Annotated in this window: 54 protein-coding genes and 1 riboswitch (2 of these 55 running past the window's edge); of the genes, 41 read left to right on the top strand and 13 right to left on the bottom strand. The window is 45.0% G+C overall.

Going from position 1 to position 57,671, the window contains the following annotated elements; genetic code table 11:
• Positions 1-1,128 carry the 5' portion of a cytochrome P450 gene (locus BAA9072_RS01490; RefSeq protein ID WP_201712912.1) on the bottom strand. Its footprint begins 105 nt before the window's first position, so the window shows 1,128 of its 1,233 coding nt (coding positions 1-1,128); its start codon is at positions 1,126-1,128; its stop codon lies beyond the left edge, outside the window.
• Between the two features lie 195 nt (positions 1,129-1,323).
• On the opposite strand from BAA9072_RS01490, the gene BAA9072_RS01485 reads away from it, so the two are divergent.
• The gene (locus BAA9072_RS01485) at positions 1,324-1,863 is read left to right on the top strand and encodes a PadR family transcriptional regulator (RefSeq protein ID WP_201712911.1); all 540 of its coding nucleotides are present in this window, start codon (positions 1,324-1,326) and stop codon (positions 1,861-1,863) included.
• Positions 1,864-1,932: 69 nt separating this feature from the next.
• Here the strand turns inward: BAA9072_RS01485 and BAA9072_RS01480 are convergent, their stop codons facing one another.
• Complete coding sequence (locus BAA9072_RS01480) at positions 1,933-2,223, bottom strand: DUF4190 domain-containing protein (protein WP_201712910.1); 291 nt, start codon at positions 2,221-2,223, stop codon at positions 1,933-1,935.
• 249 nt (positions 2,224-2,472) lie between these two features.
• Here BAA9072_RS01480 and BAA9072_RS01475 point away from each other — a divergent pair, with 249 nt between their 5' ends.
• The 7 genes from BAA9072_RS01475 (at position 2,473) to BAA9072_RS01445 (ending at position 13,047) form a co-directional block, all read left to right on the top strand.
• Entirely contained in the window at positions 2,473-2,949 is a 477-nt protein-coding gene (locus BAA9072_RS01475) for a MarR family winged helix-turn-helix transcriptional regulator (RefSeq protein ID WP_330999254.1), read from the top strand.
• Positions 2,946-4,670 carry an ABC transporter ATP-binding protein gene (locus tag BAA9072_RS01470; protein WP_201712909.1) on the top strand — a complete coding sequence of 575 codons (1,725 nt, stop codon included), beginning with the start codon at positions 2,946-2,948 and terminating at the stop codon, positions 4,668-4,670. The genes BAA9072_RS01475 and BAA9072_RS01470 overlap by 4 nt, the downstream gene beginning before the upstream one ends.
• Complete coding sequence (locus BAA9072_RS01465) at positions 4,667-6,529, top strand: ABC transporter ATP-binding protein (protein ID WP_201712908.1); 1,863 nt, start codon at positions 4,667-4,669, stop codon at positions 6,527-6,529. Before BAA9072_RS01470 ends, BAA9072_RS01465 begins: the two co-directional genes overlap by 4 nt.
• 629 nt (positions 6,530-7,158) lie before the next feature.
• On the top strand, positions 7,159-8,388 hold the full coding sequence (locus BAA9072_RS01460; RefSeq protein ID WP_201712907.1) for an ATP-binding protein: 1,230 nt from the start codon (positions 7,159-7,161) through the stop codon (positions 8,386-8,388).
• A 455-nt stretch (positions 8,389-8,843) separates the two neighbouring features.
• On the top strand, positions 8,844-10,217 hold the full coding sequence (locus tag BAA9072_RS01455; protein WP_201712906.1) for an MDR family MFS transporter: 1,374 nt from the start codon (positions 8,844-8,846) through the stop codon (positions 10,215-10,217).
• A gap of 135 nt (positions 10,218-10,352) precedes the next feature.
• A complete protein-coding gene (locus BAA9072_RS01450; protein WP_201712905.1) occupies positions 10,353-11,573 on the top strand; it encodes an MFS transporter in 1,221 nt (406 codons plus the stop codon).
• Between the two features lie 159 nt (positions 11,574-11,732).
• Positions 11,733-11,835: riboswitch (SAM riboswitch) on the top strand.
• A gap of 108 nt (positions 11,836-11,943) precedes the next feature.
• Positions 11,944-13,047: a 5-methyltetrahydropteroyltriglutamate--homocysteine S-methyltransferase gene (locus BAA9072_RS01445; protein ID WP_201712904.1), complete on the top strand. Its 1,104-nt coding sequence runs from the start codon at positions 11,944-11,946 to the stop codon at positions 13,045-13,047.
• 408 nt (positions 13,048-13,455) lie between these two features.
• On the opposite strand, the gene BAA9072_RS01440 is transcribed toward BAA9072_RS01445, so the two are convergent.
• Positions 13,456-15,168, bottom strand: a complete 1,713-nt coding sequence (locus tag BAA9072_RS01440) for an NAD-dependent malic enzyme (RefSeq protein WP_201712903.1) — start codon at positions 15,166-15,168, stop codon at positions 13,456-13,458.
• Positions 15,169-15,402: 234 nt separating this feature from the next.
• Between BAA9072_RS01440 and BAA9072_RS01435 the strand changes: the two genes are divergently transcribed.
• Positions 15,403-15,618, top strand: a complete 216-nt coding sequence (locus BAA9072_RS01435) for a hypothetical protein (protein ID WP_201712902.1) — start codon at positions 15,403-15,405, stop codon at positions 15,616-15,618.
• A 4-nt stretch (positions 15,619-15,622) separates the two neighbouring features.
• Here the strand turns inward: BAA9072_RS01435 and menC are convergent, their stop codons facing one another.
• Genes menC through BAA9072_RS01420 form a run of 3 tightly spaced genes read right to left on the bottom strand, consistent with a single transcriptional unit; the run spans position 15,623 to position 18,713 of the window.
• The gene (menC, locus tag BAA9072_RS01430; RefSeq protein WP_201712901.1) at positions 15,623-16,768 is read right to left on the bottom strand and encodes an o-succinylbenzoate synthase; all 1,146 of its coding nucleotides are present in this window, start codon (positions 16,766-16,768) and stop codon (positions 15,623-15,625) included.
• A gap of 2 nt (positions 16,769-16,770) precedes the next feature.
• Positions 16,771-17,901: a M20 peptidase aminoacylase family protein gene (locus BAA9072_RS01425; RefSeq protein WP_408015197.1), complete on the bottom strand. Its 1,131-nt coding sequence runs from the start codon at positions 17,899-17,901 to the stop codon at positions 16,771-16,773.
• Between the two features lie 14 nt (positions 17,902-17,915).
• The gene (locus BAA9072_RS01420) at positions 17,916-18,713 is read right to left on the bottom strand and encodes a MurR/RpiR family transcriptional regulator (RefSeq protein ID WP_201712899.1); all 798 of its coding nucleotides are present in this window, start codon (positions 18,711-18,713) and stop codon (positions 17,916-17,918) included.
• 118 nt (positions 18,714-18,831) lie between these two features.
• On the opposite strand from BAA9072_RS01420, the gene BAA9072_RS01415 reads away from it, so the two are divergent.
• The 17 genes from BAA9072_RS01415 to BAA9072_RS01335 all read left to right on the top strand — a co-directional run bounded on the left by BAA9072_RS01415 (position 18,832) and on the right by BAA9072_RS01335 (position 36,033).
• Positions 18,832-20,250, top strand: a complete 1,419-nt coding sequence (locus BAA9072_RS01415; protein ID WP_201712898.1) for a YfcC family protein — start codon at positions 18,832-18,834, stop codon at positions 20,248-20,250.
• A gap of 275 nt (positions 20,251-20,525) precedes the next feature.
• Positions 20,526-21,530, top strand: coding sequence for a LacI family DNA-binding transcriptional regulator (locus BAA9072_RS01410; RefSeq protein WP_201712897.1), 1,005 nt, complete (start codon positions 20,526-20,528; stop codon positions 21,528-21,530).
• A gap of 29 nt (positions 21,531-21,559) precedes the next feature.
• Positions 21,560-22,510, top strand: coding sequence for a sugar kinase (locus BAA9072_RS01405; protein ID WP_060673705.1), 951 nt, complete (start codon positions 21,560-21,562; stop codon positions 22,508-22,510).
• A 19-nt stretch (positions 22,511-22,529) separates the two neighbouring features.
• On the top strand, positions 22,530-23,075 hold the full coding sequence (gene hxlB / locus BAA9072_RS01400) for a 6-phospho-3-hexuloisomerase (protein ID WP_230980715.1): 546 nt from the start codon (positions 22,530-22,532) through the stop codon (positions 23,073-23,075).
• A 38-nt stretch (positions 23,076-23,113) separates the two neighbouring features.
• Complete coding sequence (gene allD / locus BAA9072_RS01395; RefSeq protein WP_201712896.1) at positions 23,114-24,130, top strand: ureidoglycolate dehydrogenase; 1,017 nt, start codon at positions 23,114-23,116, stop codon at positions 24,128-24,130.
• Positions 24,131-24,241: 111 nt separating this feature from the next.
• Entirely contained in the window at positions 24,242-25,237 is a 996-nt protein-coding gene (locus tag BAA9072_RS01390; protein ID WP_201712895.1) for a TRAP transporter substrate-binding protein, read from the top strand.
• A 70-nt stretch (positions 25,238-25,307) separates the two neighbouring features.
• Complete coding sequence (locus BAA9072_RS01385) at positions 25,308-25,784, top strand: TRAP transporter small permease (RefSeq protein WP_201712894.1); 477 nt, start codon at positions 25,308-25,310, stop codon at positions 25,782-25,784.
• Positions 25,784-27,058, top strand: coding sequence for a TRAP transporter large permease (locus BAA9072_RS01380; protein WP_201712893.1), 1,275 nt, complete (start codon positions 25,784-25,786; stop codon positions 27,056-27,058). Before BAA9072_RS01385 ends, BAA9072_RS01380 begins: the two co-directional genes overlap by 1 nt.
• A gap of 37 nt (positions 27,059-27,095) precedes the next feature.
• Positions 27,096-28,115, top strand: coding sequence for a zinc-binding alcohol dehydrogenase family protein (locus BAA9072_RS01375; protein ID WP_201712892.1), 1,020 nt, complete (start codon positions 27,096-27,098; stop codon positions 28,113-28,115).
• A 58-nt stretch (positions 28,116-28,173) separates the two neighbouring features.
• Positions 28,174-28,833 carry a bifunctional 4-hydroxy-2-oxoglutarate aldolase/2-dehydro-3-deoxy-phosphogluconate aldolase gene (locus BAA9072_RS01370; RefSeq protein ID WP_330999253.1) on the top strand — a complete coding sequence of 220 codons (660 nt, stop codon included), beginning with the start codon at positions 28,174-28,176 and terminating at the stop codon, positions 28,831-28,833.
• Positions 28,834-28,851: 18 nt separating this feature from the next.
• On the top strand, positions 28,852-29,922 hold the full coding sequence (uxuA, locus tag BAA9072_RS01365; RefSeq protein ID WP_201712891.1) for a mannonate dehydratase: 1,071 nt from the start codon (positions 28,852-28,854) through the stop codon (positions 29,920-29,922).
• A complete protein-coding gene (locus BAA9072_RS01360) occupies positions 29,922-30,770 on the top strand; it encodes an SDR family oxidoreductase (protein ID WP_201712890.1) in 849 nt (282 codons plus the stop codon). Before uxuA ends, BAA9072_RS01360 begins: the two co-directional genes overlap by 1 nt.
• 387 nt (positions 30,771-31,157) lie before the next feature.
• Entirely contained in the window at positions 31,158-32,354 is a 1,197-nt protein-coding gene (locus BAA9072_RS01355; protein WP_201713181.1) for an MFS transporter, read from the top strand.
• Positions 32,351-33,193, top strand: a complete 843-nt coding sequence (locus BAA9072_RS01350) for an MBL fold metallo-hydrolase (RefSeq protein ID WP_230980714.1) — start codon at positions 32,351-32,353, stop codon at positions 33,191-33,193. Before BAA9072_RS01355 ends, BAA9072_RS01350 begins: the two co-directional genes overlap by 4 nt.
• A 107-nt stretch (positions 33,194-33,300) precedes the next feature.
• The gene (locus BAA9072_RS01345) at positions 33,301-33,924 is read left to right on the top strand and encodes a DUF421 domain-containing protein (protein ID WP_201712889.1); all 624 of its coding nucleotides are present in this window, start codon (positions 33,301-33,303) and stop codon (positions 33,922-33,924) included.
• A gap of 21 nt (positions 33,925-33,945) precedes the next feature.
• On the top strand, positions 33,946-35,079 hold the full coding sequence (locus BAA9072_RS01340) for a zinc-dependent alcohol dehydrogenase (RefSeq protein WP_201712888.1): 1,134 nt from the start codon (positions 33,946-33,948) through the stop codon (positions 35,077-35,079).
• A 114-nt stretch (positions 35,080-35,193) separates the two neighbouring features.
• Positions 35,194-36,033 (top strand): manganese catalase family protein, encoded by an 840-nt coding sequence (locus tag BAA9072_RS01335; RefSeq protein WP_201712887.1) that lies wholly within the window; start codon positions 35,194-35,196, stop codon positions 36,031-36,033.
• 65 nt (positions 36,034-36,098) lie between these two features.
• Here the strand turns inward: BAA9072_RS01335 and BAA9072_RS01330 are convergent, their stop codons facing one another.
• Both BAA9072_RS01330 and BAA9072_RS01325 read right to left on the bottom strand, forming a co-directional pair.
• On the bottom strand, positions 36,099-36,614 hold the full coding sequence (locus BAA9072_RS01330) for a DUF3231 family protein (protein ID WP_201712886.1): 516 nt from the start codon (positions 36,612-36,614) through the stop codon (positions 36,099-36,101).
• 278 nt (positions 36,615-36,892) lie between these two features.
• Positions 36,893-37,603, bottom strand: coding sequence for a DUF421 domain-containing protein (locus BAA9072_RS01325; RefSeq protein ID WP_330999257.1), 711 nt, complete (start codon positions 37,601-37,603; stop codon positions 36,893-36,895).
• A gap of 170 nt (positions 37,604-37,773) precedes the next feature.
• On the opposite strand from BAA9072_RS01325, the gene BAA9072_RS01320 reads away from it, so the two are divergent.
• Genes BAA9072_RS01320 through BAA9072_RS01310 form a run of 3 tightly spaced genes read left to right on the top strand, consistent with a single transcriptional unit; the run spans position 37,774 to position 38,858 of the window.
• Positions 37,774-38,001, top strand: coding sequence for a spore coat associated protein CotJA (locus BAA9072_RS01320; protein ID WP_201712884.1), 228 nt, complete (start codon positions 37,774-37,776; stop codon positions 37,999-38,001).
• The gene (locus BAA9072_RS01315; protein ID WP_201712883.1) at positions 38,001-38,261 is read left to right on the top strand and encodes a spore coat protein CotJB; all 261 of its coding nucleotides are present in this window, start codon (positions 38,001-38,003) and stop codon (positions 38,259-38,261) included. The genes BAA9072_RS01320 and BAA9072_RS01315 overlap by 1 nt, the downstream gene beginning before the upstream one ends.
• 27 nt (positions 38,262-38,288) lie before the next feature.
• The gene (locus tag BAA9072_RS01310; RefSeq protein WP_201712882.1) at positions 38,289-38,858 is read left to right on the top strand and encodes a manganese catalase family protein; all 570 of its coding nucleotides are present in this window, start codon (positions 38,289-38,291) and stop codon (positions 38,856-38,858) included.
• Between the two features lie 151 nt (positions 38,859-39,009).
• Here the strand turns inward: BAA9072_RS01310 and BAA9072_RS01305 are convergent, their stop codons facing one another.
• Positions 39,010-39,624 (bottom strand): lysozyme inhibitor LprI family protein, encoded by a 615-nt coding sequence (locus tag BAA9072_RS01305; protein WP_201712881.1) that lies wholly within the window; start codon positions 39,622-39,624, stop codon positions 39,010-39,012.
• A 287-nt stretch (positions 39,625-39,911) separates the two neighbouring features.
• Between BAA9072_RS01305 and BAA9072_RS01300 the strand changes: the two genes are divergently transcribed.
• On the top strand, positions 39,912-40,253 hold the full coding sequence (locus BAA9072_RS01300; protein ID WP_201712880.1) for a n-acetylglutamate synthase: 342 nt from the start codon (positions 39,912-39,914) through the stop codon (positions 40,251-40,253).
• 216 nt (positions 40,254-40,469) lie between these two features.
• On the top strand, positions 40,470-42,188 hold the full coding sequence (locus tag BAA9072_RS01295; protein ID WP_201712879.1) for a phosphotransferase: 1,719 nt from the start codon (positions 40,470-40,472) through the stop codon (positions 42,186-42,188).
• A gap of 104 nt (positions 42,189-42,292) precedes the next feature.
• Here the strand turns inward: BAA9072_RS01295 and BAA9072_RS01290 are convergent, their stop codons facing one another.
• Genes BAA9072_RS01290 through BAA9072_RS01280 form a run of 3 tightly spaced genes read right to left on the bottom strand, consistent with a single transcriptional unit; the run spans position 42,293 to position 45,676 of the window.
• Complete coding sequence (locus BAA9072_RS01290) at positions 42,293-43,690, bottom strand: sensor histidine kinase (protein ID WP_201712878.1); 1,398 nt, start codon at positions 43,688-43,690, stop codon at positions 42,293-42,295.
• Positions 43,680-44,384, bottom strand: a complete 705-nt coding sequence (locus tag BAA9072_RS01285) for a response regulator transcription factor (RefSeq protein WP_201712877.1) — start codon at positions 44,382-44,384, stop codon at positions 43,680-43,682. The genes BAA9072_RS01290 and BAA9072_RS01285 overlap by 11 nt, the downstream gene beginning before the upstream one ends.
• Positions 44,385-44,434: 50 nt before the next feature.
• Positions 44,435-45,676 carry a hypothetical protein gene (locus BAA9072_RS01280; protein WP_201712876.1) on the bottom strand — a complete coding sequence of 414 codons (1,242 nt, stop codon included), beginning with the start codon at positions 45,674-45,676 and terminating at the stop codon, positions 44,435-44,437.
• Between the two features lie 173 nt (positions 45,677-45,849).
• Between BAA9072_RS01280 and BAA9072_RS01275 the strand changes: the two genes are divergently transcribed.
• From BAA9072_RS01275 to BAA9072_RS01245, 7 genes are all read left to right on the top strand, one after another.
• Positions 45,850-46,800, top strand: coding sequence for a polysaccharide deacetylase family protein (locus BAA9072_RS01275; protein WP_201712875.1), 951 nt, complete (start codon positions 45,850-45,852; stop codon positions 46,798-46,800).
• Between the two features lie 20 nt (positions 46,801-46,820).
• A complete protein-coding gene (locus BAA9072_RS01270) occupies positions 46,821-47,693 on the top strand; it encodes an LCP family glycopolymer transferase (protein WP_201712874.1) in 873 nt (290 codons plus the stop codon).
• 302 nt (positions 47,694-47,995) lie between these two features.
• The gene (locus BAA9072_RS01265; RefSeq protein ID WP_201712873.1) at positions 47,996-49,267 is read left to right on the top strand and encodes a S1C family serine protease; all 1,272 of its coding nucleotides are present in this window, start codon (positions 47,996-47,998) and stop codon (positions 49,265-49,267) included.
• A gap of 525 nt (positions 49,268-49,792) precedes the next feature.
• Complete coding sequence (locus tag BAA9072_RS01260) at positions 49,793-50,680, top strand: peptidylprolyl isomerase (RefSeq protein ID WP_201712872.1); 888 nt, start codon at positions 49,793-49,795, stop codon at positions 50,678-50,680.
• A gap of 100 nt (positions 50,681-50,780) precedes the next feature.
• The gene (locus tag BAA9072_RS01255; protein WP_201712871.1) at positions 50,781-51,641 is read left to right on the top strand and encodes a hypothetical protein; all 861 of its coding nucleotides are present in this window, start codon (positions 50,781-50,783) and stop codon (positions 51,639-51,641) included.
• Positions 51,642-51,747: 106 nt separating this feature from the next.
• The gene (locus tag BAA9072_RS01250) at positions 51,748-52,452 is read left to right on the top strand and encodes a response regulator transcription factor (RefSeq protein WP_201712870.1); all 705 of its coding nucleotides are present in this window, start codon (positions 51,748-51,750) and stop codon (positions 52,450-52,452) included.
• Entirely contained in the window at positions 52,442-53,845 is a 1,404-nt protein-coding gene (locus BAA9072_RS01245; protein WP_201712869.1) for a sensor histidine kinase, read from the top strand. Before BAA9072_RS01250 ends, BAA9072_RS01245 begins: the two co-directional genes overlap by 11 nt.
• An 84-nt stretch (positions 53,846-53,929) precedes the next feature.
• Here BAA9072_RS01245 and BAA9072_RS01240 read toward each other — a convergent pair whose 3' ends face one another.
• Entirely contained in the window at positions 53,930-54,862 is a 933-nt protein-coding gene (locus tag BAA9072_RS01240) for an iron-hydroxamate ABC transporter substrate-binding protein (RefSeq protein WP_201712868.1), read from the bottom strand.
• Between the two features lie 319 nt (positions 54,863-55,181).
• Here BAA9072_RS01240 and BAA9072_RS01235 point away from each other — a divergent pair, with 319 nt between their 5' ends.
• The 3 genes from BAA9072_RS01235 to BAA9072_RS01225 form a co-directional block, all read left to right on the top strand.
• A complete protein-coding gene (locus BAA9072_RS01235) occupies positions 55,182-56,507 on the top strand; it encodes a sensor histidine kinase (RefSeq protein WP_201712867.1) in 1,326 nt (441 codons plus the stop codon).
• A gap of 481 nt (positions 56,508-56,988) precedes the next feature.
• Complete coding sequence (locus BAA9072_RS01230; RefSeq protein WP_201712866.1) at positions 56,989-57,378, top strand: VOC family protein; 390 nt, start codon at positions 56,989-56,991, stop codon at positions 57,376-57,378.
• 89 nt (positions 57,379-57,467) lie between these two features.
• Positions 57,468-57,671: the 5' portion of a GNAT family N-acetyltransferase gene (locus BAA9072_RS01225; protein WP_201712865.1), read on the top strand. The gene runs 399 nt beyond the window's last position; 204 of the gene's 603 nt are visible here — the first part of the coding sequence; it begins with the start codon at positions 57,468-57,470; its stop codon lies beyond the right edge, outside the window.

The following is a 57,671-nucleotide window of genomic DNA, read 5'->3' as shown; positions in this document are numbered from 1 at the left end:
TTTTTTCACAAAGGCCTCGAGGGCAATCTTCATTTCTAATCGGGCAAGCGGGGCTCCGAGGCAGAAATGAGGGCCGTTTCCAAACGTTAGATGCTTCTTATTGTTGGAACGGTGGATATCGATGGTGAAGGGATCCTCAAACACCGCTTCATCCATATTGCAGGCACTCATCCAGGCGATGACGACATCTCCTTTTTTCAGCTTGACCCCTAATAGATCATTGTCCTGCTTTACAGTACGGTCTCTTCGTGACATATGAAAGCGGTAGCGGAGCATTTCTTCGACTGTGTTCGGAACTAAATCGAGATTGATTCGCAGTTGTTCATAGATGGACGTATCATCATAGAGTAATGAATAGAACGTATTGGAGATGGCATGACTGGTCGTCTCGACACCTGCACCGAGGAGAAGCATGGTCATTTGGACAATTTCCTCATCTGTAAACTTCTCGCCATCTACTTCCGCCTGGATCAGGTCGGAAATAATATCGTCGGAAAGGTTCGATCGTTTCTGAACCACGATCGGATATAGATATTGAAAATATTCTTTGGCGGCTTGTTGTTTTTGCTCTGTAATATCATTCAGTCTGTCTTTGTCGAAAGGTTGGAACAGGATATCGACCCATCTCTTGAACTGATCTCTGTCTTGGATCGGTACTCCGAATAAATCGGCTATGACGATACTCGGCAGAGGGGAAGCCAGTGCTTCCACTATATTAACCGTGGCGTTTTCAGGAATTTCTTCTACAAGTTCTTTGGCAATCTGCTGAATGCGGGGCTCCCAGTTTTTCAGACTGCGGGGAGTGAAGGCAGCTGCGAGCAGTGATCGGCTCTTTCGATGCGCGGGAGGATCAACCAGTGTTAGATTTGTAAGAGAAGAGGGTTTCGGTTGTTTGTTCTCAGCTCCTACATAAATCGTGGTTCTGTGCCCCTCACTTGAAAAGTATTCATAATTGCTTAATACCTGTTTCACATGTGCATGGGTAAACACATTCCATGTATCTGTCTTTTCATGATAGTAAACAGGATGCTTGTGCAGCATTTCCTTATACCATTCAATTGGAAAAAATTCATCTGCACGTGACTGGAAGTTTGTAATTTCGTTCATCGGAATGACTTCTTTATTCATCGTAATTTTTTTCCTCCTTCAAAATGGTCATGGGGGAACGATCCCTTTATCCAAACTACTCTAATTAAAGTAGTTTGGAAAGAGCAGAAAGTATTAATACTTTTATCCAGGAGATCGGACTTCCTGAAAATGAACGTATAAGGAACGGCCCAGGTTTGCTAAAATAAGGGGAGAAATTCTTGAAGGAGCATACCAATGTCTATTCAAATCTTTATTTTAAGCAAACTGATGAAGGAAAATAATTATCCATATAAATTGAAAAAACAACTGTCAGAGCCTTTGCCACTGGATAAATGGGGGGGATTGACAGAGAGTAAACTGTACTACCATTTTGATTCATTAGCCCGACAAGGCTTCATTCACACCGTCGAAATTATTAAAGAAGAACATCGACCTGACAAGCAGGTGTTTGGGATCACCGCCAAAGGCCGGGAAGAATTACCTAAAAAGATCTACAAGCTATTCGACCAGGCGGATGAAATCCGTGAAATGGTGGTGGGGTTGACCAATATCCATTATGTCGATCGGGAAAAAGTAGTGGAGATACTGGAAAAGAAAGTACAACGTTCCAAGGAGCGCTGGGAATCCATCAAGGATTTTCAAGACGTGATACAAATCGATCAAGGGAACGAGAAGCTTGTAACCTTTTTAGGTGATTATTTTACAACGAAAGTCGAGCAATCCACGTATTGGCTGGAACAGTTGATTGAACAGCTTCGGGGAGGAGAAATTTAAGAAGGGTTGGAAGTGGTGGTGCTTTGAAGAAAGGGAACGTCCATGGTGGAGGTTCCCCATAACAAACCGTTAAGAAGATACAGTACTCGTAAACGTCATGTAAGAAATGACTACCCATAGTATAGAAAATGAAAGGCCGATTATATTAAAAATGATCCCTGCGATTGCGAGACTTTTCCCCTCCCGGTTATCCCGGTTGACTTCTTTCAGCCCAATCATCCCCAGTATGAAACCGACAACCCCCAGAACAAAGCCAACAAAAGGAATAATAACAATGATAATGGATAGGATACCTAAAATAAACGAGGCAACCGCTTTACCATTTAAACCTTTCCGCTCTGACCCATTTTCACGATTCATTCGTAATTCCCCCTTTTGACATACTATATGACTTAACCCTCCTAAAACGTCCCTTTCAATAGTAAGAATAGGGACGGACCTCATAAATGAGCCCATTTCCCTTCTAACGAAGTCATATTTCCTTCAAGCCACGCCTTTTTTCAGTTTGTCGAAAACATCCCTTTGACTAACCTTTACAAAAGGAATACACTATAATAGTTCCATTATGAACAGTTCATTAAATTAACAATTAGAAGTGAGGGCATATCGATGGAAAGTCAGCGGATTACTCCTGCATTGCAATTATTGCGTTCATTTTCAAGAGTGAATAAGACCATGATGCGGTTCGTCCAAAAAACAGCTGCAGACAATGGATTATCTGTCCCACAATTTACGATTTTAGTGACGATTGCCCCTGAGAAAGAAATGACTCAAAAATCGATCGGAGAGAAGACGTTTCTGCCGAAAAGTACGTTGAGTCAAGCCGTCGATGGGCTTGTGCAGGCTGGGTTCCTACACCGGCAGCAAGTGGAGGATAATCGCAGGGAAATGCTCCTCTCTCTCAGTCGTCAAGGAGAGACGATGTTAAAAGGGATTCACAGGCAGGAAGGCAGCATTCACCAGCTTACGGCAGGGGCTCTCGAGACACTGTCAGAAGAAGAGTTTGCCGGACTGTTACAGGCACATCAGCAGATTGCCGACTTCTTTGATGAGAAAGCGGCAGAACAGGAGGAGGATGCTAAATGATCAAGCTCTTGAAACACTTATCCGCGTATAAATGGATGATTGTGGGCATTTTCGCGTTAATCTTTATTCAATCCATGTCGACTTTGTATTTACCTACATTGATGTCAGACATTATTGACAAGGGTGTCGTCGTCGGGGATATCCCTTATATATGGAAGATTGGAGGATTTATGCTGGTCGTTTCCGCTCTTGGTGCGGTTGCCTCGGTGATTGCCAGTTACTATTCGTCTAAAGCAGCGATCGGTTTAGGACGGGATGTCCGCCGGAAGCTTTTCTATCATATTGAGAAATTTTCCCTTCAGGAATTCGATGAAGTGGGCACTGCTTCTCTGATTACGAGAACGACAAACGATATTACACAAGTGCAACAGGTCGTGATCATGCTCCTCCGGATGATTATCAGTGCACCGATCATGTTGGTCGGCGGGATCATCATGGCTGTGTGGATGGATGCGAAATTATCCCTCGTCATTATCCTGACTATGCCGGTGTTGGTTGGTTCGATTCTTCTGATTCTGTATAAAGGCATTCCGTTATTTCAAACCGTCCAGAAGAAGCTGGATCAATTGAATCTTGTGCTCCGGGAGAATTTAACCGGTATTCGGGTCATCCGTGCCTTCAACCGTGAACCGGAAGAGAAGGAGCGCCTAAAGCATACGAACCAGGAACTGACCGATGTGTCGATTAAAGTGAATAAAATTATGGCGTTTATGATGCCGGTCATGATGCTTGTCATGAACATGACCGTCGTCGCCGTCATCTGGTTCGGCGGCATCCGGATTGATAACGGGGGTATGCAGATCGGGGACTTAATGGCTTTCATTCAATATGTCATGCAAATCATGTTTGCTCTAGTGATGGCTTCCATGATGTTCGTCATGGTACCCCGTGCCGATGTATCGGCGAAACGGATCAACAAGGTACTCGACATGAAACCGTCTTTTGAAGATAAAGGCACTGAAAGAGCGGATGTTCAGCAAGGGACGCTGGAATTTGACTCTGTCACTTTTCACTACCCTGGTGCTGAAGAGCCTGCTCTGTCTAATATCAGTTTCACCGCGAATCCTGGTGAAACGACAGCGATCATTGGCGGAACCGGTTCAGGGAAAACGACTCTCATTAACCTGATCCCACGATTTTATGAGGTGGCCAGTGGAACGATTCGGGTCAATGGCGTGGATATAAGAGACGCTTCACAGGAGGAAATCAGGTCCAAGCTCGGACTTGTCCCGCAGAAAGCGACTCTCTTTACGGGAACGATTGCGGAGAATATCCGCTTTGGAAAAGAAGACGCAAGTGATGAAGAGGTGGAACAGGCAGCCCGTACCGCCCAGGCAGAAGAATTCGTCAGCAAAATGGATGGGGGCTTCCAGGCAGAAATCGAGCAAGGCGGATCTAATCTCTCAGGAGGTCAGAAACAGCGCTTGTCCATTGCAAGAGCCCTGGTTCGGAACCCCGATATATACCTATTTGACGATAGCTTCTCAGCACTCGATTACAAAACGGATGCAAAGCTTCGTGCCGCATTAAAAAATAAAACAAAAGAGGCGACGATGCTTATCGTGGCCCAACGAGTCAGCACAGTTGTCGATGCCGACAGAATTATCGTGTTGGAAAAGGGAGAAGTAGCCGGGATCGGTACCCACCGGGAGCTGCTTGAAACCAATGAAGTGTATCAGGAAATTGTCGCATCACAGCTTTCAGAGGAGGAATCGGCATGAGTAAGCAACGAAAACCTCAGCGTGGCGACGGCGGTCAGGCAGGATTTGGACCAGGCGGCGGAAACATGATGATGATGGGGCAGAAGCCCAAGAATTTCAAGGTGACCTTGAAACGGTTACTCGGCTATTTAAAGCCACGCAGAACCCAATTGATCGCTGTTTTTGTCGCGGCGATCTTAAGTACCGTCTTTGCGATCGTCGGTCCTAAAATCATGGGGAACGCGATTACCGAATTATTCGAAGGCGCTTATGCCAAGTTCAAAGGAGTACCCGGTGCCGGGATTGACTTTGAAAAAATCGGTGGGATCTTGTTGATGCTTGCCGGGTTATACGTCTTCAGCAGTGTGTTCAATTTTATCCAACAGTACATTATGTCAAGCGTTGCCCAATTGACCGCTTATGACCTGAGGGAAGATGTGAATCAAAAGATTGAGAAGCTTCCACTCAAGTATTACGACGGGCGCCCGAACGGGGAAACCCTCAGTCGGATGACCAATGATATCGACACGATCAGCAGTACACTTCAGCAAAGTCTGACTCAGTTCATCACCTCGATCGTCACCATTGTGGGGATCGTTGTCATGATGCTGTCGATCAGTCCTTTATTGACGCTCATTTCAGTCGTAAGCTTACCGGTTTCCATGTTTGCCATCCGGCCGATCTTGAAACGGTCTCAAAAACATTTTGCGGATCAACAGCGCACGCTCGGTCAACTGAATGGACATATTGAAGAGATGTTCACCGGTCACCAAGTCGTGAAAGCATTCGGTCATGAAAAGAAGGCAGGCGTCGAGTTCGATTCGGTGAATGATGAACTGTATGAAGCGGGAAGTAAAGCGCAGTTCATTTCAGGGATCATCATGCCGATCATGATGTTCATCGGAAACATCAGTTATGTGCTGATCAGCGTGGTCGGCGGGATTCTCGTCACGAATCGCGCGATTTCAATCGGGGATATCCAAGCCTTTATCACCTATACTCGCCAGTTCACCCAGCCAATCACTCAAACGGCAAACATCGCAAACATTATCCAATCAACGGTGGCAGCAGCGGAACGGGTATTTGAACTGTTGGACGAAGAAGAAGAAACGAAAGAAAAAACGTCTGAACACTTAACCCGTCCAAAAGGCGCTGTAACATTTGAGCATGTAGACTTTGGGTATGGAGAACATTTACTAATCAACGACATGAACATCGACGTTCAGCCCGGGCAGACCGTCGCCATCGTTGGACCGACAGGAGCGGGAAAAACGACTCTTATCAATCTACTGATGCGATTCTATGAGCTCAATGACGGGAAAATCAACATAGATGGCGTGGATACGAGGTCCGTCCCTCGAAGCGAACTGAGAAAAAGCTTTGGAATGGTGTTACAGGACACGTGGCTGTTTAAGGGGACCATCAGGGAAAATATCGCTTACGGGAAGACGGGTGCAACGGAAGAAGAAATCATGGAGGCGTCGGTTATGGCCCATGCCGATCACTTCATCCGCACATTACCTGACGGCTATGAAACCGTCCTAAACGAAGAAGCATCCAACATCTCACAAGGGCAAAAGCAACTCATGACCATTGCCCGGGCGATTCTGGCTGACCCTCCGATCATGATTCTGGATGAAGCGACTTCAAGTGTGGACACCCGTACAGAGCTCCTCATCCAACAAGCGATGAACCGCTTAATGGAAGGACGAACAAGCTTCGTCATCGCTCACCGGCTGTCGACCATTAAAGACGCAGATCTGATTCTGGTCATGGACCAGGGCTCCGTCATCGAACAAGGCTCGCATGCAGAACTGCTCAGACAGAACGGTTTTTATGCGGATCTATATAATAGTCAATTTAGCGATGTAGCCGGATAGGTATAATCTCGCAGCTATAGTGGGAATCGAGTACGAAACCATAACGGTTTTGTACTCGATTTTTTTGGGGGGAAGCAGGGGGACGGTTCTCCTGCTTCCCGCTTAAGTATGCCCGAAACCTGGGGATACGCACCGTTTTATGTGTGTGCCTCCAAATAAAGAAAATTCGACAGGGCGGCATGATTATGGAATATATCGCATGATTATTCTCAAACTCGCACGATTATTCTGAAAGCCGCATGATTATCTCAAATCCCGCACGAAAAGGATCATTCTCGCATGAATCCTGGTCATAGTCCTTATTGGGGGTATGCATTGATGGGGGAAACTCTTGGAAATGGCCAGTAGCCAGGAAAAAAAACGGTTTTTCTGCACAAATAAACACACTTCGGCAAACGGTTAAGAGCTTTTCAGTAAAAGAAGCTGTGATTTTCGTCGGAATTAGCGGGGACCTTACGCTTCCAACATATATCCAGGAAGCACGAGAACCGTCCCCGCGCTCCCTCGTCCCCGCGCTCCCTGCGCCCCACACAATCATTTTTGTCGAACGTTGGGGATGAATGGAAAGGATTTCCGGTCGGGATGTCGAAGAGTTAAAGTAGATGCTTTTTTCCTAAAGGAGATCATGTATGTTAGAGACTGTCCATCATTTAATTTTGCATGTGGTATTTATCCTATTTATGGTTTTGCTTTTTCAAATGTTTACAAATGACTCGGACAATGGTTCAAAAGGGTTCACCCTTAAGTTCCTGATCATGAATCTTGCTGTTTTGGTCTTTACCATGATGTTTCCCGTCGTTTACTCAAGCGGATATGTGTACGATTTCAAAGTGATTCCGATGATCCTTGCCTTTATTTATGGAGGGAAGAGAGTGGGATTCAGTACGTTCCTCACCATGCTGGTGATCGGTGTGTTTACAAGCCACGTATGGATCTTTTTGGTCGTGAATTATGCGATTTACAGTGTGCTCCTGGTCCCTATATCCAAATGGTATAAAAGAGGGACGTGGAGATACAAAATCGTCCTGATATCGGTTTTTTATTTGTTTATCCCGATTACTAGAACTTGTTTTTTACTCCAACGCAATGAAATAGAGCAGCTCCTGTTAATGGTAAGCTCCACCTTAATCATATGGATCACGCTGATTCTGACCATTTATCTGATTGAAAATCGATTGGAACAACTCAGGGTCAAAAAAGAGCTTATGAAAGCAGAAAAATTTAATGTAGTCAGCCAATTGGCGGCCTCAGTCGCCCATGAAATCCGCAATCCCATGACGACTGTAAGAGGGTTCATGCAGCTCTTGCAGAGAGAAACGTTAACAGAGGAACAAAAGAGCTTTATCAACATATCCATACAGGAATTGGATCATGCCCAAGACGTCATCAATCAATACCTTTCCCTTGCAAAGCCCCAGACGGAAGAATACGAGGTATTCAGTTTGACCGACACCATAAATGAATCCGTCGATGTGATGTCCACGTATGCTGTGATGAGCAGCATACAAATCAATAGTCATATTGAAAACGATCTGATGGTTCAAGGGATCAAGATTGAGTTGAAGCAAGTACTCCTCAACCTTCTGAAAAATGCGATTGAGGCGATAAAAGAAAATGGGGAAATCACGGTGGCAGCCCATGTACATAAAGACGGCCGGATTATGGTCGTCATTCAGGATAATGGCGCCGGCATGCCTCCGGATCAACTTAAGGTATTGGGCAGACCCTATTATTCGACAAAGGAAAAAGGGACCGGTCTTGGGCTCACGGTCTGCTATCAAATTATCAAACGAATGAAGGGTGAAATACAGGTGGAAAGCGAGCAGGGTGTGGGGACGACGTTTAGGATTTTTTTGTGAGACATGGGCATTTCCATATAATCTGATAGATTTCCATCACAGCGCGGAGTATGGGGAGCGGCCTGACTTCAGTTTCTCAGCAAGTCGATGAAGTGAAAGTGTGTACTAAAAGAAAATAGTACCGCTGCGGGGAATCAGTTATTAAGCCTGAATATCAAGTGCCCCCAGTAGCAGCAGGTTGTATATTGAACAAATCAGCACTGAAAAGCATAAAAGAATTAAAAAGACATCCAAGTGGTAAGAGGATGTCTTTTTTACATACAGACGAAAAAACTTGAGGTGCACATGATCTTATAGGAGTAGCTCACATTCTTGGTTCTCCCCAAGTTCTTTCATCTGTCTTTTCCGCTGTTAAGTGATAAGATAGATGGGGGATTTTCATGTGCACATGTAAATAGATAGAACATGCACACCGTTCATTTCGTCATTTTCATAGAAGAAAGGGTTAAGATAAAGTGAATCGTGAAACAAAACAAAAGTCTGTTGTTTTTGTATTATTAATTGCAACGTTCCTCACTGCTATCGAAGGAACGATCGTCAGTACAGCGATGCCGAAGATTGTAGAAGATTTGGGTGGAAGTGAGCTGTATACCTGGGTCATCTCAGTTTATCTGCTGGCTATTGTCATCAGTACGCCTGTCTTTGGGAAACTGGCTGATTTATATGGAAGAAAGATTATGTTTACCATTGGAGTTAGTATTTTTTTAGCGGGTTCCATGCTCTCGGGATTATCACAATCAATGGAACAGCTGATTCTGTTCCGTTTGATACAGGGAATGGGGGCAGGGGCGTTGACCACATTGCCTTTTACCATTATCGGCGATGTTTTTACATTTGAGCTGCGGGCCAAAATGCAGGGCTGGATGAGCAGTGTGTGGGGGATAGCCGGAATAGCCGGTCCCCTTGCAGGCGGTTTTATTGTGGATACCATTTCATGGCATTGGATTTTCTTTATGAATCTTCCTTTTGGGATTATTTCGCTCTTCCTGTTATGGACGTCGTTAAAGGAAAATGTAGAAAAGAAGAAACACAGAATAGACTACGGCGGTATTTTTACTTTTGCCGTCAGTATCACAGCGTTTCTGTATGCCTTAACATTAGTAAAGGAACAAAATCAGGTGACTGGAGGAATTCTCTCTTTGCTGATTCTTTCGGTGATGGGGATCGGTCTATTTATCTGGATTGAATCCAAGGCGGAAGAGCCTATGCTTCCCCTTTCGTTATTCAAGAATCGCTTTATCACCATTTCGACGATTGCCGGTTTTCTACTTGGCTTCATTCTGGTTGCCGTTACGTTTTACATCCCTTTATGGGTACAAGGTGTCACCGGTTTAAATGCAACCCTGTCCGGAGTGACGATGCTTCCGATGTCGATTACCTGGCCGTTTGCTGCGGTCCTGTCAGGGAGATTGTTAGCCAAAACGTCCATTGGAAGAATCACCATTATGGGAATTTCCGTCATTACAGCGGGATGCCTGGGATTAGTCTTATTTAATGATCATACGACTGTTCCTTGGATGATGGTTGTCACCGCGATTATTGGCTTTGGTTTCGGTTTGTCCCTGACAGCCTTCACAGTGGCGGTTCAATCATCTGTGGAATGGAAGGTTCGGGGAGCGGCAATGGGTACGTTCAATTTAATGCGAAACTTGGGCCAGTCCATCGGGATTGCCGTTTCTGGCCTGTGGCTGAGTGATCAGTTAAGAGGCTACGTATTGGAGACAAGCTTACACACAGTCTTTTTAATCCTCGTGATATTAGCCGTATGTGCCATCGTGACAGCAGGAATGTTACTTGGTGAAAAAGGGAAACAACTCTCATTGAATTAGGAAGCAAAAACAAGTGTAATGTGCAGGCTTAAGAGCCTGCACATTATTTTTTTATAGTGTTTGGTTTCAAAATCGTTACTACTTTATAAAGTCCCCCATATATTAGGAATAAAAAGCAAACAGGGGTAGATAGTATTGGACACACACACCAACAGATTCAGATGGGTTATCTTTGCTTCCGTATTGTTTACTTACTTAATCATATCGAGTCAGCGGACGGCTCCGGGGTTGATTACGGACAAATTGATGGCTGATTTTAGTGTGAAGGCTTCTACGATCGGATTGGTGGCGAGTATTCAGTTTCTTGTATACACGGGCTTACAAATTCCTATGGGTATTTTGGTTGATCGTTATGGACCGAATCTTTTTCTTATTTTCGGTGCGGCACTTACTGGGATAGGGACGATCCTTTATAGCTTGGGCACACATGCGTTTATCCTGTTTTTCGCCCGAATTTTAACGGGAATCGGGGATGCGACCATCTGGGTAAGTATGGTGTTAATACTGAGTCTGTGGTTTGGTAAGGGGGAATTTCCACGATTAATTGGTTTCGCCGGGATGACAGGAAGCCTGGGCTTCCTGTTGGCGACCGTTCCATTCTCTGCAGTGATTGTCTCGTTTGGATGGAGGGAATCATTTTTATCAGCGGGGATTCTTTTATGTGTATGGAGTTTTTTCCTTTTTTGGGTACTTGTCAAGAAGCCAAACCAGCCTTTCCTTGTGAAAGGTACAGTACAACATGAAAAAGTACCAGTGTTACTGAGAAGAATATTCTTAAGTAGACAGGCATGGGCATTATTCCTGTGCCACTTTGGGATTGTAGGAGGATATATAGGGTTTATCGGTTCATGGGCGGTTCCCTATGCAATGGATGGATATGGAATGACACGTATAGAAGCAAGCCGGCTCATTATGATCAGTCTACTTGGAGCCCTGGTTGGAGCCCCTCTTATCGGCTGGGTTTCAAGCTATTTAGGAAAAATTAAACGTCCGTATGTTGTTTTTCATCTTACGGTTTTACTGTGTTGGACTGCCTTTCTTTTATTTAAGGGGCATCCACCCCTTTTCCTGGTGATAATCCTATTTTTTGTCATAGGCTTTGGGTTCGGAGCAAATTCATTGACCTTTGCCGCTGTTCGTAAATCGTTCCCTGTAACGGAATCCGGCACTGTTTCAGGGTTTGCGAATACAGGAGGGTTTCTCAGTGCTGTATTGCTGCCCGGTATTTTTGGCTTTATATTGGAAAGTGTTCAATCTACATCAGGCAGTGTCAGTGATGGATACTTCTACGGTTTCTTTACCCCGGTGATGTTCTCGATGGTGGGCTTGATGGGTGTGATGTTGTTGAACGAATAGCCGGGAGTAGTAAGGAAACGGAGTTAGGACATGGGAAACTCTTATCCGATTTTTATTTTTCATTGAAGTTATGAGAATATTTGAAATTAACAGTTGACAATCATTTTGTTGAAGTTTATAGTGTGTTTATTGATCAAAAACTTAATATCTTTCGATTTTTTCTTATCCAGAGAGGTGGAGGGACTGGCCCTTTGATACCTCGGCAGCGGACTTTTCATAAGTACTGTGCCAATTCCAGTAGCGTAATGCTAGCAGATAAGAGGAGAAGGCCCTTTAAGGTATGTATTAACCCCTCTTCTTATATGTAGAAGAGGGGTTTTATTTGTTTGACTGGTAAGACTAAAACTACTAAAAAAGGTTGGGATTAAACATGACAAAGACGTTGGTAGCAGCACCATTTAGAGCAGATCACGTAGGAAGCTTATTACGACCTGATAGAATTCATCAGGCAAGAAAGGAGTTTCAGGAAGGAGCGCTTTCTCCCCGGGAACTGCATGACATTGAAACTCAGGAGATTAAAAGAATTGTAGACAAGCAAATTGAAGTGGGACTGCAGGCTGTTACAGATGGTGAATTCCGCCGCAGATTCTGGCATACCGATTTCCTCGAACACTTAAACGGTGTAGAAGGGTATGTTCCGGAGAATGGTTTCCAGTTTAAAGGCGAGGAAACAGAAAGATACGATGTGCGTATTAACGGAAAACTTTCCTTTAACCCCGATCATCCTCATGTAAAGGATTTTATCGAGTTTAAAGAGATTGTTGCCGAACGTGCGATTCCCAAACAGACCATTCCGAGCCCGAATCAATTATTTAACGCCGGAATCCGCAACCTCGACATTTATCCGGATATCCATGACTTTGCAACTGATGTGATTCAAACCTACCGCGAGGCTGTTCAAGCATTTTATGATGCAGGCTGCCGCTATTTGCAATTTGATGATGTGTATATTGCCGGTCTGAATGCACCTGAAATTCCTTTCAATGACAGCGGTTATTCCCGTCAGGAACTGATTGACCTAGCTTTACACGTGGTGAACAGTGTATTGGAAGATAAACCGGAAGATTTAATTGTGACGACCCACCTCTGCCGGGGAAACTACCGTTCAAAATGGGCTTTTGAAGGCAGCTACGCTAAAATTGCCCCAACCCTATTTGCCGAAGAACGAGTGAACGGATTTTTCCTGGAATACGATGATGAACGCTCGGGAGATTTTAAACCTTTGGATTACATACCAGATGGAGGTCCCCGGGTAGTGCTTGGGGTGTTCACTTCGAAGCACGGTACATTGGAAGAGAAAGAAAACATTAAAGCACGTGTAGAAGAAGCAACTCAATATGTACCTCTGGAGCAACTATGTATCAGCCCCCAATGTGGATTTGCCTCGACTCATCATGGGAATATTTTAACCGAGGAAGAGCAATGGGCGAAGCTGAAATATATTGTGGATGTATCAAAAGAAATTTGGGGATAAGATGGACAAACAGCCTTTGGTTGATCGTTTCATGACGCACCAAAGGAGTTATAAAAGGAAGAGCGGGAAGAATTCTATTTAACGTGGGCTCTCATACAGCAAGGAGAGGCTGGGACAAAAGGATTTCAGATAAAGAAAAATCCGAACGAGTGATTTGATGAAAATCTAACTCGTTCGGATTTTAAATTTTTAGTACTAAAAATTAATCCATGTATTAAGCAGGTTCTAGCTGTTGATTGGAGTGCAAGACGAAGACTCCTGCGGGAAAAGCGGAATAGGCTCGCCTTCCGCCCGAGGAAAGCGAAGTTTTGAATGGAATCGGGCAGCGGTGTAACACGTGATCTTATTGTTCCTCTTTAGAATGTATAGATTTAGTTATGTCCCAGCCTCTTTGTTTGCTGAATTCCATTATTCATGGTTTAGGCTAGTCCAGTTACCGATATTCCTTATTACTTTGTACTCAGGCTCCCAAACCGCATCCACCACTGCTTTTTCTATATTCGTTATTTCAGTTCTGGCTACGCCTTCTTCGATTGCTGCCTTCGCTACCTCAACCGCTACCCCGATAGATACCGCATGTAATTTCTCAATGGATGGGAGCAGTGATGCCCCTGGTGTGCTGCTGTCACACATTTTGGCTACTGCATTAGCGGCAGCTGTGAACATCCCCTTGGAAATGATTTCAGCTTTTGTCACAATGGCGCCAAGTCCCAGTCCGGGGAATACAAATGCGTTATTGGACTGTCCGATTTCATACGAGATACCATTGTATTCTACATTGGCAAATGGGCTCCCCGTGGCAATTAACGCTTTACCGGCTGTCCATTTGATCAGGTTTTCAGGTACTGCTTCAGCCAAAGCTGTCGGGTTGGACATTGGCATGATGATGGGGCGCTCAACGTGCTTAGTCATTTCTTTCACTATATCCTCAGTGAAGGCGCCTGCCTGACCGGAAGTACCAATAAGGATGGTGGGCTTCACTTTCTCGATCACTTCTTTTAATGAAATGATTCCATCCTTGTTTCGATTCCAGCCTTTCACTTCTTCCGCCTTCCGTACATACGGCTTCTGGAATGTAAAGACATCCTGCGTTTCATCTGTCAGTAATCCACGGTAATCAATCGCCCAGAAACGCTCACATGCTTCTTCTCTTGTCAGCCCCTCAAGAACCATTGCATCTGCCATTTGGTCAGCATTGCCGATCCCGGCTGCTCCTGGTCCGAAGACTATAATCCGCTGGTCCTTCACAGAGGATCCCGTTACTTTCATCGCAGACATGACGGCAGCAAGGGTAACAGCTCCTGTTCCTTGGATGTCATCATTGAAGGTGAGAATTCTTTCTCCGTATTTCTCCATGATCATACGCGCATTCACATTGCCAAGGTCTTCCCAATGAAGAAGAACTTCCGGATAGAATTTACGTGCGGTATGAATGAATAAGTCGATAAATTCGTCATAACGATCACCGCGCACACGGCCGAATTTGTTTCCGATATAGATGGGATCTGCAACCAATTCCTGATTGTTCGTACCAACGTCCAGAACCACCGGCAGCACACGGCTTGGATCAATGCCGGCTGCCGCTGTGTAGACAGCAAGCTTTCCTATCGCAATATTAATTCCCCCCACTCCCTGGTCTCCGATACCCAGTATGCTTTCAGAATCGGTTACAACGATTAAATCAATGTCATTCTTAGCATGTCCGAGGTTATGAAAGGCTTTTTCAATGCCTTCGGGTTCTTCGATAGAAAGATATAAGCCACCAGGCCTGCGGTAGCTGTGAGAGTAGGATTTGATTGCTTCTCCAACGGTAGGTGTATAAATGATCGGGAGCATTTCAGCCAGGTGTTCCTTTAATAACCGGTAAAACAGAACCACATTCCGGTTATACAAATCATAAAGGAGACCGTTTTTAAATAAATTCGTGGTACGCATCGAATATTGCTCATAGACTCTCTTCACTTGTTCGTCAAGGGTGAGGACTTGAGAAGGAAGCAGTCCGTCGAGTCCAAGATCATCCCTTTCCTCTTTTGTAAAAGCTGTTCCTTTATTCAAAAAAGGATTGGAGAGAATCTCTTTTCCTTTCAATGTTGTAATGATGATATTCTCTGGTATGTTCATTCATCTGCCTTCTTTCTATTCATTAGCCTATCTAATCACTTTCTTCTTATGTATGAATGGTTTTAATGTCTACCTAATTCTTCTTGGTTATGTACTATATAAGTGAATTCCTTGTCCATGATATTCCTATCTAAACCGTTTTCATAGCTTTTGAAAGTTTTGTTAATCGTTTTGTAAATTAAAAAAGGGGAGGGGGACTACGATCGATGAGGAAAAAGAGAAGTTCTCCTTGGCTTGACGTACGAAGGGGCAGTCGGCAATGGTATTCGGGGAGTTCAGTGGGGAATCGTCCTGGAAGTAGGATCCAGTCAAATGGCTAAAATAAGTAAGGAAGGAGGACTGCGGTACTTTTTTTATAAAAATATAGAAGGCGGATGGTGGAAGAATCTTTCCACCACCCGCCTTCTGGGGACTAATCCTTATTTTGAGACAGAGGTTCATTCTCTGTAGAATACTAGCTTGGTATCGGATGCACAGAATAATCACTGACGACCGATTCAGAACGGATCAGTCTTTCTTGCAGAGCAGCTCTGTTTATTTCTGCACCTATCCCGTTTCCGGATGGTACCTGAATGTAGCCATCCTCCATGACGATATCTTCTGTAATGATGTCTTCTTTCCAGTAGTGGGAAGAAGGGGCGGTGTCACCGGGAATGGTAAAGTTAGAGAGTGTTGTCATGTGAAGGTTATGGGACCTCCCGATACCTGTTTCAAGCATGCCGCCGCACCATACGGGGATGTTGTGGTCTTTGCATAAGTCATGAATTCGAATGGATTCCTGTAGTCCACCTACGCGGCCCATTTTAATATTGATGATTTTACAACTGCCCAGTTCGATGGCCTTTCGGGCGTCTTCATAGCTGTGGATGCTTTCATCAAGGCAGATCGGGGTGGACATTTCTCCCTGTAGAACACTGTGATCAATGATGTCATCATGGGCGAGGGGCTGCTCGATCATGAGTAGATTATATTGATCTAGTTGCTTCAAGTGCTCTATGTTTTCAAGTGAATAAGCTGAATTGGCATCGGCCATTAAATGGATGTCGGGGAATGCTTCCCTGACTTTCCTGATATACTCTATGTCTGCACCGGGGGCGATTTTTATTTTGATCTTTTGAAAGCCTTCATGCACGTATTGAGAGACTTTAGAGACAAGTTCTTCAGGGGAATTCTGTATTCCAATGCTTTTTCCAACTGCCACCTTTTTCTGCAGTCCCCCGAGGACTTCACATAAGGGTTTATGGTTCTTCTTACTAAAGACGTCCCAAATGGCCGTTTCAATGGAAGCTTTAGCGATTTGATGCCTCCGTACGAATGAAAGCATGTGGTGGACTTCCTTGGGATGGCTGATCTCCTTCTTAATCAATTTTGGAATGAGGAAGTCCTTTAAAATGTATAACGCCGTTTGGGTCGTTTCTTCATTATAGTATGGCTCGTCACTTGTGACGGTTTCTCCCCAACCGGATAAACCACATTCATCAACTACCTCTACCAGACAAACCTCTTTTGTCTGCATGGTTCCGAAACTTGTGGTGAAGGGAGATTTCAGAGAAACGTTAATTCTGTGAAGAATGACTTCTTTAATGAAAACAGGCTTCATTTTTACCCATCCTTCCTGGAATGGAGTTTTACAATTTCAGTCAAAATCTCGATGCCATTAAACAAGGAATCTTTTTCAAATTCCATATCGGGATGGTGGAGTCCCGGTTGCAGATCACAGCCAAGCCCAACCATAGTGGCTTTAAGTTGAGGTTTTTTTATCGTGTAGAAATGGAAGTCATCGCCGCCTGGAGTCACGAGTGGCGGATCTACTTTCTCTTCTCCTAATACATTCACGATTGCCCTGTGTGCATATTCCTGTGCTTCTTCACTCACTTCTGCCGCAGCTATCCCGTAATCCTTGGTCACTTCAATAGGGACACTATATAATTCACTGGTAGTATGAAGGATTTCGATCACTCTCTCGTGCAATTCTTTCATGAGCTCATTGGTTTGGGAACGGAGGTCAAGTCCAATTGAGGCACTGCCTGGAATAATGTTAAGGTTCTTTCCTCCAGCTTGAAATTTAGTTACTTTGATGGAATGGGCGATGCTTGGATTTAAATGAATGGTATTTAAGGCATTAAGGATATGATTCCCAATTTCAATGGCATTGTGAGTCAGGTGAGGGCGGGCTCCATGAGCATCATCCCCTTTTATGTCAAATGCTAATGAGCCTGTCGCCCCGTGGAGGATCGAGGGTGAGGCGAAGCCGTTCGCCGTCTCCTGAATAGGGCGCAGATGAATCCCATATAAGTAATCGATTTCATCCGCCGCTCCTTTTTCGACCATCTTCAGGGCACCTGCCCCGACTTCCTCTGCTGGTTGAAAGATAAAGCGGATGCCAATGTTGTCTTTTAGATTTTCATCCTCACGAATTTTCCACAGAACCCCAAGGACCATGGTCATATGGGCATCATGACCGCAGGAGTGATTTGCTTGCAGCTCACCGTCGACTTTTTGCCATAGGGCATCGATATCTGCCCGTATTCCAATTACAGGAACATCTCCACTGAAGTTTCCATAATCTCCAATGACTCCTGTGCAATCTTCGAACGTTTGTACACGGCAGCCGGCTTTTTTTAGCCTGTCTTGGATATAGGTGGTGGTGTTCGTTTCTTCCCAGCTTATTTCAGGGTTGGCATGGAGGTACTCAAAGGTATCTTGGATCTTTTCTTTAAAGGGTGCGTTCATCATACGTTCTCCTCTCACTTTATATAATAGGTGTTGGCTGGATTGACAAAGTCCATTTTTCCCGTTTTCTGAGCGATGTGTAAAAGCAAAGCATTTAACACTGAAAACGTGATGGGGCCTTTTTCGAGTATTGATTTCTTTGCAGAATGAATGGTAAGAACGTAATCACCATATTCAGCAATGGGGGAAAGCTTGGAGTCTGTGATAATGACAATCGTGTTCCCGTTTTCTTTAGCCTCCTTTGCAAGTCGGATCCCTTCTAAGGCATATCGGTAATAGGAAAAGATGATGATCGTCTGATCTTTTCCTTTACCCGTAAACCCAATATCCGTTTCCGGTCGATAAAGGGAAGTATGATCAAGTAAATGATGCAGCAGGAAATAGAACCAGTGCGCATAGGAAAAGGAGTGGTAATACCCGACTATAGTGGTGGACTTGGATTGAACGAGGCAATCAACGATTTGTTTGGCCACTTGCCAATCAATGTTGAGGGATGCCTGATGGATGTTATCCTCATCGGATTGCATGATTCGTTCGAAAGAATTCACTTGTTCATGACCGTGTTCCCTTTTGGGAGGTTTTAAAGATAATAGGCTCTGTTGAACATCCTTTTGTAATTCCCCGTAGCCTGCATATCCGATTGCTTTGCAAAAGCGGATGACCATGGTCTCACTGACATCAATGATTTCTGCCGTTTTTTTCGCAGGATGGGTTGCAAAGAGAACCGGGTTTGTGCGTAAGGATTCCGCCACCTTTTTAAGCCCTTTTGTTAAGTGATGATAGTTTTTCTGAGTGTTTTCTAAATAGGCCATAATCAAATCTCCAGTGAAATAAAGTTTATAATTTATTGTTGTTAAATTAAATTGTATGATTTATTATGGTGTTAGTCAACAGAATATTCAGAAGATTAAGGATAGGAGGCGGAAATCGATGGAAGTTCAAACTGTCACGTCAAAAGAAAAGAAACGGAAGTGGGGGATCCCCGATGCTTATGTCATCTTGTTTGGGATACTCGTATTTATTGCAATCATGACTTATATCATCCCCGCCGGAGAGTTCTCCAGAGAAGAAGTGGACGGTATTACGATGGTGGTTCCGGATAGCTATCAACATGTAGAGTCATCTCCTGCCACCTTGATGGATGTATTCTTGGCCATACAAGAAGGCATGATTAGCTCTGCACCCCTGATTTTCTTAGTATTGATCATTGGAGGGGCATTCGCAGTCATTGAATCAACCGGAGCGATTGATGCACTCATCCTCAAAACGATTGAAAAGACAAGGAATAAAGAATTACTATTGATTGCGGGTGTCAGCATCCTGTTCTCTATTTTTGGAGCGCTGGGTATCATAGTGAATGCTGTCATTGCATTCATACCCATTGGAATCATCCTTGCCCGTTCCATGAAGCTTGATGCTATCGTCGGGGTTTCCATCATTTATTTAGGGGCTTATGCAGGCTTCAACACTGCCTTCCTTGATCCCCTGACTACAGGAACGGCTCAGCAAATCGCACAGCTTCCATTGTTTTCTGGAATCGGCTACCGAATTGTTATTTATCTCGCTATTTTAATTTCTACCGTTACGTATGTGGCCTGGTATGCTAAGAAAATTAAGCATGATCCTTCAAAAAGCGTGTTAGGGAAGACGCCATTTCCAAAGGTTGATCAAAAGGAAGAAGTCTCGGAGAAGCAGGAAGTAACGGGACTCCACAAGCTTGTTCTTGCCTGGTTGGTTGTTGGAATTGGTATTTATGTCTTCGGTGTGTTTCAGTATAAATGGTCATTGAATGAAATGGCCGCCATCTTCTTGATTATCGCTGCAGGTACAGCCATCATTGCCAAAATGAGTCCGAATAAACTTGTTTCCGAATTCTTCGAGGGTGCAAAAGGCTTAGTTTACGGAGCGTTGATTATCGGAATGGCCCGTTCCATCGTCGTGATCCTGGAAGATGGCAGGATTCTTGATACCGTCGTCGAAGGGATGGCCACCATGATGACTCCTTTCACCAGTGTGATCGGGGCATTGGTTATGTTCGTAGCCAATTTAATCTTCAATATCCTTGTTTCGTCGGGCAGTGGACAAGCTGTAATCGTCATGCCCATTATGACACCTCTTGCAGACTTAATGGAAATTCCCCGGCAAGTGGCGGTTCAAGCCTATAAAATGGGCGATGGGTTTACCAATACGATCACACCGACATCAGGAATACTCATGGCAAACCTGGCGATAGCAGGGATATCCTGGACGAAATGGATACGGTTTATGTTGCCTTTATTGTTCATATGGATTGTGTTGGGTTCTATCTTTTTAACGATTGGAGTCATGATGAATTGGGGACCGTTTTAAGACTATAGACAACAAAATGAATGAAGACGTAGGAATGCTTTTCCACAAATCATGGGGGAGAAGCATTCCTGCGTCTTTTTTGTTTAAATATTTTAAAAAATTCAAAAAACCTATTGTAAAACGCTTTCATTTTTCTTATAATTGAAAACAATTAATAACTAAACCGATTTAGTAAACCGTTTTACTCGCTTGAAGTCAATAAGTACGAAGGTATAGTCAAAAATTTTTCCTTTATTACTAAACCGATTTAGTAAAAAGGATTTGGAGTAGAGTGTATGAAAAAAATTACGATTTCAGATGTGGCCCAACAGGCAGAGGTCTCCAAAAGCACAGTCTCACAGTATTTGAATAAGCGCTATGATTATATGGCCCCGAAGACAAAGGAGCGGATCAAGGAGGCAATTGAAGAATTAGGCTATCACCCTAATATTGTTGCCAGAAGTTTAAAGCAGAAATCGACTTCTACCATTGGGGTGATCGTCGCCAATATTCTGCACACCTTTTCGACCCAAACGATTCGTGCTGTGGAAGACATCTGCAATGAACAAGGCTTCCACATCATTGTCTGTAATGCAGACGATAACCCTGAGAAGGAAAGAAAATACATCGAAATGCTGAGAGCCAAACAAGTGGACGGTCTGATCATATTCCCCACAGGCGGGAATGTTGATCTTTACAACAGAATGGTCAGTGAAAACTATCCCCTGGTGTTTGTCGATCGGATTGTGGAAAATCTGAAAACGTCATCCATCATGCTTGATAATGAAAGCGCTGTAAAAATCGCAGTTGATCATTTTGTAGAAAAAGGGTATGGACGAATCGGCATCATGACGACATCTTTACAAAGACATGTAACACCACGGGTGGAACGGATTAATGGCTTTAGGAAAACGTTAAAAGACAACGGGATTCCGGTCCGGGAAGAGCATATCAAATCGTTAGAACTTGAATGGATACAGGATGGTCTTCATGACATGCTTTCATCTGATGAACCGCCCGAGGCTTTAATTGCCGGGAATGACTTAACGTTAATCGAGATCTTAAGGTACATAAAGTCAAATGGTATAAACATGCCGACCGATTTAGCTCTGATCGGGATTGATGATGTATCATTTGCCAGCTTGTTCACACCGGAGTTGACAACGATCGCTCAGCCGACATACGAAATGGGAAAACAGGCTGCCGAATTATTACTGAATAAGATTAAAGACCCGGACTTTATCGAAGAGAAGCAAATTTATCGATTTCAGCCGGAACTAATGATTCGGCAATCATGCTGAAAACAATCACGAAAGAGGGGGTTGGCACTATGAAAGAGGTCATTACCATTGGTGACGCCATGATTACAATGAATCCGACATCAAAAGGACCGATGCGGTTTGTTCATTCATTTGAACGAAATGTAGGGGGAGCGGAATTGAACGTCGCCATCGGCTGTGCAAGGCTGGGGCTGGATACGGGGTGGATCAGCCGATTGGGGAACGATGAATTTGGCCGCTACATCCAGCACTTTGTAAGGGGAGAAGGGATCGATACTTCCCAGCTGAAGCTGGTGGAAGGATATCCGACCTCGGTCAATTTCAAAGAAGTACTGGAAGATGGAGCGGGCAGGACGTTCTACTACAGGCTGAATTCCCCTACGCTGACGCTGACGCCTGATAGTCTGGAAGAGTCCTATATTGCCCATTCGAAAGTGTTACATATAACAGGTGTTTTTCCAGCAATCGATGAAAAGAATGTTGACGTCATTAAGCATGCCATCACATTGGCGAAGCGGAATGGAGTCCTCGTCTCCTTCGATCCGAATATCCGTTTGAAATTGTGGAGCAAACAGAGGGCGAAAGAAGTTTTATCAGAATTCCTTCCTTTTGTAGATATTTTACTGACGGGCGTAGAGGAGGCTGAACTACTGTTTGATACTAGAGACGAGAAGGAAATCATTGAAAAGTCGAAGCTCTTCGGCATTTCCTACATTGCTTTGAAAAAAGGAGCTGAAGGTTCTGTTGGATACCACAAGGGTGAATTCATCCATTCAGATCCTGTCCCCCCCAGAAAAGTGGTGGACACTGTAGGAGCGGGTGACGGCTTCGATGCAGGCTTTCTATATGGTGTTCTGCAGGGATGGCCGTTGGAGAAGATCCTGAGGTTTGCCAATACAATCGGCTCTATGGTGGTCAGTGTTTCAGGGGATAATGAAGGTCTCCCTTATCTTGAGGATGTACGTATTCAACTTGGGGAGAAAGAGTTTATCGACCGCTGATGAAAGGGGAGCTTGATGGATGATGAAGAAGCTGATTGAAACGGTCCTTCATGAGAATTCACTCGTGCTGCATGCGATTGATATAGAAGAAACAGAGGATCTTGTGAAGAAGATCAACGGTGCAAGACGCATCTTTCTTTATGGAGAGGGACGTTCGGGGTTAATGGGGAAGGCATTTGCCATGAGACTCATGCACTGTGGATACAATGTGTACGTCATTGGTGAGACGGTTACACCGAGTATCGGGAAAGGTGACCTCCTGATCGGGATCAGTGCATCGGGTACGTCGACTTCCCTTGCCACTCATTTCACTAAGGCGAAAGAAACAGATGCTTATACCTTTTTAATGACCGCTTCTGCACAACATAGGTTATGGACGGATGGAACACTGGTGATACCGGCTGCTACGAAACACCGAAGAGAGGAAGAGCCTGCCACCATCCAACCCCTTGGAAGCCAATTCGACCAAAGCGCGCATCTGCTGATGGATGCCATCATCCTTGCCCTTTTAGAAGGGAAGAATCGTCATCATGATCTGTTAAAAAGGCATGCGAATATGGAATAGCAAGTGATATTTTATTCTACAAAATGGTGGTGAGGATAATGGGAGAAGTAAACGTATCACATGAGGAACTGAAGGAATTGGCAGGAGCTAAACTTGTTGGCGCCGGGCTTTCTTTACAACAGGCAGAAACAGTTGCCGATGTCCTGGTACATGCAGATCTCAGGGGCGTCCGTTCCCATGGTGTACTAAGGACGGAACACTATGTCAGAAGGCTGGATGAGGGTGGATTGAATAAGAAGCCTGCCTTCTCCTTTGAACAGACCGGCCCTTGTTCAGGTATCTATAACGGGGATGACGGTCTCGGTCATGTAGTAGCAAAGAACGCGATGGAAGAAGCTATTAAACTGGCAAAGCAGAACGGAATCGCCATGATCACGGTCACAAACAGCAGCCATTGTGGGGCACTATCCTATTTTGTCCAACAGGCAGCACAGCAAGGACTGATTGGCGTAGCCATGACGCATACAGATAAGATCGTGGTGCCCTTTGGCGGGGCAGAGCCCTTTCTGGGGACGAATCCCATCGCATATGGATTCCCTGCAAAACACCATAAACCGGTCATTTTAGATATGGCTACAAGTAACGTTGCTCTCGGGAAAATCCTTTATGCAAGGGAAGCGGGGACAGCCATCCCAGACGGATGGGGAGTCGATGAAGACGGAAGCTCTACCACAGACCCCCATAAAGTAAACGCTTTAACCCCTTTTGCAGGACCAAAAGGGTACGGATTAGGAATGGTGGTCGATATCTTCTCAGGATTATTAGCCGGAGCAGCCTTTGGACCACATATTTCGAAAATGTATGGTGATTACAACAAATATAGGAAACTGGGTCACTATGTTTGTGCCATCAATCCCTCCTTTTTTACGAATGAAGAAGATTTCCTGAATGGAATGGACGGGATGATTGAGGAAATTCACCAGGTCAAACCGGCAGAGGGATTCAAGCAGGTATTCGTGCCGGGAGAGCCTGAACAGTTAATGGAAGAAAAGTACCTGGAAGAAGGAGTTCCGATTCCGGACACCGTTTACCACTACTTACAGTCAGAACAATGAACCATATATTCTTGAAAGGAGTGATTTAAGAGAGGGGAATTTCCAGGGGAAGAAATAACTCTTTTACGTGTAAGTTTCACGGCGGAAATCAAATACAAGGGGGAAACGATAATGAAAAAACTTAAATGGATGGCCATGTTTACGGCAATCATTTTACTACTTTCAGCTTGCGGGTCTGAATCATCTTCAGGAAGCGGCGGAGAGAAGAAGATTAAATGGAAATTTGGACATTTGGCGGATGAAAATCATATTTGGCATAAAACAGCTTTGGAGTTTGCAGATTTAGTGAAAGAAAAGACTGACGGCCAGATTGAAATCACTGTTTATCCAAGTAATCAATTAGGCGGGGAAACAGATACGATCAATAGCATCAAGGCAGGAACGGCCGACTTGGTCATTTCAGGGGAAACGATGGCGAACTGGTCTCCGAAGGCTGCATTAATGGCGGTTCCATACGCATTCAGAGATGCGGATCACTTACAAAAAGTGGTGGAAGGGGACATCGGTAAGGAGATTGAAGAAGAGATCAAAGAAAAGGTAGGCTTAACGCCACTGTATTACCATACTCGTGCACCTCGGAACTTAACATCCAATAAACCGATCAGCACTCCTGAGGATCTTAAAGGATTCAGCATGCGTGTTCCGAATGTTCCGCTATTCCTGGATGCATGGAAAGCGGCGGGAGCCAAGCCACAAGTCATGGACTTTAATGAAGTATTTACAGGATTGCAGCAAAATGTAATCGACGGCCAGGAAAATCCCGTCGACCTTATTCACAGCGGTGGATTGTATGAAGTGCAAAAATATGTAAATGAAACCGAACATGTGTATTCGTGGATTTATATCCTGGTTGGAAACAAGCAATTCGAAGCTTTAAGTGATGAAAATAAAAAAGCTGTTAAAGAGGCTGCCAAGGAAGCGCAAGCATTCGGCGAAGATCTCTTTGACAAAGAAATCAAAGAGTATGAAAAGAAGCTGAAGGATGAAGGCATGAAATTCAACGAAGTCGATCAGGATGCCTTCCGAGAAGCGATGAAACCGGCCATCAAAGAGAGCTTAACGGACGAACAGTACAAATTATATGAAGAAATATTAGCAGTGGAATAAACCATGAGAGGCATATGTGAAACGTTCGATGTGAAGCATATGCCTTCTTTTAAGAAAGGAGTGGGGATGAGTGAAAGGGACAAATATCCTTACGAGGACGCTGGAAGCCGCCACGATCTTATCGTTTCTTGGTGTGATTGTCGTGGTGCTGATCCAAATCCTTTCCCGTTACTTGCCATACACAGCCGTTTGGACAGAAGAATTGACCAGGTTCCTGTTTATCTATTCGATTTCATTTGGGGCACCACTTGCCTTGAAAAATAAAGAATTCATCAGTGTCGATATCTTAACGGGGTTATTGCCTCAAAAGGTACAAGAATATTACGAAGCCTTCATTTACTTAGTCGTTGTCGTTCTTTCCTTCGTCATTGCCTATCACGGGTATACATTCATTGAAGTCGGGAAAGGACAGACATCCGCAACGATGGCAGTGGATATGTCGGTCATCCATGCAAGCATCGCGATTTCTTTCGTTTTTATCGCGATTTATGCACTCTTTCACGTTATCAACGTATTCATCAGTCCGAAGGAAAGGAGTGAAAGCTGATGTTAGCAGTCATTCTATTTATTTCATTTTTAATCTTAATTTTTATCAGTGTTCCCATCGCTTTCAGCTTGGGGATCTCCTCAATCATTTATCTGCTTATGGCTGACATTCCTCTTTCCATCGTCCCTCAGAAAATGTTTGCAGGTCTGAATTCTTTCGTATTGTTATGTATACCTGGATTTATCCTTGCAGGTAACTTAATGAATGCAGGGGGAATCACGGAGAGAATTATCGGCTTCACCAATAATTTCGTCGGTCATATCAGAGGAGGGCTTGGCTTAGCAAATGTAGGGTCTTCCATGGGATTTGCCGGCATTTCGGGTACAGCCCTGGCGGATACGGCAAGTATCGGGGCCGTGATGATTCCGGCGATGAAAAAAGAGGGCTATGATGCCGACTTCTCTGCAGCCGTCACATCGTCATCTTCTACAGTGGGACCAATTATCCCGCCATCTCTCCCTATGATCATTGTAGGGACACTTGCAAGCGTGTCAATCGGAGATCTCTTCTTGGCGGGTGCCGTTCCAGGGGTCCTTCTGGGGCTCAGTTTAATGGCGGTCACATATGTTATATCCGTGAAACGGAAATACCCTAAAGGAAAACGGCAGCCCATCCGTGTCATCGCTAAATCGTTCACGGGTGCTTTCTGGGCCTTGCTCATGACACTGGTCATTTTATTCGGAATCCTTGGCGGATACTTCACCCCGACAGAAGCATCGATTGTAGCCGTTGTGTATGCATTGGTAGTCGGAATGTTCGTCTATAAAGAGCTCAAGTTGAAAGATCTCCCTAAAATTCTGCTCGATTCCATGGTCAGCACGGCGTCCATTATGTTTCTCGTCGGATTTGCCAATCTGTTCGGCTGGATCCTTGTAAGTGAGCAGATTCCGATTCTAGTAGCGGATGGAATTCTCGGAGTTTCAGAGAATCCAATTGTCGTCATTCTATTAATTAACTTACTGCTGCTTTTTGTCGGAACGTTCATGGAAACGATCGCAGCGCTAGTCATTTTATTCCCTGTATTATTACCGGTCGCTTCGAGTGTTGGAATGGACCCGGTTCATTTCGGGGTTATGATGGTGCTGAATCTGGTCATCGGACTATCAACGCCGCCCGTTGGTGTGTGCCTATTCGTTGCCTCCAGTATCGGAAAAGTATCTATCGGGAAAACGTCCAAGGCACTTCTGCCATTCTTAGGGGCAAGTCTCGTCGTACTGTTGCTGGTCGCCTTCGTTCCTCAAATCACTCTGTTCTTACCAAGTTTATTTAAGTAGAGGAATCAGTCTTTACATGAAAGGGAGTTGCTAATCGATGAAAGCTGTTCAAGTCACCGGACCACATCAGCTGAACATTGTGGAAAGAGATAAGCCGGTCATCACAGGGAAAGAGGATGTACTGATCAAAGTGAAAATGGTCGGAATATGCGGATCGGATATTCACATTTATCACGGAACCAATCCCCTTGCCACGCTGCCGAGAGTCATCGGTCATGAAGTCACAGGAGAAGTGGACGCTGTCGGGGAAGGCGTAGTTGGGATTTCGGTAGGAGATAAAGTCGTCATAGAGCCTATTCAACCATGTGGACATTGCTATGCGTGCCGGTCAGGAAGAGGCAATGTATGCAGCAATTTGGAAGTGTACGGTGTCCACCGCGACGGGGGTATGCAGGAATATATGGTGATGCCGCAAAAGCTGGTCCACAAAGTGAACGATGAGCTGGACTGGAAAGAGTCCGTCCTGGTCGAACCGTTCACGATCGGAGCACAGGCCAACTGGCGGGGGGATGTCCGCTCAGGTGATACTGTCTTTATTATGGGGGCAGGACCAATCGGACTTTGTTGCCTGAAAGTCGCTAAAACGAAAGGTGCCACTGTGATCATCAGTGATTTAAATGAGAACCGGCTTGGATTTGCAAAGGAATGGGGGGCGGATTATACGATTGACGCCTCCCGGACGAATGTATTAGAAGAAGTCATGGAGATCACAAAGCAGGAAGGTGCAAATGTCGTTATCGATGCGGTATGCCTGCCACAAACGTTTGAACAGTCAATTGAAGTGGCATCAGCAGCGGGCCGGGTGGTTGTCCTCGGGTTTGATGAAAGACCGTCACAAATCACCCAGCTCCCCATTACTAAAAAGGAAGTCACGATCACAGGCTCCAGACTGCAAACGAATCAATTTCCGGGGGTCATTGAAATGTTTAATGACAAGACACTGGACACCGACGGAATGGTCACTCATGTATTTCCACTGGAACAGATCCATGAAGCGATTCAGTTAATAGAGACTTCTCCCCAGGAAGTCAGGAAAGTGGTCATTTCATTCGAATAATCGTAAAAAAAGACTTCAAATGAAGGAGGGGAAGTTACGTTATCTTACGTAACAAACGATGATTAAAAAAATCGATATATTAAACCGAATGCTAGAGTCTGGAGTAGTAGCCGTTGTACGTGCAGAAAATAAAAGCGATGCAGAAAGAATATCGAGTGCTTGTATACAAGGGGGAATCAGTGCCATTGAAGTAACCTTTACAGTCCCCGGGGCGGAAGAGGTTATTCGTTCTCTGAAAGGTACGTTTAGACCGGAAGAGCTTATCCTTGGAGCAGGAAGTGTCCTTGATAGTGAAACGGCAAGAATCGCCATATTGGCTGGAGCTGAATATATTGTCAGTCCTTGCTTTGACACTGAAACGGCGAAACTTTGTAATCGATATGGAATTCCATATATGCCGGGATGTATGACCATTACCGAGATGAAAACGGCGATGGAATGTGGTGTGGATGTTGTCAAGTTGTTTCCAGGGAATACGTACGCACCTTCCATCATCAAATCGATTAAAGGACCGCTTCCGCAAGTCTCTGTAATGCCTACGGGCGGGGTGAACCTGCAAAATGCAGCGGAGTGGATCCATAGTGGGGCAGTCGCCATCGGAATCGGAAGTGACCTCACAAAGCCTGCGTCTCTTGGAAACTATGATGAGGTGACAAAGCTTTCAAAACAATATTGTGAGATTGTGAGAGAAGCAAGAGGGACGAAACTTTATACATAGGAAAAGGGGGTTCAATCCATGAAAATGACATTCAGATGGTATGGAGAAGGAAATGACAGCATTTCTCTTGAGCACATCAAGCAAATACCCGGAGTTGAAGGAATCGTCTGGGCACTGCATGATGTTCCCGCAGGAGAGGAATGGCCTGAGGAAAAAATTGAAGAAGTAAAAAACGGCGCTGAACGAAATGGACTGAATATCGATGTGGTAGAAAGTGTGAACGTCCATGAAGATATTAAACTCGGGTTGCCTTCACGTGACACATACATTGAAAACTATAAAAGAACGATCATAAAACTGGCTGCTGCCGGTGTTAAAGTGATCTGCTATAATTTCATGCCCGTCTTTGACTGGACAAGAACCGAATTATTCAAGGAAATGGAAGACGGGTCGACTGCTTTATTTTTCGAAAAAGCCAAAGTGGAGGATATGGATCCATTCGAATTGGCAGATAAGATTTCAACGAATTCTTCCTTCACCATGCCCGGGTGGGAACCCGAAAGGCTGTCGAAGCTGAAGGAATTGTTTGAAGCGTATCAAAACGTAACGGAAGAAGATCTCTTCGGCAACCTAGAATACTTCTTGAAAGAGATCATCCCGGTTGCTGAAGAGAATGACATTAAAATGGGCATCCATCCTGACGATCCCCCTTTCTCCATATTTGGATTGCCAAGGATCATCACCAATAGGGAAAACATTAGACGAGTCCTTTCACTTGTCGATAGCCCTTCCAATGGAGTGACACTGTGCAGTGGATCCCTTGGGGCCAATCCGGATAATCGGGTGGCAGAAATGGTCAGGGAGTTCTCCGATCGAATCCCCTTTGCCCATATCCGAAACGTAAAGGTATACGAGAATGGTGATTTCATTGAGACCTCCCACCGATCAAATGATGGCTCTGTCGATATTCTGGAAATCATGAAAGCCTACCATGAAAAAGGATTTACCGGCTATGCAAGACCTGATCATGGAAGACATATCTGGGGAGAAGAATGCAGACCGGGCTATGGACTTTATGACCGGGGAATGGGAATTATGTACCTATGGGGAATATGGGATACATTAGAACGTGCCGGGAGGGATGCCTAATGCTTCCACTGCATGATAACCTGAAGGGGAAAGTGGCTGTCGTAACTGGAGGAAGCGGGGTTCTTTGCAGCTCGATGGCGAAGGAACTGGCGAGACAAGGTGTGAAGGTGGCCATCCTGAACCGAACGGCGGAAAAAGGAGAAGAGGTTGCCAAGGAAATCAGAGAGACAGGCGGCGAAGCGATCTCGGTCGCCTGTGATGTCCTTAATGTGGAAAATGTAAAGCAAGCAGAAAAAGAGATCAGGGAACAATTGGGGATTTGTGACATCCTTATCAATGGTGCAGGGGGAAATCATCCCCGAGGCACTACGTCTACCGAAACATTAAACATTGAAGATCTGGAAAAAGAGGATGTGACGTCCTTCTTTGACTTATCTCAAGAAGGATTCGGATTTGTCTTTGATTTAAATATTCTTGGTACACTCATCCCCACTCAGGTATTTGCCAAGAACATGATGAATCGTAAAGGTGCAGTCGTCATTAATATGTCATCCATGAGTTCACCTTCCCCGATGACGAAGGTGCCTGCCTATAGTGCAGCGAAAGCAGCAATCGACAACTTTACCAAATGGCTTGCTGTTCACATGGCCGACTCAGGTATAAGAATCAACGCCATTGCTCCAGGATTCTTTCTGACGGAGCAAAATAAGGCGTTATTAACACATAAAGATGGCAGCTTGACAGAGAGATCAAACAAAATCATTACCCACACCCCTATGCGCAGATTCGGTAAACCAGAAGACCTATTGGGTACACTGCTATGGCTCGTGGATGAGGAAACAGCCGGATTTGTAACGGGTATTACCGTTCCTGTGGATGGCGGGTTTATGTCTTATTCCGGGGTTTAATGAATGGGTAAATTGATATGATTTTCAATATGGTGAAACGAGGGTGTCCGGGTATTCCGGCACTCTTTTTTAGTTGGGCCATTCTCCCGATTCCAAAATGCTCAAATAGGAAGCAGCAGAACCGTCCCCGTGCTTCCCTTGCATCCATGTAGTACTATCACCTCTCTGATTTGAATTAGTATAAGAATAAAGCATGCGATTTATGCGAAGTATACCTTTAGAAGAAAAGGTTTGATCCGCATTTCCTTATATTGGTTTTTATTCAAAAATTTATTTGGATGCTCTCCTTGGAAAATCCGCATACTTAGTTATTAGTAAAGTGAAATTAGAAGGGTGATTGGGTTGAAGGAACAATGTGAGAAGGTAAGTAATTGGTGCGTGGTCAGTATGGCGTCCATCCCATTGGTAATGACGTTGGGGAACTCCATGCTGATTCCTGTACTGCCGATTTTTGAAAAAGAGGTGGGGATCACTTCTTTCCAGACCAGCATGATTATTACAAGTTATTCGATTGCGTCGATCTTTCTGATTCCGGTGGCTGGTTATTTGTCGGATCGCTTCGGTAGGAAGGTGGTCATCCTCCCAAGCTTACTCATTGCGTTAATCGGCGGTCTTGTCGCAGGCTATGCTTCATGGAAGATGGAGGATCCTTTTACTTGGATCATTATAGGGCGTGTCCTTCAGGGGATTGGTGCTGCAGGTGCGGCTCCGATCATTTTACCATTGGTGGGTGATTTGTATAAAGATGATGATGAAAAGACGAGTACCTGTCTTGGATTGATTGAAACGTCCAACACATTTGGTAAGGTGTTAAGTCCCATATTAGGAGCACTGTTTGCTGCTTATTTATGGTATCTTCCGTTTTTCTCTATATCTGTATTTAGTTTAATTTCCATTGTCCTGGTCCTCTTTTTCATTAAAGTTCCGAAGAAGAAGGAAGATCCGGTTGCACTCTCAGAATTTATCAAGAGTACGAAGAAGATCTTTAAGCAGGAGGGGAAATGGATTTTTACTGTATTTCTTGTGGGGATCTACATTATGCTCGTTTTGTTTGCGGTCTTGTTTTTCTTATCTGATTCATTGGAGAAAACGCATGGTCTGTATGGAGTGAAAAAAGGATTTGTTCTCGCTATTCCGTTATTGGCTCTGTGCATCGCTTCTTTTATTACCGGCAGGAAGATAAAAGGGGAGTTAAAAGTCATGAAGGTGATCATGACAGTCAGTTTGATCCTGATGAGCGTCAGTGTCTCTTTGATAGGATTTGTTGATCAGCGATTGGTTCTTCTCTTGACTGTTACCAGTTTCCTTGGTCTTTCCATCGGTGCCCTGCTCCCTACAATGGATGCATTGATAACCGAAAACATTGAAAAAGAGGAGAGGGGAACGATCTCTTCCTTCTACAGTTCGTCCCGTTTTATCGGAGTCGCTGCCGGCCCGCCGTTGATGGCCGTAGTGATGAAGTCGCTGTTGAATGCAAGTCTCATCGGAGCGGGAATCCTTGGTATATTGATGTTTTTGCTCGTCCTGTTTTTTATCCAATCTGAAAAATCATCCACTTCTACGACAGATGGAGGAATAAAATGATGAAACATTTGGACAGCGATTTCTCTGATACACATCTCCCTTTCTATAGCGTCAACAGTGGGACAGGGGTGGAAGTAAGTGAAGATCTGTACTATTGGACCAATCAAATCGTAAACGTCTGCTTCTACGGGATCCCTGGAAGCAAGGAATGGGTCTTGATTGATTGTGGGATGCCCCACTCCAAGAATAAGATAATGGAAGCAGCTGAAGAACGGTTCGGTCATTCGGGTAAACCCCGGGCGATTGTGTTGACCCATGGCCATTTTGACCATGTCGGTTCCCTGGAGCCGCTAATAGAGGAATGGGACGTTCCCGTTTATGCCCATGAATTGGAAATTCCTTATCTGAATGGTGAGCGGGATTATCCGAAGGGGGATCCAACGGTGGATGGTGGATTGGTGAGCGAGTTGTCCCCAATCTATCCACATCACGGAATTGATGTCTCTGAAAGGCTTGAACCACTTCCGGCAAATGAGGAAGTGCCGTTTATGACTGGGTGGAAATGGGTCCATACACCTGGCCATACAACAGGGCATATATCCCTTTATCGGAAGTCGGATGGTGCGTTGATCGCAGGGGACGCCTTTGTCACAGTGAAGCAGGAATCACTATACAGAGTTGTACTTCAAAAGAAAGAAATCAGCGGACCTCCGAAGTATTTTACGATGGATTGGAAAGCGGCTAAACATTCAGTCGCCACTTTGATTCAGCTCAATCCCCAGGTAGCTGTTACCGGGCATGGAGAGGCGATGGCTGGAAAAGAGCTCCAAGAAGCGTTAAGCCAACTGCTTGAACGTTTTGAAGAGATTGCTTTACCGGCTAACAGAAACCAGCAATAACGGTATTAGTTGAATAATATGATTTCGACAGGGGAACTTAAACATATATAAACCTTTTTCCCTCTTCACCAGAAGAGGGTTTTTACCGATAGAAAGGGCTGATTTAAATGGATTTAGACTGGATTTGGAAAGCTGTTCTCATCGTATTGGCAGGTACGTTATTGTTACGGGTCGCCGGGAGAAAGTCCATATCCCAGATGACGTTAGCGCAGACGGTCATCATGATCGGAATCGGATCATTACTCATTCAACCGGTAGCTGGAAAGAATATTTGGACCACGATTGGCGTGGGTCTGATTCTCGTTCTTACCCTCATGGTCATGGAATATCTGCAGGTGAAATCCGATCGTGTCGAGCAGTTTATTACAGGGAAATCAAAAATCCTGATGGAAAATGGCGTCCTGGATGAAAAAAACTTTAAAAAGTTACGCATGACCGTCGATCAACTTGAAATGAAACTAAGGCAACAGGGAGTCAGTAAATTATCAGATGTGAAATGGGCGACCCTTGAACCGAATGGACAAGTCGGAGTGGAACTAATGCCGGGTGCAAAGCCTGTAACGAAGAAGGATTTCGAACAGCTTCAGGCACAGGTACAAAGACTGATCAATATGCTCGGAGTCCCACCCACTACAACTAGACCCGTCAGTCCGGAAATGGGAGGGGAAGACATATTTAAAGAGGTCAAGGAGAATGGTTCCCTCACTCCTCCCCCAAAACATCTTCAGTAGTACAGCATAAGGAGGAAACGTATGAAAGCAGTCACCTATCAAGGAAAGAATTCCGTAGCCGTCAAAAAAGTAAAAGATCCGGGGATTCAAGATTCACAAGACGTCATTGTGAACATAACCTCAACGGCCATCTGTGGATCCGATTTGCATCTTTATCAGGGGAATTTCCCCCTCCCGATCGGATATGTCATCGGACATGAGCCAATGGGAATCGTGGAGGAAGTCGGCAAGGATGTAACGAAAGTGAAAAAAGGTGACCGCGTCATCATCCCTTTCACTGTGGCGTGCGGGACTTGTCAGTATTGTCATAACCATTTGGAGAGCCAATGTGATCATTCCAATCCCCATTACGACTCAGGAGGATTGTTCGGTTATTCGGAGAAGTTCGGTAATTATCCCGGTGGACAAGCGGAATATCTACGGGTTCCGTACGGGAACTATACCCCCTTTTTAGTACCGGAGAATTGTGAATTGGAGGATGAAGAGCTTCTCTTATTATCGGATGTCCTTCCTACAGCCTACTGGAGTGTCGAACATGCAGGGGTGAAAAAAGGGGATACGGTCATTGTACTCGGATGTGGGCCTGTCGGCTTGATGGCACAGCAGTTTGCCTGGAAAAAAGGTGCCGAGAGAGTCATCGCAGTTGATTATTTCGATTACCGCTTGCGTCACTCAAAGAAAATGAACCATACGGAAACCTTTGACTTCACCCAATACGATGATATGGGGGAAACGTTGAAAGAGTTGACCAAGGGTGGAGCTGATGTAGTCATTGATTGCGTCGGGATGGACGGGAAGAAATCACCCCTTGAATATATGGAACAGAAACTGAAGCTGCAGGGAGGTACGATCGGTCCGATCCAGATTGCTACCAAAGCCGTGCGGAAGTGTGGAACCGTTCAATTGACCGGGGTCTACGGCGGTCTTTACAATATGTTCCCACTCGGGGCATTCTTTGCCCGGAACATTACATTGAAAATGGGACAGGCACCCGCAAGAGCCTATATGGAACCCCTTTATGATCAAATTGTCAAAGGGGAAATCGACTCCACATCCATCATCACCCATACATTGAAACTTGAGGAAGCGGAAAAAGGGTATCAGCTTTTTAATCAAAAAGAAGACGACTGCATTAAAGTGATTTTGAAGCCATAACGGTAAGAAGGAGGGATGAATGTCCCTTCTTCTTTTTGTTCACGGGACACATGACGTTTACATAAAGTGGAAGGGTGTTGTGGAAAAGAGATCGTAAGAGGAGATGAAGAGACTGTGTTTTATCATATTAAAGAGCTACAATATGAGGCGAAACCCTGCCGGCCAAATCCGGCATATGCAAAGCAGTTACAAGAAATTTTAGGTGGACAATATGGGGAGATTTCGGTGATGATGCAATACTTATTCCAGGGATTCAACGGGCGTGCTGACAAGAAGTTCCGTGATTTGTGCCTGGACATCGGGACGGAGGAAATCGCCCATGTAGAATTACTGGCTACCCTCATTGCCCGCCTGCTTGACGGAGCACCCGTATCTGAACAGGAAGCGATGTATAAGAGTAATCCGGTACTCGCCGCTGCAATGGGTGGAATGAATCCCCAGCATGTGATTGTAAGCGGTTTGGGGGCCATGCCAGTGGACAGTGTCGGAAACCGGTGGACAGCATCTTATATCGGTGCGAGTGGGAATCTCCTGGCAGATTTCCGAGCCAACTTAACGGCAGAATCCATGGGTCGTTTGCAGGCAGTGAGGCTGTATGAGCTGAGTGATGACCCGGGTGTCCGTGACACACTTTCCTTCCTGATCGCCCGTGACACAGCACACCAGAATCAATGGGCAGCAGCGATCGCGGAACTTGAAGAGCGCGAAGGGGATATTGTCGTACCGACGACGTTCCCGCGGGAACTTGAGAAACAGGCTGTTTCTTACGACCTGTATAACCTGTCCAGAGGGGAAGCGAGTGCAGAGGGACGATGGGCGAGCGGACCGAGTATGGACGGAAAAGCAAATTTCGAGTATGTCAGTGAACCTGGCCCATTTGGATCAAAGCCTAAACTATCCCCGGCCCCTAAATATGTACATGACACCGTGCCGATGCCCCCAATGATGAAATAACAAAAAAAGATTCTCAATATACTGGAATGTCACAGCAGCCTGAGAATCTTTCCATCTTTCAACGTTTACTCACAATGTTCGTTTTTGTTTTTGTGAAGGGGTGGAGGGATCAGCCATCCCTTTTCTTTATTTAATTTAAGTACTTTAGCTCCCATTTGGGCTTTTTGCATATGAAATTGACCAAACATCATGGCCACATCTTCACGGATGCTTTGTCCCATGATCATACTGCAAGCGACTAAGCCTGAAGCAATATTAACGGACAAAGCTGCTGCTATAGAAGGGTCAGGCATACGTGCACCTGTCGGGATGTCATCCAGGCAGGCATGTGGCGGCTCTGGAGGAGTTGGAGGTAATCCAATCCCATTTTCCTTCAACAGTTTCTCTACTTGTTTAATTTCTTCTTGCCCGCCTTCTATACTGTCTTTAAGTAATTTTTTTAAATCATCATCACCGGCATGATTGAGCTGCATCTGATATCCTGCAACCGTGGCTTTAGCCGTTAACAGATAGTTCCATGCTCCAAATACTTCCCCGTAATGCAACGGTTCTTCTTGCGGATTTCCACTTAAAATACCCATAATCATCCTCCTGAATGTCATTTTGGTGTGCCACCTTTCAAAACGATTGTACGAGCACAATGAATAATTTCCCCATTTGATCAAGAAAGTATGTATTCGATTGTAAAAATTCATGTTTAGTTAGTATAATTTTGATTTGGAGAATGAAAACTAAGCTCAAGTCTGGCAAGACTTCAGAAGATCTCATAACCTAGTAGGTATGGGTTCTTTTTTTAAATGGGGAAGGGATGGAAACATGCCTGTGTAATAGGCATGTTTCAGTGTATTCAACTGCCCTGTCAGTTGATGACATCGTTATAAGGGTCCACCGCGAGAGTTCCGTCCTTCTGGATTTCTCCATAGAAAACATCAGAGACTTCAGGGATGCCAAGGGAGGTTAACTGTGCCTTCACCCAGTGTTCATCCAAGTTTAGCTCCCGTAAATTCTTCATCACTAACTTTCCATCTTCAATCAACGGGGTGGGGATAGCAATCTGGCTGCTTGGACTGAGAGGATAAGTCTGTTTATCCCCTTTTGTAAGTGGTTGATGCTTCTCTTTTTTCATAACAGAGAGAGTACCATCTGTTTCAAATATGGCGTAGTCCACTTCCGTAAGGGAAAAGACATTTTTCTTTCTTAACAGGACGTTCAGAGCATCAAGATCCAGTCGTACTTTGCGCAGCTCGGCATCCATGATTTCCCCTTTTCGAATCACAACCCTGGGGATCCCCTCGACGGCCTTTCTGAATCCTTTCGATTTAAGATCAATAAACCCCATTACCACTGTGAAAATGGTCCATCCCCCTAATGCAAGCACTCCGTTCCGGACACTGATTGTTGAATCGATGGCAAGTGATGCTCCCAAGGTCCCGAGTGCAATCGCTGATACAAAGTTAAAGAAGGTCATTTGGGAAATTTCTTTCCTTCCCATGAAGCGGGTAAGGGACAGCAAAAGGATAAAGGAAAGAATGAGTCTGATAGAAAGCTCGAGAATCGTCAATGGATACACCTCCAATTTATCTCCATCATTTTTGACGGTACTTTAATAGGATGCACAATATCATGCCATATATTTTACATAGGACATGTGAGAGCCGGTGGTCCTATTCATTTACGGGCATGAGGGAAGTTTTCTCTGCATAACAATAGAAAGATATTGTCAAAACAGGAGGGAGTACCTTGCATCAAAACTATAAGGTGTATTATCCATATGTCAGCCCATTTGACCCTTGCCCACCGATCACGAAAAAGGTGTATTCCACGCCGCCTAACCTCTATATGGGGTTCCAGCCTGCAAACCTGGAGCAATTTTCACCACAAGAAGCCTTACGGAAAGGGACGCTTTGGAAGGCATTCTATGATCCATACTACAGCCCTTATGAACTGAATAAGGATGGTGACTCATAATGAAGCAGCTTCCCGCTCATTATTATGAAGTCATGGAAGAACTTCAGGCAGTCGATTTCGTCATTGTCGACCTTACCTTGTATCTGGACACTCATCCCGAAGATTATGATGCCATCAAACAGTACAACGAATTTGTGCAGATGAGAAAAAAGATCAAAAAGAAATTCGAAAAGGAATTCGGTCCCTTAACCGGGTTTGGGTACAGCTATTCCAACTATCCGTGGGACTGGAAAGATGCCCCTTGGCCATGGCAAGTCTAATTCGGAATAAAGGAGAGGATAGACGATATGTGGGTATATGAGAAAAAACTTCAATATCCAGTAAGGGTCAGTACATGTAATCCAAAGCTTGCTAAGTTTCTGATCGAACAGTATGGCGGAGCTGATGGAGAGCTTGCTGCAGCCTTGAGATATTTGAACCAGCGTTACACGATTCCCGATAAGGTAATAGGCTTACTGACGGACATTGGCACAGAAGAATTCGCTCATTTAGAAATGATTGCAACGATGGTATATAAGCTCGTCAAGGATGCAACACCTCAGCAAATGAAAGACGCAGGTCTCGATGCGAACTATGTGAATCACGACAATGCGATTTTTTATCAAAATGCTGCAGGTGTTCCCTTTACCGCTTCCTATATCCAGGCAAAGGGTGACCCGATTGCAGACCTTTATGAAGACATTGCTGCAGAAGAAAAAGCAAGAGCCACTTATCAGTGGATCATCAATATGAGCGATGACCCCGACCTGAATGATGGACTGCGCTTTTTACGTGAACGGGAAATCATTCACTCCCAACGCTTCCGGGAAGCAGTGGAAATATTGAAAGATGAGAGAGATAGGAAAGTTATTTTTTAATGCTTATTAGTGACTTAGTTCGAAATAAAGGGCTGCCGCACCCTGTGGCGGTTTCACGTTTTGAAGGGGATGGAGAAAATAAACGAAGGGGAAGCCAACATGGCTTCCCCTTCGTTGTTTATCAAGAAGAATTTGAATGAACCTCGCAAAGTTAATCCGTCATATACTCATTCACCAATTCATAACATCTATCCTTCGTGGACTTATATAAAGAAATATACCATGCCACATTTTCAAACGTCCCGCCTTCATATTTCAGTCTTTCTTTCTCGGCTTTTTCTTCTTTCTGTTCAATCCATTTTAATTGTTCCGCCTTTAACTCCTTCATAACGTCTTTAGACAGCTCTTTTTTCAGAAGGGCATAAATCTCATTCAGTGCATCGTCATACTTTTCGTAAGACACCCCGTAGTAGCTTTTCATGGCGTTTGTGACGCCTTTATCCGAATCCTTCTTTTCAGGCATGGCATCGAGTTCTTTTTGGATGTTGTCCAGTTTTTCCACAAATTCTGTTTTTCTTCCTTCTATCTTCGTTACGGATTGATCTTGTCCGGGACTTTCCTTCCTGCTGTCTTGAGTTGCGGTTTCCACAGATTCAGTCGTCTGATCTGCTTTCACATGACTGTCAGACGCGGCTGTGCTTTCCGGTTTATTTTCGGAATCAGACTGGTTAGAAGCAGTATTATCCGTTGAACCGCTACAAGCAGACAATGTGATGAATAGAACAGCTAATAAGGCTGCCGCCATCATTTTTTTCCTTTTCTTCATTCTTACAGCTCCAATCCTTTTTGAAAATGCATTACTTGGGTTATTTTAACATAACAGAAATATCCTTTTGATATAAAAAGTTAATTTGTCCCTATATATTTCTGAATGATCTGTTGGTAAAATAAGGTTTATTCAAATTGCTCAATAAGCGAAAGTTTTATCAGGATCCATTTTTTATATCTCAGCCAAGGGATTCACTCCACACTCGTCATACGGTTTAACCATTCACAGAGCGTGCTGCAGGTCAGTACTGTTTCTTGAAACATGAAACTAAAGGGGGATTCTTCATGATAAATTACGATGGCCGAATATTTGTATCCATTGAAAATACGACGAATGGAGAAGTTTCATCCAAAACCTATTTTGAATATAAGCAAGAGGGGAATATCCTTTCAGCAACATATAGTGGCGGAGAAATTATGAAAGGAACGCTGATTGGCATCGTGAAAGAAGATGGCAGCTTAACGTTTAGATACAACCATGTAAACGTTCAACATGCTATAAGGGGAGGTCAATGTACATCCATCCCTGAAATTCTTTCGGATGGCAGAATAAGGCTGCATGAGAGATGGAAATGGCTGGACCTTGAACAAAGCGAAGGAGAATCCATTGTTGAGGAAGTAATCTAATTCGTAGGAGCAAGGGGACGGTTCTTATGCTCCGGGAATGTGCCTTCTTTTCACAGAAACCTGAATTTCACTCGGAAAATAGTAAGCTACTGAGAACGTAAACTATCACGAGGATTTCTATTTCTTATTTTCCATTGGTGAAATCAGGATCGCTTCTAATTTTTTGACATCACTAATAACTGAGCCATGGGTTCACGGCTCAATGGAGGTCTTGCCATGAATGATATCAAAACGGACTATCTATTTAAAACGATCGAACCGATCACCAAAGGCTGGTCGGGTGATAAGAAATATTCGATTAAAACGGACACCGGGGAAAGACTGCTGCTCCGTACAGCGGAGCGTTCCGAATATGAAAGTAAAAAAAGAGAGTTTGAAGCGATGAAGCGGTTGGCCGAAACGGGCATACCGATGTCTGTGCCCCTGGAATTCGGGACGAGTGACGATGGTAAAAGTGTTTATACGCTCTTTACATGGTGTGAGGGGGAAGATGCTGCAGAGATGCTGCCTAAGTTGACGGATACTGAACAATATGAGCTCGGGGTGAAGTCGGGACGCTATCTCAGGGAAATTCACTCCATTCCTGCACATCCCCATGAAGAGAAGTGGGAAGCGAAGTTTAATCGTAAAGTAGATAAGAAAATCAATCAGTATCACGAATGTCCCCTAAAGATAGAGGGGGGTGAATCCATTCTTACATACATAGAGGCAAACAGACATCTCCTGAAGGGGAGGCCACAGACCTTCCATCATGGGGATTATCATGTGGGGAATATGGTCATTTCAAATGCTGGAGATTTATCCGTCATCGATTTCAACCGGCACGACTTTGGTGATCCGTGGGAAGAGTTCAACCGCATCGCCTTCAGTGCTTCGGTGAGCCCCCATTTTGCCACGGGACAGCTGAACGGCTACTTCAACGGACGACCGCCTGAAGAGTTCTTCAAGCTCATGACCTTTTACATCAGCAGCAATATGCTGTCGTCCATTCCATGGGCGATAATGTTTGGGGAAGAGGAAATAGCCTTCATGACGGATCAGGCGAAGGAAGTGCTGGGCTGGTTTGACGGGATGAAAAATCCGGTGCCGACGTGGTATTTGGAAGACTTTTATATCCAATACATCGATCAGATTCCGTACAAGTTAAAGTCACCTTTCGACTTCACTTTTATCAATGAATATGGGAAGGTCTTCAAGGTATATGACGATCAGGACTCGGGCAATATTGGCTTCGGGGTAAAGAGTGGCGACGGGAACATTTTCATTAAATTTGCCGGTGCCCCGACAGCAAGGTATGCCGGAAAACCTGAAGAGGCGGTCGCAGAGTTGAAGGCCAGTGTTGAAGTCTATGAAAATCTGGCGCATCCCCATTTAGTGAAATTGATTCGCGGGGAGGAAGTCGGCGGTGGGTTTGCCGCCATTTTTGAATGGACAGACGGGAAGTGCATGGGGAAGATGTATCCCCTTTCAAGGGAGACATTTCTGCAGATGCCGGATCACTCAAGAATGAAGGTCTTCCGTGACATCCTTGACTTTCATATCCATGTGATAGAAAAAGGGTATGTAGCCATCGACTTCTATGACGGCAGTATTCTGTATGATTTTTCAAACGAGAAGACGTTGATCTGCGACATCGATCTGTATTCGAGACGCCCTTTTATCAATACAATGGGCAGGATGTGGGGCTCGTCACGCTTCATGTCACCGGAGGAATTCCAGCAAGGTTCCGAAATCGATGAAATCACAAATGTGTACGTGATGGGAGCAACGGCTTTTGCACTGTTTGGCGGAGAGAAGGACCGCTCCTTCGGTAAATGGCGATTGAGCGAGGGATTGTACGAGGTGGCATTGCGAGCGGTCAGTGATGACAGGGAGAATCGACAGCAGTCTCTGGGGGAGTTGAAGGAAGAGTGGGACACCGCACAAGAACCCTGAGACCTGTCTCTAAGGCAGAAAAAGATGTGTTGATCTTTCATGATGAATCAACACATCTTTTTCTGCATGTCTGTGGGATGTTCACGATTATCCTTTCCATACTATTAACCTCTTCTGTGATTCAACAGAGGTATGCTGAATCCAACCGTGGTCCCTTCGTGTTTATTACTTCTGATGAAGAGCGACCCATCATGGTGTTCAATGATTTGTTTGCAGATGGCGAGTCCAAGTCCGACGCCCTCTGTGTTCTCATTGGCTTTATAGAACAGGGTGGAGACATGTCGGAGGTGCTCTTCTTCAATTCCTTCTCCCTCGTCTTCTACTTCGACGGTCAGGTCATTTTCTCCCTTCAAATATCGAACGGTGATGGTGCTGTTTGTACCGGAATACTTGATGGCGTTCTCGATCAGATTAAGAAGCACCTGCCGGATCCGATTCTGATCAGCCACCAGTTCCAGGGGTTCATCATGGATCAGGATGATTTCCTGTTCTTTTTGCTTGCGCTTTTTATCAAGCTGTAATATGACTTCTTTCACAAGCTGATCAAAATAAAACGGAGACGGGTTGATTTCAAACGTACCATTCTGATAGCGGGAGAAATCAAGGAGTTCCTCCACCATGTCGATCAGTCTGTCGGTTTCTTTCGTGATGATGGAAAGTCCTGTTTTGGTTTCTTCCACATTCCGGGGATCCCCTGTCAGTAAAGTTTCACTCCAGCCCTTGATGGAGGTGAGGGGGGTCCTGAGTTCATGGGAAACGGACGAGATGAACTCATTTTTCATTCTTTCCGTCCTTAGGAGTTCTTTCCCCATATTATTAAATGTCTGACTCAGGGTATGGAATTCATCTTTATATTGTCCATCCACCCTCGCTTCCAGGTCACCTTCTGCCATACGATTCGAGACAGTCGTCAATTCAATGACGGGTTCCGTGATCATCCGGGAAAAAAAGGTACTGACGACAAAAACAATCCCGAGGATCCCGATTCCGATCGCAGAAAGAGTGATCAAGATCGTACGGAAGTTATCATCCAAGCCTTCGACCGATGTGATAAAGCGCAGGATGCCGATGGTTTGATCACCGGATTCCAATGGGACCGAAACGGCGAGAATGCGTTCCCCTGTTTTTTTGTTTGTGCCGAACCAGGTGCCTTTCCCTTTTGAAAAGGCATCCTTTACGTCAGGGGTGTCCTGCTTTTCTCCTGGAATGAATCCGTTGGAAGACGACAGCACCCTCCCGTTTCCGCTCAATATTTGCGTCTCGGCCTGATCAATGGAGAAATTGCTCTGAAGTTCCTGCAGATTTTCCCGTAAATTGTACGAGGATAAATGACTATAGCGCTTCGCGAATGAGGCAGAGTTCTCTGCATGATTTTGCAGGATTTCAGCCGTCCCGTTGTAATAATAATGATAAATGCCTGAAGCGACGATACCCAGGAACAAAAGGATCGTCATCGTGATCAGCGTCAGATTCTGCATGAGTATACGCCGTCTAATTCCCATTGTGCTTTCCTTCTCCGGATTCATCCCAGCGGTATCCATAACCCCACACTGTCAACAAATAACGGGGAGCGGAGGGATCTTCTTCGATTTTCCTCCGGATCCGCCTGATGTTCACATCGACGATTTTCGGATCACCCATATAATTGATCCCCCAAACCCGGTCCAGCAGATCATGACGGCTGATGGCCTTCCCGCTTGCTTTCAGGATGGTGCTGATCAGATCATATTCCACCGGGGACAGTTCGATATCTTTCCCCTTCACCGTCAGGAGGCGCCTGCTTTCATCAAGGAAAACAGGCGGGGCCTTCACTTCCGGCTGGGAAGGACGGATCCTCCTCAACAATGCTTCAATCCGGGCGATTAATTCATTCGGACTGAAGGGCTTCGACATGTAATCATCCGCCCCGTTCATCAAACCATGTACTTTGTCCATCTCCTGTACCTTCGCGGTCAACATGATGATGCCGATGGATCGGTTCCATTCCCGGATTTTTTTGCATGCATCAAATCCGTTCATTCCCGGCAGCATCACATCGAGAAGAACGATATCGACAGGGCTCTCCTGCTGCTTCAACTGCTCGATGCCAGACTCTGCATTGTCTGCCTGCAGCACACTGTATCCATACCGTTTCAAATTGATTTCAATGAAGCCCCTGATGGACTCTTCATCTTCAATGATCATGATTCGCTTCAATCTTAACACCTGCATTTCATATTGATAAAAGTAAGGCTCTTTCCGGTACCTTATTCAGAAGACAATAAATGAACATACTTCTTGAATTCAGACGCCGGTGATTTCGTCAAGTAAACGTATTGGTTACTTTCCATCAGGACATTCCATCCTTCGAGGGAATCCTTTTTGTCTTTATCCGCAACAAACACATTAAAAAGGAGGGAACCGTCGTCCTTCGAAAGGAATTTAACATATCTCCGTCCGTCGGAGGTCACAATTTTGACAGAGGGCCATTCTTCCGGCAGCACCAGTTCATACTGATACGGATCGTTCTGATAGGAACGAAGGGTGAATTGCGGTTTGCCGTCATCTGATAATTGATAGTATTCATGAATGAACGGCATGTCCACATATGGTTTGTCCTGGTTCGCCTCGATCAGGAGGGGGAATTCCAAAATGCCGTCCCCATTTTTGTCTTCACTGTTTGCGGAAGTGGCCCGGAATAATTTATCTTTGAATTCCTTTGGAACGAGTTCTGTAAGCTTCCTGTTTTTCACCCCGACGATGAAAGAAGTCGAGGAATGGGCACCGACAGTGGAATCAAATATCGCCCCTTTGACGGACGGGGTGACGTAGCCGGATGCCGAGTTATAGTAAGGATAAACATAAGGATCGAGCTTCAGTTCATCCACCTTCTCAGGTTTTCCTTTTGGAAAAGAGTAAAGGGTGACGATATGCTCTTGATTCGGTACCAAAGAAGATAGCAGCAGCTCTTCATGACCATCTTCATCATAATCTTCAGAAAAGAAGGCGCTGTACTGGGATTCGAAAAGCTTGGTCGGCTTTTTGCCTTCAACATCATAAATGACGAGGGCAGAGTCAGACGCTTCTGCCGCATAGGAAAAACCGATCAGGAGCTCTTTCGTGCCGTCCCCGTTCAGATCAGATGCTTCGACCTTCATCAATTCCCTTCCGATATTGTCGATCCCAGCCACCTTCGTCCATTTGCCTTCTTTATTCTCCAGGACAATCCCTTCCATTTGAGAAGTTTCCTCGGGGAGACGGTAAAAGACGATCAACTCTTTTTCCCCATCTTCATCCAGATCCGTTTTCATGATTCTGTCTGAGGTTTTGTCATCGTTTGGCGAGAGCCACTCCGCCTGTGGAGGGACAAAGCCTTGGATGGCCTGCTTCAACTCCTGCTGCTCGACAGGAAGTGCCGGCGGCTTCATTAAGGAAGAGTTGGATTGAAATAAGGAACAGCCACTGGTGACCAGCAGAACTCCGCTCAAAAGAACGATCATTTTTTTCATCTATTTTTCACATCCTACCAAATGCTTTCAATAGTATAGTGTAAATTCATTCGACAAAAGTAACAAGAAAGTAACAAATTTCGCAGCGTCATTGTAACCGCCTAGTCACCCTTTCTCTCCTGTATTCTCTTACGATGAAAATAGAACAAAACAGCCGGAGGAAAGGTGAAAACATGCGGAGCAAAAGAAGATTAAAGAAAAGTGTACGGATGACATTAGCGCTGATGTCGGCCCTCTTCATCCTAGTATCGACCATTTGGGTGATGGATATAGGCGAAGCGAAAAGTAATGATGGGCAGGAAAGCGTAGAAAAGATAATCGCAAAGGAAACGGGAGAACAGCCACCTGTCGCAAAGCCTACTGAGGATGTGAAAGAGAGGAACGAGGATACTCCTGATCAAGTGGAAGAGACAGATGAACATATCGATTCAGTACCGGTTGATGGACAGGCACCATCCACAGTCGATCCACCTGTGGAAGAGGAATCATCAGAGACTGATCAAGATCAGGAAGAACCAAGTGTTCAAGAGGAACATTCGGTTTACCTCACATTTGATGACGGACCCAATGAAAATACCGAAGCCATCTTAAATATCCTGGAACAATACGATGCCAAGGCGACATTTTTTATGCTGGAACCGAATATGAGGAAATTCAGAGACGCTGTAAAGGATATGGCGGCAGAAGGCCATGCAGTCGGCATGCACGGTGTGACCCACAATGCGGGGATATTCTATCAATCTAGTCAAACGGTCGTCGGTGAAATGAAACAGGGACAAAAGACCCTGGAAACCATCACCGGCATACACAGTCATTTGATCAGAGTCCCTTATGGATCGGTGCCGAATATGACACCTGCATACCTGGAAGCCGTTGCCGATGCAGGATTTAACATGTGGGACTGGAACATCGACAGCGAAGATTGGAGGCTGAACAGCCATGAGTACGTTCCTAATGTTCTGGAACAAATCCATTCTTTTCCCTATAAGCATTCACCGAAAATCATTCTGCTTCATGAAAAAGATGTGACTCTCGAGTATTTGGAGGAGCTTCTTATCGATCTGACGGAAAAGGGGTACGACATGAAATCGATTACCGGACAAATGGATACTGTGACATTTTAATGAAAGAGGAGTGGCGAACAATGAATGAAAAATGGAAAGTGGGCATCACGCTCCTGATTGGATTGACCGTCTTATCTGGAGGCCTTCTGTTCTTTGTTTTTTCAAAGGTGGGGGCTTTTTTCGATGAGACATATGAACCGATTCACGTACCTGATGAACAGGACGACAATAAAGAATCTGCCCCTGACGATACGATTCACATCCTGCTGATGGGAGTCGATGAACGTCCACATGATAAAGGACGGCCGGACGTCATGATGGTGGTCGAAATCGATCCAACGTCTGATAAAACTAAGGTAGTCAGTCTCCCCAGGGATACCAAAGTAACCATCCCTGGCCGCGATGAAAGCACCAAATTGAACCATACCTACACGTATGGAGGGACCACCCTCACCGTCCAGACCGTTCAACAACTCCTGGACATTCAAATCGATTACTACGCAAAAGTAAATATGAACGGGTTTGAAGAAGTCATCAAAGAAATCGGCGAACTGACCATTGACAATAAACTGGCATTCACCTTTGATGGATACCACTTTGCAAAGGGAGAACTGACACTTTCTCCGGATGAAGCACTCGCCTATGTCAGAATGAGAAAGCAGGACCCGATGGGGGACGAGGGACGGAATAAACGTCAGCAGAAAGTGATCAAGGCCGCTGCTGATAAGCTCCTGGAACAGAACAATTATGGGAAAATCCTTGAATTGCTCGATACCGTATCTCCATACCTAGAATGGAACATCCAAGAAAAAGACTTGAAAGAGCTATACAACCATTATTCACACGCCATGAAACAGATGGAATCCTCGGAACTTCCCGGCGAAGGAAGACTCGGTCAGGATGAATTGTGGTACTTCATCCCCCAAGATCCAGAAAAGGTATTAGGAAAATAAATGGTTAACTTTCATTATGAGGACAACAAGGAAAAGTATTCTCCGTCCTAATAAGTTCCATTTATTAAGTGCTAAGCAATCTATCTTTTTTACAAAGATGAGGGACGGACCTTTAAAGGTCCGTCCCCCTACTATATGTTGAATAGAACCCTGTGCGTTGATAAAACGCACAGGGTTCTTTCTGTTTTCCTGAAAACTTCCCATCCTGTACACATATTGTTAATAGTTTCGTAACATTTTCCTTCTAAGATGAAATCAACAGCAAAGCTCAGCAGTTCAGAATTAATAGAGGAGGAAATAACATGCTAGAACACAACAATCAAAATGAAGAAATGAATCATACGGAAACAAACGATACAGAAGTCAGTCAAAAAGAAGAGATGCAGAGGACTCCCAAACCGAAGAAACGGTTTAAGGGAAAGGGATTCCTGAACACTGTAGGTGCGGGGATCATCGGTTCAGTCCTGACGCTGACAGTATTGCCTCAAACCGACTACTTTCAGAACTTGGCTCAGCCAAGTATTGAGCAGTCGGCGGCTGATAATGGTCAGGCAGACACTTCAGCTAATTCAGGAATCACTCCTACAACGGTGTCAACGGAAAGTGGAGATGTAGCGAACATTGTGGAGGATGCATCTGAGTCCATCGTTGGAATCGTCAATTACCAGAAGCAGAATGGCATGGGTGCCTCTCAGGATGCTCCTGCAGGGACAGGTTCAGGGGTTCTCTTCAAGAAAGAAGGAGACAGTGCTTATATCATCACCAATAACCATGTGATCGAAGGGGCTTCCAAGATCGAGGTGTCTCTCTTCGATGGTGAAAAGACTGAAGGGGAGTTGATCGGAGCGGACCCGCTGACAGATCTTGCCGTAGTGAAGATCGATGGTAAATATGCAGACAACCTGTTGGAAGTCGGTGATTCCAGTGCACTGCGCGCTGGTGAACAGGTGATTGCGATCGGGAATCCCCTCGGACTCGATTTATCAAGAACGGTGACACAAGGAATTGTCAGTGCCGTGGACCGCACCATTCCAGTGCAGACATCTGAAGGTGAATCTGAATTGAATGTCATCCAAACAGATGCTGCCATCAACCCGGGGAACAGCGGAGGCGCACTCTTGAACTCAAAGGGTGAGCTGATCGGAATCAACAGTGCGAAAATTTCGAACTCTGGTGTAGAGGGGCTTGGGTTTGCAATCCCAAGTAAGGATTTCATGCCAATCGTCAGTGAAATCATCAAAACAGGTAAAGTGGAGCGCCCGTATATCGGAATCGGTATGACGAATCTCTCAGATGTACCGCGCCATTACCTGCCGAATCTCCCTGAGTCAGTGGAAGCAGGGGTCATCGTTGCCAATATTGATGGAACATCAGCGGCAGCGAAAGCCGGGATCAAAGAAGGCGATGTCATTACCAAGATGAATGGCCAGTCTGTAGCGAGTGTGGCCGAATTGAGAAGACAGCTATACGGTGACTTGAAAGTAGGAGATAAGATTGACCTTACCATTTTCCGAGACGGTAAAGAAATGACGGTCAGTCTGACACTTACCAGTAATGCCATGATGAATGGATAAGTTGAGGGAAGGATGGGTGCCAGGCACAAGGTGAGTGAAAGGTGCCAGGCACAAAGAGGGTGAAAGGTGCCAGGTACCAAGAGAGTGAAAGGTGCCAGGCACAAAGAGAGTGAAAAGTGCCAGGTACAAAGAGGGTGAAAGGTGCCAGGCACAAAGAGAGTGAAAGGTGCCAGGCACAAAGAGGGTGAAAAGTGCCAGGCACAAAGAGAGTGAAAGGTGCCAGGCACCAAGAGAGTGAAAAGTGCCAGGCACAAAAAGGGTGAAAGGTGCCAGGCACAAAGTGAGTGAAAGGTGCCAGGCACCAAGAGAGTGAAAAGTGCCAGGCACCAAGAGAGTGAAAAGTGCCAGGCACAAAGAGGGTGAAAAGTGCCAGGCACAAAAAGGGTGAAAGGTGCCAGGCACCAAGAGAGTGAAAGGTGCCAGGCACAAAAAGGGTGAAAGGTGCCAGGCACAAATCGACCAACCTGTACCTGGCACCCAAAACAATAAGCATACAAATAAATGAATATAAAGGAGTACGGGTAAGTGGATAAAAAGAAGCGTTCGATCACGTTATGGAGTGTTATCGGAGGGGTTGTTCTCATCGGCTCGCTGCTCGCGGTGTTTGGTTTTTCCAAGGAGGAAGTAGTGGCGAAGGTAGGCAGTGAGTCCATCAGTAAAGAGGACTTGTATACGACGCTCGTGGATCAGTATGGGGATGGCGCCCTGGATACGTTGATTGCGGAGAAGATTGTGCAGCTTGAAAGTGATAAGAAAGATCTCACGGTGAAGGACAGTGAGATTGATAAAGAGCTGGAGAACATTAAAGGTTCATATGAGAATGAAGAAGCCTTCAATGAGGCGTTAGCGTCAAGCGGATCAAGTCTTGACAGTGTCAAAGCGAATATTAAATCTTACTTGTTAACGGAGAAATTGCTGAAGGGTAGAGTTTCGATTACGGATGATCAGATAAAGGAATACTTTGAAGCGAATAAGGATACGTTTGCCCAACAAGAACAGGTAGAGGCTAGTCATATTCTTGTAGAAGATGAAAAGACCGCAGAGGAAGTGAAGGCGAAGCTTGATGACGGAGGGGATTTCGCCGAGCTTGCGAAGGAATATTCTACTGATACGTCTAATGCGGAGTCAGGCGGGGAGCTTGGGTATTTTGGAAAAGGAGAAATGGTGACGGAGTTTGATGATCAGGCATTTGCCATGAAGAAAGGCGAAATCAGTGATCCGGTGAAAACGGAATTTGGCTACCATATCATCAAGGTGACGGACAAGAAAGAAGCGAAAGAGGCGGTTCTTGCCGATCATAAAGATGAAATCAAAGATATTCTGTTTGATCAGGCTCTGCAAACGGAGTATGGAACGTGGCTTGAGGAAAAGAAAGAGGATTACAAGATCGAAAATGTATTGAAAGATTCATAAACCGGTCATTGTTTGTTCATGATTTGGTCATATTTTCTGGAAATACTGACAGTGCAGCCACTGGACAAGGTGACTGTCACATGAAAAAGGAGGAAAAAGAATGAATAAGAAACGAACGCTAACGTATGTACTGACAGGTGCCCTAACAGTCGGGATTCTCGGGGCCATTCCAGCCTTTGCCGCTGAAGAGGATGCAGGGAAGACAAATGATTCGGCGGTTGCAAGCGAAAAGTCGGAGCCGGTATTTGGCGGCCATCACGCCGGGCAAGGAAAGCTCCATTTGAATGAGGAGCAGGTGAAGGAAAAGGCTAAAGAACTTGGCATCGACACGACCGATAAGGATGCACGGGAACTTGCCAAAGAAATCATGGGTGCCGAACTTGAAAAAAGAGCGAAGTCATTAGGTATTGACACTGAAGGAAAAGATCACCGTGCCCTAATGGAGGAAATCCGTCAGGTGGAACTGAACAAGAAAGCGAAGGAACTGGGGATTTCAACTGAAGGAAAAGAGCAGGAGGAATTGGCACAGGAAGTGAGAGAAACCCTGGTGAAACAGGAAGCGAAAGAACTTGGAATCGAAACCGATGGCAAGGATCTGAAAGCAATTGCTGATGAAGTAAGAGAAGCCGCACTTTTGAAACAGGCAAAGGATCTTGGCATCGAGACAGAAGGAAAAGATCGTCATGAGGTAAGGCAGGAAGTATTCGAGGCGTCCATCCTGAAAGCCGCGAAAGAACTGGGTGTTGAAACGGAAGGTAAAACGTCGAAGGAACTGATGGAAGAAATCATGACTGATCATGCTGATGAAGCGAAGAAATTGGATTTCTTCCCTTTCAATAAGGAAGAAGGCTCCTTTTTCCGTATGGGTGGTAAAGGTCATCACGGTCCGGGCCATGGGAAAGAACCTGAAGCCACAGAGCAAAATAACCAAGGAACCGAATCTCAAAGTGAATCATTATAAGAATGGAAATCCCCGCCAAGGTGCGGGGGTTTTTCATTAGGATAGAATGAAACGGTAAAAACGTCTATAATTTACATAAGGAGAAATTGGGAAAGGAGTGATGTTGATGAACGTGCTGGTCGTTGAAGACAATAAAAGTGTGACAAGCATGCTTGAAATGTTTTTTTCAAAAGAAGACATTCATGGGGAGTTTGTCCACGACGGTGCTGAAGGGTACAGGCGATATAAGGAAGGGGAGTGGGATCTCGTCATTCTGGACTGGATGCTTCCCGGAATGGACGGCGTCACCATTTGCAGGAAAATCAGGGAAGAAGGGTCTCAAGTACCGGTCATCATGCTGACGGCGAAGGATAGTGAGTCCGATCAGGTGCTCGGTCTCGAACTCGGTGCCGATGATTATGTGACCAAGCCCTTCTCGCCTCTTGCCCTGATGGCGAGAATCCGGGCTGTCTCCCGGCGGTATCAAGGGGACAAACCCAGTACACCAGGAACTCAGGATGTTTCCACGACTGATTTCCGGATCAGTAAGGAAACCCGTGAAGTCTTTCTGAAAGGAGTTCCCCTTACCAATCTGACACCAAAGGAATTCGAATTGCTGTATTATCTTTCACAGAATCCCCGGCAAGTGTTCTCGAGGGAGCAGCTTCTTGAACGCGTTTGGGGGTATGATTTCTATGGGGATGAGCGGACGGTGGATGTCCATATCAAGCGGCTGCGCAACAAGATCGGGAGCAAGGACAAGCCGTATCTGCATACGGTCTGGGGAGTAGGGTATAAATTCGATGAGACGGCGGCCGGGGATGAAATTTAGGTATCTTTATCAGCTGTTACTCAGCCACACAAGTGTCCTCATCATCGCCTTCATGATCCTCGGCATCCTGTTTTCCCATTATGTCGAAAATCTTGTGTATGAAAACAAGGTCACAGAACTGAGAACATATGGGGAGAAAATATTATCGGACCTTGAAAGACCAAGCCCAAGAAGGCCTCTCTATCTTGAAGAATACAGCAACTTGCTTCATGCGCGGAACATCGACGTGATCACGTTCAACCGTCAAGGGGAAGTTTCATTCTCCAGAGGTGGAGTTTATCCGCGGATCGAGCTCTCGAAAGAAGAGTGGCAAAAAATCGAAAGCGGTGAAACCGTCCCCCTCAAAAAAGATTTCGGCCGCTTTAATCAGGCCGTGTCCCTTGTGATCATGCCCCGGATCGTCAATGATCAGCTGACGGGGGGATTAATCTTGATTTCCCCCATCAGCGGTTCGAGGGAAATGCTGAGTGAGATTAATCACTATCTTCTCTATATCGCACTCCTGGCCCTCGCGATTTCACTATTGGTCAGCTGGTTCCTGTCGAAGCTTCACGTGAAGCGGATTCAGAGGATCAGGGACGCCACTTCCCGGGTGTCGTCGGGTCACTATGACGTTCACGTCCCAAGCTCCAACTTCGATGAAATCGGTGACCTTGCCGAAGACTTTAATGAAATGGTGACGAAACTTCAGGCTTCGAAAGAGGAAATCGATACATTGGAAAACCGGAGAAGGCAGTTCATGGCGGATGTTTCCCACGAACTGAGAACACCACTGACAACGATTCGCGGTGTCATCGAGGGAATTCGAAACGACATGATCCCCGAAGAACAGAAAGAAAAAAGCTTCGGTCTCGTCAGCCAGGAAACGAAGAGGCTTATCCGACTGGTGAATGAGAACCTGGATTATGAAAAAATTCGATCCAACCAGGTGATCCTCACGAAAGTGACCCTGCCTCTCCTCGATATGTTCGAGGTCATCAAGGAACAACTTGATTTTCAAGCTGAAGAAAAAGGAAATGAAATCAGTATTCTTGCAGATTCGGACGTTTTGATACACGCCGACTACGACCGTCTCATCCAAATATTGATCAACATTACGAAAAACAGCATTCAATTCACCACCGGGGGAACGATCACGTTAAGGGGATCCACTTCCGGGAAGGAAACCGTCATCGAAATCGAAGACACCGGAATCGGCATGGACCCGGAGGAAATCAAATCGATTTGGCGCAGGTTCTACAAAGCGGACCTGTCCCGGACCAACAACCCATATGGTGAATTCGGCATTGGGCTCTCCATTGTGAAGCAATTGGTGCTCATGCATGAAGGGACGATCGATGTGTTCAGTGAGAAGGGTGAGGGGACGAGGTTTGTGATCCGGCTGCCACTGTAGTCATATATGGATTGCTCATGAGAGTGAATAACTAATGAAAAAAGCGCATGGACTCTAAAATCCATGCGCTTTTTCATCGATGATTTAGTTCATCTCTTCAAGGAATGCTTTTTTAAAGATATCCAGAAGATATTCAAGTGTGATGGGATCACTATAAGTGATCGCTTTCGTATCTAATTCTATGACTCTATTGTTTTTAACCGCAGGGATATTCTTCCACGTCTGTGTTTCCAGGAATGAACCGTCCCCGTCCTGGTTTTTACTAAGGACGATATAATCCCCCGCGAACTCAGGAAGGACTTCGGTGCTCAGAGCATAGTAGCCTGGTCCTAATGCATTTTCTTTCACTTTTTCAGGCATATTGAGTTTCATGGTCTGATAGAGTAATTCCGTGCCACGGGCCCAGTTGTTCCCGAATACATAAGCGGACTTCGTATCATATTCAAAGACCGATATGGTGGCGTCTTCACCAATCTTTTCTTTAATCTCTTGCCCTGCTTCTTCGGCACGGGCGGTGAAATCATCCACCCATTCATTTGCTTCCTTCTCTTTATTGAGAAGCTTGCCGATTTCAATCTGTTGTTCCAGGTAATCCAAGTTCCCCCATGTATAAGCAACCGTAGGAGCGATTTCACTCATCTTATCGATGTTTTTCGCTTGTGACCCCACAATGATGAGATCAGGTTCCAGCTCAACGATTTTCTCGATATTGTCTTCGGACACGACTTCAATGCCTTTCAACTTTTCTTGAAAAAGGGGATTCTTATTTGTCCATTCATCGACTCCGACTATTTTACCTTCCAAGGCAAGGACATTTGGTGCGTTTGAAAGGGCCACGATACGCGTTGGATTGGCGGGAACCTCAACAGGTCCAGTTTCAGATTCATATGTAATCGTTTCAGGTGCGTCGTCTTTACCTTTGCCTTCTTTTTGTTCTGTCTTTGAAGACTCGGTGCTGCCACAGGCTTGAAGGATGAAAACTGCCATAAGCAGGAGAGGGATCAGTACTTTTTTCAATTTGGTTTCCTTCTTTCTAATTAATATTGATAATCATTCTCACCATAGTAACAATATACTAAGAATGATAATCATTGTCAATAAGATTTGAGCAGGGGATAACTTACTTTATTGCAACCCTCCCGAAGTCGGAATAGACTTCCGTTGCCGAAATGTATCAAGTGAGATATTTGGATATTTTTCTAATTTTCGCACTAAAATGGGCATTAAAGTTGGGACTTTTTAATGGTGATATACAATTGGTCAAATTCCGTTATAATAATGAAAGAAGATTGATTTTTTAATATTGAAAAAAGTTGAAAGTGGGGATGCAATACCGATGCATCATTCTGAGTTATTGACCGGTCTACTGATTAATCTCCTTGTCATTTTAATTGTCATTTTGCTGTTGAACTTTCAATTTCTATCCAGGAATAAAGTACATAAAATTCACATGAAACCTCTTTCGATTTACTTGATCAGTTCGTTTCTTATGATTCTAAGTCTGGGTTTGTCCGTCCAGTTGGAAGATGGATTCCTCTATGACTTGCGGTTTATCCCTTTTCTACTGGGGGGGATTTATGGAGGGAAACGGGTACTGCCGTGGCTTGCAGTCACAATGATTGCCATCCGCGTCCCTATGTGGGGACCGGGGGTGGTCGTTACGGTGATCATGGCAGTCTTTTTCACCGCAGTGATCCTGTATCTTCGCCCCAAAATGAAGAATAAAGCATTGAGAGTGAGGGTCTATTCGTATACGGCTTTGTCGTTCGGTTATTCGGTTCTTTCCTTATGGATTCCGGCGTTGATCGTTGGATTCGGTCAGCCGATCTCGTTCCCGATCTATACAGCGGTTCTGACAGGATCCACGTTTTTTGTCTGTTATTTATGTGAGATTATTCGAACAATCAATATCTTTCAATTGAAGTCGATCAAATACGAGAAAATGCAGGTGGTCAGTCACCTTGCTGCCAGCATGAGTCACGAAGTCCGAAATCCTCTGACAACGGTGAAAGGCTTCCTGCAGTTGATCAATGAAGATCCATCCAACATCACGACCAATAAAGAATTATCCCAGGTCGCCGTCAGTGAAATCGACCGTGCCACAGAGGTCATCAACCAGTATTTAAACTTTGCAAGACCCCATCCGGAGCTGGAGGAGGAAGTGGGGGTCCGGGATGAAATCAATCGCTCAAAGGAAATCATCATGCCCCTTGCCGTCAAAAAAGGCATCACTCTGAGAGCGAATATCCTTCACCACGATTCAATCAAGGGTGATCCCAACAAGCTGCAGCAAATTCTCATCAATGTGATGAAAAATGGCTTGGAGGCGATGGAAACGGGTGGGACGCTCCGCCTCTTCAGCTATCATGAAGAAGAAAAGGTATTCATCGTCATTAACGATACAGGAATGGGCATGACGAAAGAACAACTCATGAGACTCGGAGAACCGTACTTTTCCATGAAAGGAAAAAACGGAACCGGCCTCGGCATGATGACCGTGTTCCAGCTCGTCGAAGGCATGAAAGGCACCATCAATGTCCTAAGCAAACCGAACAAAGGCACCTCCGTCATTCTCTCCTTCCCCATCTATAAAGGAAAGGGCGAAGGCACAACATCATCCACCCCTTCCCAAACAACAGAGGTCCGTCCCTCACTGCATTAAGCACGAGGGACGGACCTTATTTTGAGAAGTTTTAGGTTCTTTGATTTCTGAAGAAAATTCGACACCCCGGCATGATTATGTAGAAAAGTGGCATGATTTACGGAATTCAAGCACGATTATTCTTTACCCCGCATGAAAAACGTTCATCTCGCATGATTTTTTCCAATTCCGCATGATTACTGTACAAACCGGCTGAATGACCAACTTTATTACGGAAGAAAATGATGGTTGTTGATTTGCGATTGGGAGTATTATCCACCTCGAAGAGACTCTTTATTCTATACAACACCTCATTTTTTATTAAACGTGAATACAGGAACATTGCTGAAGAAATTCATTCCGAAACTTCATTTATGAACCACTTTCCAAATAAATATGCTCCTTATTTCATTTCACAGGTGTCCTCTGAGACTGCATCCTCGCAGAGGGCTCGTTTCTTCTGTAAAATGAAAGCAAAAACAAATAGAAAGAAGTGAAGCTATTGATCAAATACAAAAGTCTTCATCATGTTAGCCTGACCGTGACCAATCTTGAAAAAGCACAGGAGTTTTACGGGAAGACCTTATGTTTAAAGGAAATCCCCCGACCGGACTTTGGTTTTCCAGGTGCCTGGTATGAGATAGAAGGACAGCAGCTCCATTTGATTGTCGACCCTTCCTCCCAGACGATTCGGACGGACAAGCATTTATCCAGCAGGGAGGGTCACTTCGCCCTTCGCGTAGAGAACTACCATGATACTCTCAGGTGGTTAAAGGAAAAAGGGGTGGAAGTCCTGGAGAAACCTCAATCCAAAAGTGGATTTGCCCAGATTTTCTGTGCAGATCCGGATGGGAATTTAGTAGAGTTGAATGTGGAGCAAAAAGATTTGTAAGATAAAAGAAACCAGCAGGAAGATGCCCCTGTTGGTTTTTTTATGATATGATTACAAAATATGGATAAAAAAATGTAAGAGGTGTCGAATTGAAAGGGGTTTCTACTTATTCAGAAACAGAAAGGTTAATCATCAGACCGTTAACCATCAGTGACTATCAAAACTGGCTTACTGCATTTGAACAAAGACTAGCATCTCAAACGAGGCATGATGAAGGCAGAATGGATATGAGTGAATGCACGGAGGAATGGTTCACCAACTTAGTGGTGAAACACCAAAAATTAGCAGAGACG

Origin of the sequence: Rossellomorea arthrocnemi, from assembly GCF_904424705.1 — a bacterium.
Lineage (GTDB): Bacteria > Bacillota > Bacilli > Bacillales > Bacillaceae_B > Rossellomorea > Rossellomorea arthrocnemi.
Note: the sequence above shows the minus strand (reverse complement) of the source record. Positions and strands in the feature narration are given on the sequence as shown.

What these genes read in the sequence shown, in the direction of transcription:
- BAA9072_RS01340 (WP_201712888.1), top strand. Translation starts at nt 33,946, where the DNA reads ATGAAAGCAGTCACCTATCAAGGAAAGAATTCCGTAGCCGTCAAAAAA.
- BAA9072_RS01310 (WP_201712882.1), top strand. Translation starts at nt 38,289, where the DNA reads ATGTGGGTATATGAGAAAAAACTTCAATATCCAGTAAGGGTCAGTACA.
- BAA9072_RS01330 (WP_201712886.1), bottom strand. Translation starts at nt 36,614, where the DNA reads ATGGGTATTTTAAGTGGAAATCCGCAAGAAGAACCGTTGCATTACGGG.
- BAA9072_RS01425 (WP_408015197.1), bottom strand. Translation starts at nt 17,901, where the DNA reads ATGAACGCACCCTTTAAAGAAAAGATCCAAGATACCTTTGAGTACCTC.
- allD (WP_201712896.1), top strand. Translation starts at nt 23,114, where the DNA reads ATGGGAGAAGTAAACGTATCACATGAGGAACTGAAGGAATTGGCAGGA.
- BAA9072_RS01315 (WP_201712883.1), top strand. Translation starts at nt 38,001, where the DNA reads ATGAAGCAGCTTCCCGCTCATTATTATGAAGTCATGGAAGAACTTCAG.
- BAA9072_RS01370 (WP_330999253.1), top strand. Translation starts at nt 28,174, where the DNA reads ATGATTAAAAAAATCGATATATTAAACCGAATGCTAGAGTCTGGAGTA.
- BAA9072_RS01245 (WP_201712869.1), top strand. Translation starts at nt 52,442, where the DNA reads ATGAAATTTAGGTATCTTTATCAGCTGTTACTCAGCCACACAAGTGTC.
- BAA9072_RS01270 (WP_201712874.1), top strand. Translation starts at nt 46,821, where the DNA reads ATGAATGAAAAATGGAAAGTGGGCATCACGCTCCTGATTGGATTGACC.
- BAA9072_RS01375 (WP_201712892.1), top strand. Translation starts at nt 27,096, where the DNA reads ATGAAAGCTGTTCAAGTCACCGGACCACATCAGCTGAACATTGTGGAA.
- BAA9072_RS01440 (WP_201712903.1), bottom strand. Translation starts at nt 15,168, where the DNA reads ATGAACATACCAGAGAATATCATCATTACAACATTGAAAGGAAAAGAG.
- BAA9072_RS01465 (WP_201712908.1), top strand. Translation starts at nt 4,667, where the DNA reads ATGAGTAAGCAACGAAAACCTCAGCGTGGCGACGGCGGTCAGGCAGGA.
- BAA9072_RS01415 (WP_201712898.1), top strand. Translation starts at nt 18,832, where the DNA reads ATGGAAGTTCAAACTGTCACGTCAAAAGAAAAGAAACGGAAGTGGGGG.
- BAA9072_RS01295 (WP_201712879.1), top strand. Translation starts at nt 40,470, where the DNA reads ATGAATGATATCAAAACGGACTATCTATTTAAAACGATCGAACCGATC.
- BAA9072_RS01390 (WP_201712895.1), top strand. Translation starts at nt 24,242, where the DNA reads ATGAAAAAACTTAAATGGATGGCCATGTTTACGGCAATCATTTTACTA.
- BAA9072_RS01235 (WP_201712867.1), top strand. Translation starts at nt 55,182, where the DNA reads ATGCATCATTCTGAGTTATTGACCGGTCTACTGATTAATCTCCTTGTC.
- BAA9072_RS01380 (WP_201712893.1), top strand. Translation starts at nt 25,784, where the DNA reads ATGTTAGCAGTCATTCTATTTATTTCATTTTTAATCTTAATTTTTATC.
- BAA9072_RS01360 (WP_201712890.1), top strand. Translation starts at nt 29,922, where the DNA reads ATGCTTCCACTGCATGATAACCTGAAGGGGAAAGTGGCTGTCGTAACT.
- BAA9072_RS01460 (WP_201712907.1), top strand. Translation starts at nt 7,159, where the DNA reads ATGTTAGAGACTGTCCATCATTTAATTTTGCATGTGGTATTTATCCTA.
- BAA9072_RS01350 (WP_230980714.1), top strand. Translation starts at nt 32,351, where the DNA reads ATGATGAAACATTTGGACAGCGATTTCTCTGATACACATCTCCCTTTC.
- BAA9072_RS01265 (WP_201712873.1), top strand. Translation starts at nt 47,996, where the DNA reads ATGCTAGAACACAACAATCAAAATGAAGAAATGAATCATACGGAAACA.
- BAA9072_RS01420 (WP_201712899.1), bottom strand. Translation starts at nt 18,713, where the DNA reads ATGGCCTATTTAGAAAACACTCAGAAAAACTATCATCACTTAACAAAA.
- BAA9072_RS01300 (WP_201712880.1), top strand. Translation starts at nt 39,912, where the DNA reads ATGATAAATTACGATGGCCGAATATTTGTATCCATTGAAAATACGACG.
- menC (WP_201712901.1), bottom strand. Translation starts at nt 16,768, where the DNA reads ATGAAGCCTGTTTTCATTAAAGAAGTCATTCTTCACAGAATTAACGTT.
- BAA9072_RS01355 (WP_201713181.1), top strand. Translation starts at nt 31,158, where the DNA reads ATGGCGTCCATCCCATTGGTAATGACGTTGGGGAACTCCATGCTGATT.
- BAA9072_RS01405 (WP_060673705.1), top strand. Translation starts at nt 21,560, where the DNA reads ATGAAAGAGGTCATTACCATTGGTGACGCCATGATTACAATGAATCCG.
- BAA9072_RS01480 (WP_201712910.1), bottom strand. Translation starts at nt 2,223, where the DNA reads ATGAATCGTGAAAATGGGTCAGAGCGGAAAGGTTTAAATGGTAAAGCG.
- BAA9072_RS01345 (WP_201712889.1), top strand. Translation starts at nt 33,301, where the DNA reads ATGGATTTAGACTGGATTTGGAAAGCTGTTCTCATCGTATTGGCAGGT.
- BAA9072_RS01290 (WP_201712878.1), bottom strand. Translation starts at nt 43,690, where the DNA reads ATGGGAATTAGACGGCGTATACTCATGCAGAATCTGACGCTGATCACG.
- BAA9072_RS01485 (WP_201712911.1), top strand. Translation starts at nt 1,324, where the DNA reads ATGTCTATTCAAATCTTTATTTTAAGCAAACTGATGAAGGAAAATAAT.
- BAA9072_RS01255 (WP_201712871.1), top strand. Translation starts at nt 50,781, where the DNA reads ATGAATAAGAAACGAACGCTAACGTATGTACTGACAGGTGCCCTAACA.
- BAA9072_RS01280 (WP_201712876.1), bottom strand. Translation starts at nt 45,676, where the DNA reads ATGAAAAAAATGATCGTTCTTTTGAGCGGAGTTCTGCTGGTCACCAGT.
- BAA9072_RS01445 (WP_201712904.1), top strand. Translation starts at nt 11,944, where the DNA reads ATGACAAAGACGTTGGTAGCAGCACCATTTAGAGCAGATCACGTAGGA.
- hxlB (WP_230980715.1), top strand. Translation starts at nt 22,530, where the DNA reads ATGATGAAGAAGCTGATTGAAACGGTCCTTCATGAGAATTCACTCGTG.
- uxuA (WP_201712891.1), top strand. Translation starts at nt 28,852, where the DNA reads ATGAAAATGACATTCAGATGGTATGGAGAAGGAAATGACAGCATTTCT.
- BAA9072_RS01410 (WP_201712897.1), top strand. Translation starts at nt 20,526, where the DNA reads ATGAAAAAAATTACGATTTCAGATGTGGCCCAACAGGCAGAGGTCTCC.
- BAA9072_RS01305 (WP_201712881.1), bottom strand. Translation starts at nt 39,624, where the DNA reads ATGAAGAAAAGGAAAAAAATGATGGCGGCAGCCTTATTAGCTGTTCTA.
- BAA9072_RS01250 (WP_201712870.1), top strand. Translation starts at nt 51,748, where the DNA reads ATGAACGTGCTGGTCGTTGAAGACAATAAAAGTGTGACAAGCATGCTT.
- BAA9072_RS01475 (WP_330999254.1), top strand. Translation starts at nt 2,473, where the DNA reads ATGGAAAGTCAGCGGATTACTCCTGCATTGCAATTATTGCGTTCATTT.
- BAA9072_RS01275 (WP_201712875.1), top strand. Translation starts at nt 45,850, where the DNA reads ATGCGGAGCAAAAGAAGATTAAAGAAAAGTGTACGGATGACATTAGCG.
- BAA9072_RS01470 (WP_201712909.1), top strand. Translation starts at nt 2,946, where the DNA reads ATGATCAAGCTCTTGAAACACTTATCCGCGTATAAATGGATGATTGTG.